The sequence below is a fragment of the Comamonadaceae bacterium OTU4NAUVB1 genome, assembly GCA_024372625.1.
Taxonomy (GTDB): domain Bacteria; phylum Pseudomonadota; class Gammaproteobacteria; order Burkholderiales; family Burkholderiaceae_C; genus Variovorax.
The window spans coordinates 57,534-113,073 of the sequence record CP099604.1; the positions used below are offsets into that span (position 1 = coordinate 57,534).

Annotated in this window: 56 protein-coding genes (2 of these 56 only partly in view); 35 read left to right on the forward strand and 21 right to left on the reverse strand. The window is 71.9% G+C overall.

The features are described from left to right. From NF681_02425 to NF681_02440, 4 genes are all read left to right on the forward strand, one after another. On the forward strand, positions 1–944 hold the 3' portion of the coding sequence (locus NF681_02425) for a MurR/RpiR family transcriptional regulator (protein ID UST52794.1). 1 nt of this gene lie to the left of the window's left edge; only the last 944 of its 945 coding nucleotides appear in the window; its start codon straddles the left edge of the window (only 2 of its three bases are visible, at positions 1–2); it ends in the stop codon at positions 942–944. Then, a complete protein-coding gene (locus NF681_02430; GenBank protein UST52795.1) occupies positions 941–2,470 on the forward strand; it encodes a D-aminoacylase in 1,530 nt (509 codons plus the stop codon). Before NF681_02425 ends, NF681_02430 begins: the two co-directional genes overlap by 4 nt. Positions 2,471–2,705: 235 nt before the next feature. Continuing rightward, positions 2,706–3,083, forward strand: a complete 378-nt coding sequence (locus tag NF681_02435; protein UST52796.1) for a response regulator — start codon at positions 2,706–2,708, stop codon at positions 3,081–3,083. A 224-nt stretch (positions 3,084–3,307) separates the two neighbouring features. After that, on the forward strand, positions 3,308–3,859 hold the full coding sequence (locus NF681_02440) for a GAF domain-containing protein (protein ID UST52797.1): 552 nt from the start codon (positions 3,308–3,310) through the stop codon (positions 3,857–3,859). A 59-nt stretch (positions 3,860–3,918) separates the two neighbouring features. Here NF681_02440 and NF681_02445 read toward each other — a convergent pair whose 3' ends face one another. Next, positions 3,919–4,776, reverse strand: a complete 858-nt coding sequence (locus NF681_02445) for a glucose 1-dehydrogenase (GenBank protein UST52798.1) — start codon at positions 4,774–4,776, stop codon at positions 3,919–3,921. Positions 4,777–4,875: 99 nt separating this feature from the next. Next, positions 4,876–5,562: a DUF2238 domain-containing protein gene (locus NF681_02450; GenBank protein ID UST52799.1), complete on the reverse strand. Its 687-nt coding sequence runs from the start codon at positions 5,560–5,562 to the stop codon at positions 4,876–4,878. Between the two features lie 263 nt (positions 5,563–5,825). On the opposite strand from NF681_02450, the gene NF681_02455 reads away from it, so the two are divergent. After that, the gene (locus tag NF681_02455) at positions 5,826–6,794 is read left to right on the forward strand and encodes an SDR family oxidoreductase (GenBank protein UST52893.1); all 969 of its coding nucleotides are present in this window, start codon (positions 5,826–5,828) and stop codon (positions 6,792–6,794) included. A 9-nt stretch (positions 6,795–6,803) separates the two neighbouring features. Here NF681_02455 and NF681_02460 read toward each other — a convergent pair whose 3' ends face one another. Beyond that, the gene (locus NF681_02460; protein UST52800.1) at positions 6,804–7,034 is read right to left on the reverse strand and encodes a hypothetical protein; all 231 of its coding nucleotides are present in this window, start codon (positions 7,032–7,034) and stop codon (positions 6,804–6,806) included. Between the two features lie 60 nt (positions 7,035–7,094). Next, the gene (locus NF681_02465) at positions 7,095–7,889 is read right to left on the reverse strand and encodes an SDR family NAD(P)-dependent oxidoreductase (GenBank protein UST52894.1); all 795 of its coding nucleotides are present in this window, start codon (positions 7,887–7,889) and stop codon (positions 7,095–7,097) included. Positions 7,890–8,435: 546 nt separating this feature from the next. Here NF681_02465 and NF681_02470 point away from each other — a divergent pair. The 14 genes from NF681_02470 to NF681_02535 all read left to right on the forward strand — a co-directional run bounded on the left by NF681_02470 (position 8,436) and on the right by NF681_02535 (position 20,225). Next, on the forward strand, positions 8,436–8,678 hold the full coding sequence (locus NF681_02470; GenBank protein ID UST52801.1) for a hypothetical protein: 243 nt from the start codon (positions 8,436–8,438) through the stop codon (positions 8,676–8,678). Continuing rightward, positions 8,675–9,379, forward strand: coding sequence for a glycosyltransferase (locus NF681_02475; GenBank protein UST52802.1), 705 nt, complete (start codon positions 8,675–8,677; stop codon positions 9,377–9,379). Before NF681_02470 ends, NF681_02475 begins: the two co-directional genes overlap by 4 nt. 76 nt (positions 9,380–9,455) lie before the next feature. Further along, on the forward strand, positions 9,456–9,722 hold the full coding sequence (locus tag NF681_02480; GenBank protein UST52803.1) for a hypothetical protein: 267 nt from the start codon (positions 9,456–9,458) through the stop codon (positions 9,720–9,722). 113 nt (positions 9,723–9,835) lie between these two features. Then, on the forward strand, positions 9,836–10,525 hold the full coding sequence (locus NF681_02485) for a glutathione S-transferase family protein (protein ID UST52804.1): 690 nt from the start codon (positions 9,836–9,838) through the stop codon (positions 10,523–10,525). Between the two features lie 76 nt (positions 10,526–10,601). After that, positions 10,602–11,636 carry an ABC transporter ATP-binding protein gene (locus tag NF681_02490; GenBank protein ID UST52805.1) on the forward strand — a complete coding sequence of 345 codons (1,035 nt, stop codon included), beginning with the start codon at positions 10,602–10,604 and terminating at the stop codon, positions 11,634–11,636. A 103-nt stretch (positions 11,637–11,739) separates the two neighbouring features. Next, entirely contained in the window at positions 11,740–13,023 is a 1,284-nt protein-coding gene (locus NF681_02495; GenBank protein ID UST52806.1) for an extracellular solute-binding protein, read from the forward strand. A gap of 19 nt (positions 13,024–13,042) precedes the next feature. Beyond that, on the forward strand, positions 13,043–13,933 hold the full coding sequence (locus tag NF681_02500) for an ABC transporter permease (GenBank protein UST52807.1): 891 nt from the start codon (positions 13,043–13,045) through the stop codon (positions 13,931–13,933). Between the two features lies 1 nt (position 13,934). After that, positions 13,935–14,825, forward strand: coding sequence for an ABC transporter permease subunit (locus tag NF681_02505; GenBank protein UST52808.1), 891 nt, complete (start codon positions 13,935–13,937; stop codon positions 14,823–14,825). 17 nt (positions 14,826–14,842) lie between these two features. Further along, on the forward strand, positions 14,843–15,565 hold the full coding sequence (locus NF681_02510; protein UST52809.1) for a GntR family transcriptional regulator: 723 nt from the start codon (positions 14,843–14,845) through the stop codon (positions 15,563–15,565). Positions 15,566–15,629: 64 nt separating this feature from the next. Further along, entirely contained in the window at positions 15,630–16,370 is a 741-nt protein-coding gene (locus tag NF681_02515; protein UST52810.1) for an aspartate/glutamate racemase family protein, read from the forward strand. 150 nt (positions 16,371–16,520) lie between these two features. Next, entirely contained in the window at positions 16,521–17,627 is a 1,107-nt protein-coding gene (locus tag NF681_02520; GenBank protein ID UST52811.1) for an acyltransferase, read from the forward strand. A 165-nt stretch (positions 17,628–17,792) separates the two neighbouring features. Next, the gene (locus tag NF681_02525) at positions 17,793–18,521 is read left to right on the forward strand and encodes an SDR family oxidoreductase (protein UST52812.1); all 729 of its coding nucleotides are present in this window, start codon (positions 17,793–17,795) and stop codon (positions 18,519–18,521) included. A 142-nt stretch (positions 18,522–18,663) separates the two neighbouring features. Continuing rightward, positions 18,664–19,341: a carbonic anhydrase gene (locus NF681_02530; GenBank protein UST52813.1), complete on the forward strand. Its 678-nt coding sequence runs from the start codon at positions 18,664–18,666 to the stop codon at positions 19,339–19,341. Next, a complete protein-coding gene (locus NF681_02535; GenBank protein UST52814.1) occupies positions 19,338–20,225 on the forward strand; it encodes a hypothetical protein in 888 nt (295 codons plus the stop codon). Before NF681_02530 ends, NF681_02535 begins: the two co-directional genes overlap by 4 nt. A 13-nt stretch (positions 20,226–20,238) precedes the next feature. Here NF681_02535 and NF681_02540 read toward each other — a convergent pair whose 3' ends face one another. Further along, positions 20,239–21,738: a PLP-dependent aminotransferase family protein gene (locus tag NF681_02540; protein ID UST52815.1), complete on the reverse strand. Its 1,500-nt coding sequence runs from the start codon at positions 21,736–21,738 to the stop codon at positions 20,239–20,241. An 82-nt stretch (positions 21,739–21,820) separates the two neighbouring features. Between NF681_02540 and NF681_02545 the strand changes: the two genes are divergently transcribed. Beyond that, on the forward strand, positions 21,821–22,456 hold the full coding sequence (locus NF681_02545; GenBank protein ID UST52816.1) for an FMN-binding negative transcriptional regulator: 636 nt from the start codon (positions 21,821–21,823) through the stop codon (positions 22,454–22,456). Positions 22,457–22,466: 10 nt separating this feature from the next. Then, positions 22,467–23,084 carry a LysE family translocator gene (locus NF681_02550; protein UST52817.1) on the forward strand — a complete coding sequence of 206 codons (618 nt, stop codon included), beginning with the start codon at positions 22,467–22,469 and terminating at the stop codon, positions 23,082–23,084. Between the two features lie 7 nt (positions 23,085–23,091). Here NF681_02550 and NF681_02555 read toward each other — a convergent pair whose 3' ends face one another. From NF681_02555 to NF681_02575, 5 genes are all read right to left on the reverse strand, one after another. Further along, positions 23,092–24,492 carry a PepSY domain-containing protein gene (locus tag NF681_02555; protein ID UST52818.1) on the reverse strand — a complete coding sequence of 467 codons (1,401 nt, stop codon included), beginning with the start codon at positions 24,490–24,492 and terminating at the stop codon, positions 23,092–23,094. 1 nt (position 24,493) lies between these two features. After that, positions 24,494–26,656 (reverse strand): TonB-dependent siderophore receptor, encoded by a 2,163-nt coding sequence (locus NF681_02560; protein UST52819.1) that lies wholly within the window; start codon positions 26,654–26,656, stop codon positions 24,494–24,496. Positions 26,657–26,805: 149 nt separating this feature from the next. Beyond that, positions 26,806–27,168 (reverse strand): DUF2946 family protein, encoded by a 363-nt coding sequence (locus NF681_02565; GenBank protein UST52820.1) that lies wholly within the window; start codon positions 27,166–27,168, stop codon positions 26,806–26,808. A 109-nt stretch (positions 27,169–27,277) separates the two neighbouring features. Continuing rightward, entirely contained in the window at positions 27,278–27,700 is a 423-nt protein-coding gene (locus NF681_02570; GenBank protein UST52821.1) for a DNA-binding protein, read from the reverse strand. A 169-nt stretch (positions 27,701–27,869) separates the two neighbouring features. Continuing rightward, on the reverse strand, positions 27,870–28,487 hold the full coding sequence (locus tag NF681_02575) for a DUF4142 domain-containing protein (protein ID UST52822.1): 618 nt from the start codon (positions 28,485–28,487) through the stop codon (positions 27,870–27,872). A 411-nt stretch (positions 28,488–28,898) separates the two neighbouring features. Between NF681_02575 and NF681_02580 the strand changes: the two genes are divergently transcribed. Together NF681_02580 and NF681_02585 are read left to right on the forward strand one after the other, a co-directional pair. Next, positions 28,899–29,804, forward strand: coding sequence for a manganese catalase family protein (locus NF681_02580; protein ID UST52823.1), 906 nt, complete (start codon positions 28,899–28,901; stop codon positions 29,802–29,804). Between the two features lie 152 nt (positions 29,805–29,956). Beyond that, complete coding sequence (locus NF681_02585; GenBank protein UST52824.1) at positions 29,957–30,709, forward strand: Crp/Fnr family transcriptional regulator; 753 nt, start codon at positions 29,957–29,959, stop codon at positions 30,707–30,709. An 18-nt stretch (positions 30,710–30,727) separates the two neighbouring features. Here the strand turns inward: NF681_02585 and NF681_02590 are convergent, their stop codons facing one another. The 7 genes from NF681_02590 to NF681_02620 all read right to left on the reverse strand — a co-directional run bounded on the left by NF681_02590 (position 30,728) and on the right by NF681_02620 (position 38,318). Beyond that, positions 30,728–31,423, reverse strand: a complete 696-nt coding sequence (locus NF681_02590; protein ID UST52825.1) for an SDR family oxidoreductase — start codon at positions 31,421–31,423, stop codon at positions 30,728–30,730. Between the two features lie 2 nt (positions 31,424–31,425). After that, entirely contained in the window at positions 31,426–32,613 is a 1,188-nt protein-coding gene (locus tag NF681_02595) for an exo-alpha-sialidase (GenBank protein ID UST52826.1), read from the reverse strand. A 32-nt stretch (positions 32,614–32,645) separates the two neighbouring features. After that, a complete protein-coding gene (locus tag NF681_02600; protein UST52827.1) occupies positions 32,646–33,536 on the reverse strand; it encodes a dihydrodipicolinate synthase family protein in 891 nt (296 codons plus the stop codon). A 70-nt stretch (positions 33,537–33,606) separates the two neighbouring features. Further along, positions 33,607–34,746 (reverse strand): iron-containing alcohol dehydrogenase, encoded by a 1,140-nt coding sequence (locus tag NF681_02605; GenBank protein ID UST52828.1) that lies wholly within the window; start codon positions 34,744–34,746, stop codon positions 33,607–33,609. Positions 34,747–34,777: 31 nt separating this feature from the next. Beyond that, the gene (gene pdxA / locus NF681_02610) at positions 34,778–35,776 is read right to left on the reverse strand and encodes a 4-hydroxythreonine-4-phosphate dehydrogenase PdxA (protein UST52829.1); all 999 of its coding nucleotides are present in this window, start codon (positions 35,774–35,776) and stop codon (positions 34,778–34,780) included. A gap of 23 nt (positions 35,777–35,799) precedes the next feature. Beyond that, positions 35,800–37,077 carry a four-carbon acid sugar kinase family protein gene (locus tag NF681_02615; protein UST52830.1) on the reverse strand — a complete coding sequence of 426 codons (1,278 nt, stop codon included), beginning with the start codon at positions 37,075–37,077 and terminating at the stop codon, positions 35,800–35,802. 248 nt (positions 37,078–37,325) lie between these two features. Continuing rightward, complete coding sequence (locus NF681_02620) at positions 37,326–38,318, reverse strand: tripartite tricarboxylate transporter substrate binding protein (protein UST52831.1); 993 nt, start codon at positions 38,316–38,318, stop codon at positions 37,326–37,328. A gap of 319 nt (positions 38,319–38,637) precedes the next feature. Here NF681_02620 and NF681_02625 point away from each other — a divergent pair, with 319 nt between their 5' ends. The 3 genes from NF681_02625 to NF681_02635 all read left to right on the forward strand — a co-directional run bounded on the left by NF681_02625 (position 38,638) and on the right by NF681_02635 (position 41,727). Next, complete coding sequence (locus NF681_02625) at positions 38,638–39,420, forward strand: DeoR/GlpR family DNA-binding transcription regulator (GenBank protein UST52832.1); 783 nt, start codon at positions 38,638–38,640, stop codon at positions 39,418–39,420. An 81-nt stretch (positions 39,421–39,501) separates the two neighbouring features. Next, positions 39,502–40,701 carry an MFS transporter gene (locus tag NF681_02630; GenBank protein UST52833.1) on the forward strand — a complete coding sequence of 400 codons (1,200 nt, stop codon included), beginning with the start codon at positions 39,502–39,504 and terminating at the stop codon, positions 40,699–40,701. A 258-nt stretch (positions 40,702–40,959) separates the two neighbouring features. Continuing rightward, positions 40,960–41,727, forward strand: a complete 768-nt coding sequence (locus NF681_02635; GenBank protein UST52834.1) for a Crp/Fnr family transcriptional regulator — start codon at positions 40,960–40,962, stop codon at positions 41,725–41,727. A gap of 89 nt (positions 41,728–41,816) precedes the next feature. On the opposite strand, the gene NF681_02640 is transcribed toward NF681_02635, so the two are convergent. Genes NF681_02640 through NF681_02650 form a run of 3 tightly spaced genes read right to left on the reverse strand, consistent with a single transcriptional unit; the run spans position 41,817 to position 44,772 of the window. Further along, positions 41,817–42,689: an isocitrate lyase/PEP mutase family protein gene (locus tag NF681_02640; protein ID UST52835.1), complete on the reverse strand. Its 873-nt coding sequence runs from the start codon at positions 42,687–42,689 to the stop codon at positions 41,817–41,819. Continuing rightward, complete coding sequence (locus tag NF681_02645) at positions 42,686–43,654, reverse strand: tripartite tricarboxylate transporter substrate binding protein (protein UST52836.1); 969 nt, start codon at positions 43,652–43,654, stop codon at positions 42,686–42,688. The genes NF681_02640 and NF681_02645 overlap by 4 nt, the downstream gene beginning before the upstream one ends. Next, positions 43,651–44,772: a TauD/TfdA family dioxygenase gene (locus tag NF681_02650; GenBank protein UST52837.1), complete on the reverse strand. Its 1,122-nt coding sequence runs from the start codon at positions 44,770–44,772 to the stop codon at positions 43,651–43,653. The genes NF681_02645 and NF681_02650 overlap by 4 nt, the downstream gene beginning before the upstream one ends. A gap of 71 nt (positions 44,773–44,843) precedes the next feature. Here NF681_02650 and NF681_02655 point away from each other — a divergent pair, with 71 nt between their 5' ends. After that, complete coding sequence (locus NF681_02655) at positions 44,844–45,743, forward strand: LysR family transcriptional regulator (GenBank protein ID UST52838.1); 900 nt, start codon at positions 44,844–44,846, stop codon at positions 45,741–45,743. 111 nt (positions 45,744–45,854) lie between these two features. On the opposite strand, the gene NF681_02660 is transcribed toward NF681_02655, so the two are convergent. Next, positions 45,855–46,781, reverse strand: coding sequence for a LysR family transcriptional regulator (locus NF681_02660; GenBank protein ID UST52839.1), 927 nt, complete (start codon positions 46,779–46,781; stop codon positions 45,855–45,857). Between the two features lie 131 nt (positions 46,782–46,912). On the opposite strand from NF681_02660, the gene NF681_02665 reads away from it, so the two are divergent. From NF681_02665 to NF681_02700, 8 genes are all read left to right on the forward strand, one after another. Next, positions 46,913–47,899, forward strand: coding sequence for a tripartite tricarboxylate transporter substrate binding protein (locus tag NF681_02665; protein UST52840.1), 987 nt, complete (start codon positions 46,913–46,915; stop codon positions 47,897–47,899). Between the two features lie 35 nt (positions 47,900–47,934). Continuing rightward, positions 47,935–50,082 carry an acetate--CoA ligase family protein gene (locus NF681_02670; GenBank protein UST52841.1) on the forward strand — a complete coding sequence of 716 codons (2,148 nt, stop codon included), beginning with the start codon at positions 47,935–47,937 and terminating at the stop codon, positions 50,080–50,082. Then, positions 50,079–50,978: a MaoC family dehydratase N-terminal domain-containing protein gene (locus NF681_02675; protein UST52842.1), complete on the forward strand. Its 900-nt coding sequence runs from the start codon at positions 50,079–50,081 to the stop codon at positions 50,976–50,978. Before NF681_02670 ends, NF681_02675 begins: the two co-directional genes overlap by 4 nt. Before the next feature lie 80 nt (positions 50,979–51,058). Continuing rightward, the gene (gene fabG, locus NF681_02680) at positions 51,059–51,808 is read left to right on the forward strand and encodes a 3-oxoacyl-ACP reductase FabG (GenBank protein UST52843.1); all 750 of its coding nucleotides are present in this window, start codon (positions 51,059–51,061) and stop codon (positions 51,806–51,808) included. Further along, complete coding sequence (locus tag NF681_02685; protein UST52844.1) at positions 51,801–52,619, forward strand: enoyl-CoA hydratase-related protein; 819 nt, start codon at positions 51,801–51,803, stop codon at positions 52,617–52,619. Before fabG ends, NF681_02685 begins: the two co-directional genes overlap by 8 nt. Before the next feature lie 4 nt (positions 52,620–52,623). Continuing rightward, positions 52,624–53,820: an acetyl-CoA C-acetyltransferase gene (locus NF681_02690; GenBank protein ID UST52845.1), complete on the forward strand. Its 1,197-nt coding sequence runs from the start codon at positions 52,624–52,626 to the stop codon at positions 53,818–53,820. A gap of 5 nt (positions 53,821–53,825) precedes the next feature. Next, positions 53,826–55,076 carry a CoA transferase gene (locus NF681_02695; protein ID UST52846.1) on the forward strand — a complete coding sequence of 417 codons (1,251 nt, stop codon included), beginning with the start codon at positions 53,826–53,828 and terminating at the stop codon, positions 55,074–55,076. Positions 55,077–55,080: 4 nt separating this feature from the next. After that, on the forward strand, positions 55,081–55,540 hold the 5' portion of the coding sequence (locus tag NF681_02700; protein UST52847.1) for a MaoC family dehydratase N-terminal domain-containing protein. 440 nt of this gene lie beyond the right edge of the window; 460 of the gene's 900 nt are visible here — the first part of the coding sequence; its start codon is at positions 55,081–55,083; its stop codon lies off the right edge, out of view.

Sequence of the window (55,540 nt, forward strand, 5' to 3'; positions counted from 1 at the left end):
TGAACGCCCCCACACTGCTGCAGAAGGTCGCCGCCATCCGCGCCGACGCCCCGGCCGCGCGGCGCGCCATCCTGGACCTGATCCTGGAGGACCCGGACCGCGTGCTCCAGGAGAGCTTCGAACTGCTGGCGCAACGCGCGCGCAGTTCGGTGCCCACCGTCATGCGGACCTGCCGCGACCTCGGCTTCGCCGGCCTGCGCGAGTTCAAGCTCGCCCTGGCGCACGAACTGGCCCTTGGCGGCTCGCCGCTCCACCGGCGCGTGAACATCCAGGACAGCGCCGACGAGGTGGTCGCCAAGATCACGCGCAGCGCCGCCGCCTCGGTGGCCGGCGTGCGCGGGCAGCTCGACATGGCCGTGCTGGCGGGGGCCGTGGCCGCCATCGCCCAGGCGCCGCACATCGACCTCTACGGCGCCGGCGCGACGTCCTGGTTCATGGTCGGCGACCTGCAGGCGCGGCTGTTCCGGCTCGGCCTGTCGGCCAACGCGTGGTCCGACTACCACCTGCAGCAGGTGGCCGGCGCGGCGCAGCAGCCCGGCGGCGTCGTCATCGCGATCTCGCACGTGGGCGGCATGCCCTCGCTGCTCGACGCCATCGACATTGCGCGCGCCCAGGGCGCGAAGGTGGTCGCGCTGACGCAGCCCGGCACCGCGCTGGCGGCCCGGGCGGACTTCCTGCTCGGCCTGTCGGTGCCCGACGACGCGGTGATGCACGTGGGCATCGACGCCTACCTCACCCACCTCACGGCCATCGAGATCCTCACCGTGCTGGTGGCGCAGCACCGGGGCGACTCCGCCGTCGAGCGCCTGCAGCGCGCCCGCCAGGCGTTCCGGCGCCACGGCATCGACACCAACACCCATCCCCTGCAGAGCTGGGACGGCGGCGGCATCAGCGCGACGGCGCCCGCCTCCGCGCCACCCCACGACCACGGCGACCCCGCATGACGCACCCGACGCGCACCAGCGCCACCCCATCCCCCGCCACGACGCCACCGGACGGCCGCGCCGCGCGGCCCGTCCTCCTCGAACGCGGTCTGGTGGTCGACGGCACCGGCGGTGCGTCGTGGCCGGGCGACGTGCTGCTCCAGGGCGACCGCATCGTCGCGATGGGGGAGGGCCTGCGCGGTCGCCTGCCCACCGGCGTGTCGGCGGACGACCTCGACATCGTCGCCTGCGACGGCCGCGTCATTGCGCCCGGTTTCATCGACGTGCACACCCACGACGACGCCATCGTGCTGCGCGATCCGCTGTGCCTGCCCAAGCTCTCGCAGGGCATCACCACGGTGGTGACCGGCAACTGCGGCATCTCCCTGGCGCCCTACGCGACGCCACGGGCGCTGCCGCCGCTCACGCTGCTGGGCGCGGACTCGTTCCGTCATGCGTCGATGGCCGACTACCGCGGCGCCGTGACGGCCGCGCGGCCGACGCTCAACGTGGCCGCGCTGGTCGGCCACACGACGCTGCGCTTCGCCGCCATGCCCGCGCTCGACCGCGCGGCGACGCCCCGGGAGGTGGCGGCGATGGCCGAAGCGCTCGACCGCGCGATGGCCGAGGGCGCCCACGGCATGTCCTCGGGCCTGTTCTACGAGGAGGCCTTCGCGGCGCCGCCGTCGGAGGTCACGGCGCTGGCGCGCGTGGTGGCGCGCCATGGCGGCGTCTACGCCACCCACCTGCGCAGCGAGATGCAGGCCATCGTCGAGGCCCTGCACGAGGCCGGCGACACCGCCTTCGCGGCCGGCGTGCCACTCGTGATCTCGCACCACAAGTGCGCCGGTCCGGCCAACTGGGACCGCACGCTGGAGACCCTGCCGCTGATCGACGCGCTGGGCGCGCGGCAGGACATCGCCATCGACGTCTATCCCTACGTCGCCGGCTCGACTGTGCTGCGCGAGGACCTGGTCGACGGCGTGATCGACGTCCTGCTGACTTGGTCGGAGCCGCACCCGGAGGTCACCGGCCGCCTGCTGGCCGATGTCGCGCGCGAGTGGGGCGTCGACCAGAAGACGGCCTGCCGGCGTCTGCAGCCCGGTGGCGCGTGCTATTTCCAGATGAAGGAGGAGGACGTGGAGCGCGTCGTGGCCCACCCGCGCACCATGATCGGCAGCGACGGCCTGCCCCACGACCGGCATCCCCACCCGCGCCTGTGGGGCGCGTTTCCACGCGTCTTCGCGCGCTACTGGCGCGAGCGCCGGCTCTTCACGCTGGAGCAGGCGGTGCACAAGATGACCGGCCTCACGGCGCGCAACATGCGCATCGCCGGGCGCGGCGTGCTGCGGCCGGGGGCCATGGCCGACGTGGTGATGTTCGACCCCGCGACGATCGCCGACACCGCCACCTACGACCGCCCGCGCGGTGTCAGCGTGGGCATCGACCGGGTCTACGTGAATGGCCAGTGCGCCTACCTGGGCGGCGCCGACGTGCCCGAGGCCCGTGCCCGCGCGGGCCGGATGCTGTCGCGGGCGCAGGCCTGAAAACGCGCGGCGTGCGACCGCGCCGTGCAGCCGAAGCGGGGCCGGGGTGCGTGCCGGCGCGTGCGCTGGCGCACGGTGCGGCCCAGTCTCCGGCGCGATGATGGTCGGTTGGCGGCACTGGCGTTCCAGCGCGATCTGGTGCATGGTGACCGCCGGGCCCGGGCGATGGTCCAAATCCGCCCGCGCCCCAAATCGATCGATCCCACTTGAAGCCTGACCGCGAAAGGCGATTGCCATGCTGAATGTTTTCATCGTCGACGACGATCGCCGGTTCATCGATTCCCTGTCCGAACTGCTCGGCGAGCACAGCGACATCCGTGTCGCCGGGCATGCCCAGACCGAGGATGCGGCCGTCGAATGGTTCATCGGCAATCGCGCGGAGTGGGACCTCGGCATCGTGGACCTGGCACTGGGCGCCGGCAGCGGATTGCGTGTGCTGAGCGCCTGTCGGGTGCGCCAGGCGGGGCAGAAGATCGTCGTGCTGAGCAATCACCTGAACTCGGCGATGCGAAGACGTTGCACGCTCCTGGGCGCGGATGCGGCCTTCGCCAAGGATGCCGACATCGAGGCCATCCTCCGGTATTGCCGCGACGTGTCCGCGTCGAACCGCTGAAGCGCCAGGCTCGAGACGTTATGTTTTCAGGGGCTCCGCACCATGGCGTTCGGTCCTGATTTTGTTTACAACGGTTGCCGCGTGTTCCCGCCGCGTCGAGAGGTGTGCATGAGTTCGGATCGTCACGTGGTGTTCGTCGTCGGGAGGTCGACCGACGGCATCGAGTCCGCCTCGGGTGCGGCGGGGCGCGCACCCGCGGTGGCGAGCGCGACCAGGAATCCCGGATGACCCGGGGCCATGCGTCGCGCAGCGGCATCCCTGATGGCGCGGCACCGACCGCGCGCGCCGGCGCGACCAACCTGCCGCCGGTGATCCGGCCGCCTTCGGATGAGGACACCCGCCTGCTGGACCGAGGCATCGGCGAGATCCTGCGGCTGATGCGTGAGGACCTGGTGATGGACATCGTGCTCGTCACCGTGCACGACGGCGACGACGTGGTCGTGCGCCACGCGACTTCGTGCCCGGGCGAGGCCGGCATCGAAGGCCTCACGCATCCCCGGGAGGAAAGCATCTGCCAGCGCGTGCTCCAGGGACGCCTGCCCGCGATCATTCCAGACGTCGCCGCGCTCGGGCGCACGCACGACGTTCCCCGCACGCCCATCGTCCCTGGCGCCTTCATGGCCGCGCCGGTCGTGCTCAAGAGCGGCAGGCTCTACGGCGTGCTGTGCTGCCTCAACTTCGAGGCCATGCCCGACCTGGACGAACGTCATCACCAGCGCCTGCGGATGTCGGCGGAGCACATCGCGCGTCTGGTGGACGAGGCGGGCGAACGCTGAGGGACCGGCCCGGTGGGCCACGCGGCCGGGGCCGGGGCCGCGCGCGTCGCGGCCGCCGCTCAGATGAAGGGCACGCCGCCCGTGACGGCGATCGTCGCGCCGGAGATGTAGCTCGCCTGGTCCGACGCCAGCAGCACGTAGGCGCCCTGCAGTTCGTGCGGCTGGCCCGGGCGCTTCATGGGCGTCTGTTCGCCGAACTTGCTCACCTTCTCCGGCGGCATGGTCGAGGGGATCAGCGGGGTCCAGAACGGTCCCGGCGCGACGCAGTTGACGCGGATGCCCTTGTCCGCGAGCAGTTGCGCCATGCCGCCCGACAGGTTCTGGATGGCCCCCTTGGTGGCGGCGTAGGCCACCAGGCTCGCATTGGGCTTGTCCGCGTTCACCGACGCGGTGTTGATGATCGAGGCGCCGGGCGTCATGTGTCGAACGGCCGCCTTGCAGAGGTAGAAATTGGCGTAGACGTTGGTGCGGAACGTGCGGTCGAACTCCTCCGCCGAGATGTCCTCCAGGCTGTCGTGGCTCATCTGGAACGCCGCGTTGTTCACCAGGATGTCGAGCCGGCCGAACTGCTCGACCGCCTTCTCCACGAGGGCGTTGCAATGCGCCTCGTCGCGGATGTCGCCGGGCGCCTCCACGCAGCGCCGGCCCGCGGCCTCGATCAGGCGCCGGGTCTCCGCCGCGTCGCTGGCTTCCTCGGCCAGGAAGGAGATCAGGACGTCGGCGCCTTCGCGCGCAAACGCCAGCGCCACCGCGCGGCCGATGCCGCTGTCGCCGCCGGTGATCAGGGCGGCCTTGCCGGCGAGTTTTCCCGAGCCCTGGTAGGTGGATTCGCCGAAATCGGGGCGAGGCGACATGTCGCTTTCGAGGCCCGGCGGCTGCTGCGGCTGTTCGGGGAAGGGGGGCGTGGGGTTCTGCATGGCGATCGAAGGTCCGTTAGCGGGTGGGTCGAGGCGGTGCCCAAAGGGGCGCGTGTGCGACCAACATAGGAGCCCGCGCGCACGGGTCGCTGTAGGAAATCAGCCCAACGTGTCCGCGGGCCGGACCATCGCTTCGCGGCGCGCCGGCGGACCGGCGAGCCGGTCGATCTGTCGATCGTGCAGGCGCGGAATCGTCAGCAGCATGCACACCGCGCCCGCGAAGGCGCAGGCCATGTCCTTCTGCGCGTCCCAGATGTCGCCCTGCATCCCCAGGAAGTCCTCCGCGTCGGCCCCCGCGGTCACGGCGACGAGCCATTCGACGATCTCGTAGGTGGCGCTGAACGTCATGACCACGCACACCGTCAGGAACGGCAGCAGGTGCCTCGATCGCCATCGCAGCTTGCGGACGAACAGCTCCCGCGCCGCCAGGGCCGGCACGAAACCCTGGACGAAGTGCCCGATGCGGTCGTAGGGATTGCGGCTCAGGTCGAACGCGTCCGCGATCCATCCGCCCAGCGGGACGCGCGGAAAGGTGTAGGCCGCTCCGGCGACCAGACCCACGCACTGCACGGCGATGCCGGCGTACAGGATCGGGGTCAGCGGGAACGTCCTCCCGGTCCGCCACAGCCACGGCAGGACGATCGCCAGCGGCGCGATCTCCATGGCCCAGGTGAACCGGTCGTGGGGCTGGACGCCCGACAGGGCGACGGCGGCGAGGACCAGGCCGTTGAGCAGGAGGAGGACGCGCGGCAGGCGCGCGCGAGGAGCGTCTTCGATGGGATTCATGTCGTGGGTCGCGCGAGCCGTCGGGCCGAGGTGGGTGGTGACCGCCCGTCTTCGCAGAGCCTTCCCGGAACCGCGCGACCGCCGGTGTAGGCCAGGACTCGGATGCGGATGCTGGAATGTCCGACGCCCCGTGGCCGGGCGGGCGACATCGCTCGCGCGGGCCGGGTCCTCCAATCGCCGTCATGAACACAACCCGCCCACCCGAAGACCCGACCGCCCGTCCCGCGACGGCCCATTCCCACCCCGCGCGCCGCACGGTCGTCGTGACCGGCGCCTCGGCCGGCATCGGCCGTGCCATCGCCTGCGAATTCGCCCGCCACGGCTGGCGGGTCGCCCTGCTCGCGCGCGGCATCGACGGCCTGGAGGGCGCGCGACGCGATGTCGAACGCCTCGGCGGCGAGGCGCTGGTGATCCCGACCGACATCGCCGACGAGGCCGCGGTCGAGTCCGCGGCGGCCCACGTGCAGGCGCGCTGGGGCCGCATCGACGTCTGGGTGAACAACGCCATGGCCACGGTCTTCTCGGAGGTCCTGGACGTCGCGCCCGAGGACTTCCGGCGCGCCACGGCGGTGACCTACCTGGGCGCGGTCTGGGGCACGCTGGCCGCGCTGCGCCGCATGAAGGCCGTGGACCGGGGATGCATCGTGCAGGTCGGCTCGGCGCTGGCCTATCGCTCGATCCCGCTGCAGGCGGCCTACTGCGGCGCCAAGGCCGCGCTGCGCGGCTTCACCGACTCGCTGCGCTGCGAACTCGTGCACGCGCGCAGCGACGTGCACGTCACCATGGTCCAGCTCGCCGCCTTCAACACGCCGCAGTTCGACTGGGGCCGCACCACGCTGGCGGGACGCCCGCGCCCGATGGGCAAGATCTTCCAGCCCGAGGTCGCTGCGCGCGCGGTCTATTGGGCGGCGACGCATCGGCGGCGTGAACTGTGGGTCGGCTGGCCGGCGGTCACGGCGATCCTCGGCACGCGCTGGATGCCCGGCCTGGCCGACCGCCTGCTCGGACGCGACGGCGTCGACGGCCAGCAGACCGACGAGCCGGTGTCGCAGGCGCGCATGGACAACCTCCATGCGCCGGTGCCGGGGGACCATGGCGCGCACGGCCGCTTCGACGACCTGGCGCGGCCACACAGCACCCAGGCCTGGCTCACCACGCACCGGGGCACGGCGGCGCTGGCCGCGACGGCGCTGGTGGCCGCCGCCGGGCTGTGGCTCCGACGGTCGCGCTGAGCGTACCCATCAGGACCCGGTCTTGGAGAGGCCCCGCACGTTCATCACCGCCAGGCAGACCTGGAGCGCGATCAGCGCCCAGGCCTGGGTGTGCAGGCCCCAGGCCACCCACAGCACGTTGCTGCCGAGGAAGGTCCAGAAACCGACGTAGCGCCGGCGCTTGTCGTTCGATCCGACCAGGTAGGCCGCCGCCAGGGAAGCGGCGAACGCGGGCCATTGCAGCATGTCGATGAATTGCATCCGGGAGCAGGGAAGGTTGATTCGGTTGGAATGGGGTGAAGCGACCGTCGGCAATGCCGTTCAGGACGCGGGCGATGCCGAGCCGGGCTCGGCCATCTTGCGGTGCTGCGCGGCCAGCAGGGGCGCGGGCGTGACGTTGGCGAGCGCCACCTGGACCTTGTTCTTCCAGCCGGCCACGACGTCGCCCTCGCCGGCCATCATGGCGTCGAAGCCGACCTTGGCGACGTCGACCGGATCGGACTTCTTGTCGTCCTGACCGACCTGCGTGTCGAGCATGTCGGCACGCGCGAAGAACGCGGTGTCGGTCGGCCCCGGCATCAGCACGCTCACCGTCACGCCGCTGTCCTTCAGCTCGTCGCGCAAGGCGAAGGCGAAGGAGTCGAGGAAGGCCTTGGTGCCGTTGTACACGGCCTGGAAGCTCCCCGGCAGGACACCGGCGATCGATCCGGTGATGAGGATGCGGCCCGCGCCACGCTCGCGCATGTCCTGGCCGACCTTGTGGATCAGATAGAGCGTGCCGGTGACGTTAGTGTCGACGACGCGGCGCACGTCGCCGAAGTCCTGATCGAGAAAGGCGTGACCCAATCCGCGGCCGGCATTGGCGAGCAGCGCATGGACCTGCCGTCCCCGGATCGCCTCGTGAAGCCGGTCGACGCCTTCCATCGTCGACAGATCGACCTGAAGCGATTCCACCTGCACCCCGATGGCGCGCAATTGCGTCGCGGCGTCCTCGATGCGGGACTCGTCGGCCGCGATGAGCAGATCGAAACCGTGTCGCGCGCAGCGCACGGCGAGTTCGTAGCCGATGCCGCTGGACGCACCGGTGACGATGGCGAGACCGCCTTCAACGGACATTGAATTCATGGACGACGCCTTTCCCCATTGATAGAATTGGAGCGGGTGATGCTGTCCGCCGTCCGATGTCGCTTCGTCGGACAATGGCGCCCGTCGGAAAGAGTGGGTTCCTACTCGCATCGCCCGCGCGTGCGACACCTCCGCGCAATTCACGTCACGCGGCTGAGACAGCCGATTCGGACTCCAAAAGTCGGTGCCCGACTGCGTATTGCACGCGAGCCGCGCAATGCGGCAATTGTCGGTTGGAGCGCAAAAACTCCATGGATGGGAGGGTGCGCCCATTCAATGTTCACTGCATTAACCCATGTTAAATTTCAGGGTGAATGTGCATGCGGACATCGAGATGGATCGCGTCCTACAGGTCATGGGCACGCTGATTTCTTAACCTCGCTTAATCCGTGCGATCGACCCGGTCCGACCGGGATCCGGCCGCGACGGAACCGGCCGCATCGGGTCGGATCGTTTTCGTCCGGGGTGCCTTTGCTCCCGATGTCCACCCGATGTCCGGACGGGTCAGTTTCTCCCGGATCAAAAAGAACAAGCACCATGCCGAGTCTCCGTTTCGTCACCGAGATTTCCGATGAACGCATCGCGTCGATCGGAAGGTCCGTCGCGTCGTGGTCGGGCCGGGGCGCGGAGGTGCGGGTGGATTCGATCGCCCTGCAGCAATGCCGCATCCGCCTTGCCCCCGCGCAACGGCGCGGCTCCGGGACCGAGGGCTGGCTGCGTTCGGAGCGGCGCATGGAGGCGCACGAGACCCGGAACGCATCGCGCGGCATCGACGCGTGATCGGTGTCGTCATCCCTGCCCACAACGAGGAGCAGCTCATCGGAGCGTGTCTCGATGCGGTCATGCTCGCCGCGCGCCATCCGGCGTTGATCGGGGAGTCGGTCGAGGTCTGGGTCGTGCTGGACGACTGCGCCGACGACACCGGGGCGATCGTCTCGCGCCGTGGGGCGCAGGCCCTCGCGGTCGATCTGAGGAACGTGGGCGCCGCCCGCGCGTTCGGGGCGAGCCGGGTGCTGTCGAACGGCGCACGCTGGCTGGCCTTCACCGACGCGGACAGCCGCGTCGCGCAGGACTGGCTGGTGCGTCAGATCGAACTGGACGCGGACGTGGTGTGCGGCACCGTCACGGTGGAGGACTGGTCGCCGCATCGCGAGCGTGCGCTGCAGCTTCAGCACCATTACCGCGCCACCTACAACGATGCCGATGGCCATGCCCACGTGCATGGCGCGAACCTGGGCGTGAGCGCGGCTGCCTACCAGCGCGCGGGCGGCTTCGCGGCGCTCGCGACCAGCGAGGACGTCGCGCTGGTCGAGGCGCTGCGGGCGAGCGGCGCGCGCATCGCATGGAGTGCGGCCCCCCGCGTGGTGACGAGTGCGCGGCGCGTCGCGCGCGCGCCGCTCGGCTTCGCGGCCGCGTTGTGTTCGGCGGCGGACGCCTTGTTCGTCGCATCGGATGTGCATGAACTCTGTCGGGGCACCTGAGCGCCTGCCGGTCCGATCGGACCGGCCGGGTCGGCCCGGATGCTCCGCCAGACATCGAACTCTCTGAATTTCAACCATGGGTATCTATTCAGTTCGCAAGCGCTCGTTCCGGGAAACGAGAAGGTTCAAGGCGGTCGACCAGCACGGCATCGAACACACCGTGGTCGAGCGCATCGCGATGCTCCACGACGTGGGTGCCAGCGGATGCATCGTCGACGCCGAGCCCGGATCGCTCAACTACTACTCCGCGACCAGCGGCGACGCCATGGAGCGGCTGCTCGACGGTTCGCTCAAGACCAAGGACGGTCGGCTGGAATTCGCCGTCAAGCCGCAGGAGGCCTGAGCCGCCGCGGCGCGGGGTGCGGGCGGGCCATGACGCCCGGGTGGGTCGCCGGTGCCCCGCGCGGCGCGCGGGATCGCCGGCATGATGCGTCTCCCGATGCCACAGGCCCCGCGATGATCACGCTCTACCACTGCGTCAGCGCCCGTTCCTTCCGTCCGCTCTGGATGCTGGAGGAGTTGGCGGTGCCCTACGAACTCGTCATGCTGCCGTTCCCGCCGCGGGTGCTGGCGCGTTCCTACCTCGACTTGAACCCGCTCGGAACCGTCCCGCTGCTGCTCGACGGCGCGACGCGCCTGACCGAATCGGTGGCGATCTGCCAGTACCTCTGCGCCACGCACGCGCCGACGCCGCTGCAGGTCGAGCCCGGCGAGCCCGACTTCGGCGCCTACCTTGACCGGCTGCATTTCGGCGAAGCGACGCTGACCTTCCCGCAGACCCTGGTGCTGCGCTATGCGCGCTTCGAGCCGGCGCACCGGCGCCAGCCGGTCGTGGCGGACGATTACGCCAGGTGGTTCCTGGCCCGGCTGCGCACGCTGGAACCCCGGCTGGACGCGCACGATCACGTGTGCGCCGACCGCTTCACCGCCGCCGACGTCTCCGTGGGCTATGCGCTCATGCTCGCCGAGCACCTCGGCCTGGCGCCCCGGTTCACGCCGGCCGTGGCCCGCTACTGGGAGCGGCTGCAACAGCGCGACGGCCACCGCCGCGCGTTGCGGGCCGAGGAGGAGGCCGCGCGTTCGCAAGGCGTCTCCACGGTGCCCGCGCCGGTGGTCCCGGCGGACCCGGAGGCTGACGGCACCTGACGCGAGGCCGGGTCCCGCAGCCTGTGTACAGGTTGGCACGCAACCTGCATACGGGTCGTGCATGACCCTTCGCCCCGTGCCGAACCTCCCCGCCGGCGCCGTCGCCCCGGCGAACGCCAGCGCCGTCGAACTCGTCGCCCTCAGCAAGCGCTACGGCGACGGCGCCCCGGCGGTGGACGCCATCGACCTGAGGATCGCGCCGGGCAGCTACTGCTGCCTGCTTGGCCCGTCGGGCTGCGGCAAGAGCACGACCCTGCGCATGATCGCCGGCCACGAGAGCGTGACCAGCGGCGACATCCTGCTGCACGACCGCAACATCACCGACCTGCCGGCAGCGGGCCGGGGCACGGCCATGATGTTCCAGAGCTTCGCGCTGTTCCCGCACCTCTCGGCGCTGGACAACGTGGCCTTCAGCCTGAAGATGAAGGGAGTGGCGAAAGCGGAGCGACACCGGCGCGCGGCCGACCTGTTGGAGCGGGTGTCGATGGGACCGCTGGCGCAGCGCAAGCCGCACGAACTCTCCGGTGGCCAGCAGCAGCGCGTCGCGCTGGCGCGGGCGCTCATCACCGAGCCCCGGGTGCTGCTGCTCGACGAGCCGCTCTCGGCGCTCGACCCGTTCCTGCGCGTCCAGATGCGCGCCGAACTGCGCCGCTGGCAGAAGGACCTGGGCCTGACCTTCATCCACGTCACGCACTCGCAGGAGGAGGCGATGGCGCTGGCCGACACGATGGTTGTCATGAACCGCGGCACCATCGCCCAGGTCGGCACGCCCCACCAGATCTACAACCGTCCGGCGAGCGAGTTCGTCGCCCGCTTCATGGGCGGCCACAACGTGCTGCACCTGAGCACGGGCAAGGCCGCCGTGCGCAGCGACCACATGCGCCTGGCGCCACGCACCGACGCCGCCGGCGGGCTGCCCGCGACCATCACCGACGTCGAGTACCAGGGCACCTACGTGCTGCTCACCCTGCAGGCGCTGGACGCCGCCGGCCCCACCGCCGTCGCGGTGATGGTGGCGGAGTCGGCGTTCGGCGCGCAGCCCTGCCGGGCGGTCGGCGAGCACGTGTCGCTGTCCTGGGACGCGTCCGACGTCCACCTGCTGGCCGCCTGAGGCCGTTCGACGCTGCCCGACGCCACGTGGCCTCCGCTCCGCCGCGCCCCCGCCGTTCCTTCCCCCTTCACCCATCCATCCCTTCACCCCGAGGTCTCCCGCCATGAACGACGACATCCACTCCACGAACCCCCTCGCCCGGCAGCGCCGCACCCTACTCAAGGGCGGCGCCGGCCTCGCCGGCATCCTGGCCGCCGGCATGGCGCCGGCCGTGCACGCCCAGGAGGCCATCGTGCTGCGCTACCTCGGCACCGCGGTCAACCAGGACAAGGCCATCGCCGACAAGTTCAAGGCCGACACCGGCATCACGGTGCAGTACGTGGCCGTGCCCACCGACGACGTGATCAAGCGCGCCGTCACCGCGCCCAACAGCTTCGACCTGATCGACGCCGAGTTCTTCTCGCTCAAGAAGATCGTGCCCACGGGCAACCTGAAGGGCATCGACACCCAGCGCATCAAGAACGCCGACAAGATCACGTCGCTGTTCACCAAGGGCACGGTCAACGGCAAGGCGGTGGGCGACCAGGGCACCGCGCCCAAGAAGGTGATCTACCTGGAAGGCGAGAAGAGCAAGGTCTTCGCCTCGACGCCCACGCGCTTCATGTCGCTGATCCCGACGGTCTACAACGCCGACACGCTGGGCATCCGTCCCGACCTCGTCAAGCGCCCCATCACCAGCTGGGCCGAACTGCTCAACCCCGAATTCAAGGGCAAGACGGCGCTGCTGAACATTCCCTCCATCGGCATCATGGACGCGGCCATGGTGGTCGAGGCGCTGGGCAAGTACAAGTACCCCGACAAGGGCAACATGACCAAGGCGGAGATCGACCTGACCATCAAGACGCTCATCGAGGCCAAGCGCGCCGGCCAGTTCCGCGCGCTGTGGAAGGACTTCAACGAGTCGGTCAACCTGATGGCGTCCGGCGAGGTGGTCATCCAGTCGATGTGGAGCCCGGCCGTCACGGCGGTGCGCACCAAGGGCATCGACTGCGTCTTCCAGCCGCTGAAGGAGGGGTATCGCGCCTGGGCCGCCGGCTTCGGCCTGCCGGCCACGCTGTCGGGCCGCAAGCTCGACGGCGCCTACGAGTTCATCAACTGGTTCCTCGACGGCTGGGCCGGCGCCTACCTCAACCGGCAGGGCTACTACAGCGCCGTGCTCGACACCGCCAAGTCCAAGATGGAAGCCTACGAGTGGGCCTACTGGATGGAGGGCAAGCCCGCCACGCAGGACATCAAGAGCCCCAAGGGCGACCTGCTGGCCAAGACCGGCGCGGTGCGCGACGGCGGCAGCTACGAGCAGCGCATGGGCGCCATCGCGTGCTGGAACGCGCTGATGGACGAGAACACGTACATGGTCCAGAAATGGAACGAGTTCGTGGCGGCCTGAGCGCGGCGAACTCCCACCCATGAAACGTCCTCGCGCCGGATCGCTCCCGGCGTGGCTGCAGGCCACGCCGATGGGGGCCGTGTTCCTCGTGTTCTTCGTGCTGCCGGTGCTGCTGGTGGCGGTGGTGAGCGTGTGGCCGCAGAACGACTACACGTTGCAGCCGGGCTTCACGCTGGAGAACTACGCGACGATCCTGCGCGGCTGCCCGTTCGATGCCGACTCGGGCGAACTGTGCGTGACGCTCAAGACCTACCTGTCGACGCTGAAGTTCGGCCTGCTGGTCTGGGCGATCACGCTGGTGCTGGGCTTCACCATCGCCTATTTCGTCGCCTTCCACGTGCCCAGCCTGGCCGCGCAGACGGCGATCTTCACCCTCATGACGATCCCGTTCTGGACCTCCAACGTGATCCGCATGATCTCGTGGATGCCGCTGCTCGGGCGCAACGGCTGGGTCAACGACACCCTGCAGTCGCTCGGCGTCACCCAGGCGCCGGTGGACTGGCTGCTCTACTCGGACTTCTCGGTGGTGCTGGCCTTCGTGCACCTCAACACCACCTTCATGCTGGTGCCGATCTTCAACTCGATGATGAAGATCGACCGCTCGCTGATCGAGGCGGCCGACGACTGCGGCGCCTCGGCCTGGCAGACGGTGTGGCAGGTGATCGTGCCGCTGTGCCGCACCGGCATCCTGATCGGCTCGATCTTCGTCATCACGCTGGTGATGGGCGACTTCGTCACCGTCGGCGTGATGGGCGGCCAGCAGATCGCCTCGGTCGGCAAGATCATCCAGGTCCAGACGTCCTACCTGCAGTTCCCGCTCGCCGCGGCCAACGCGGTGGTGCTGCTGGGGGTGGTGATGCTGTTCATCGTCGCGCTCAACCGCCTTGTCGACCTCAGAAAGGAGCTGTGAGATGGCCGGCGCTTCCCGTTCGCGTTCGCGCGGCTTCTGGCCGCTGGCCCTGGTCTGCGCGCTCTACGTGCTGTTCCTCTACGGCCCGGTGATGACCATCTTCGTGCTGAGCTTCCAGGGCCCCGAGGGCGGGCTGACCTTTCCGATGCGCGGCGCCTCGCTCCACTGGTACCGCGAACTCTGGAACGGCCTGGGCACGGTCGACATCGGCGCGGCGGTGCGCCGCTCGCTCGCCCTGGGCGTGGTGGTGATGGGCGTGACCGTGCTGCTGTCGGTGCTCGCCGGCCTGGCGTTCCGCAAGGGACTGCGGGGCGGGCCGGCGCTGTTCTACACGGCGGTGGCCAGCCTCATCATGCCGTCGATCGTGGTGTCGCTGGGCATCGCGCTGCAGTTCCGGCTGCTCGACGGCGCCGTCGGCGCGGCGCTCGACGCACTGGGCTGGACCGAGGCGCGCGAAGGCTTCGCGACCCTGACCGGTCTCTACAGCTCGGCCCTGGGCGCGCACCTGACCTGGACGCTGCCCTTCGGCCTGCTGATCATGTTCGCCGTCTTCAACCGCTTCAATCCCGCCTACGAGGAAGCCGCGCGCGACCTCGGCGCCACGCCGTGGCAGGCCCTGCGCCATGTCGTGCTGCCCTTGATCGGGCCGTCGCTGGTGGGCGTGGGCATGTTCGGCTTCACGCTCAGCTGGGACGAGATCGCGCGCACCTCGCAGGCCATCGGCGACGTCAACACGCTGCCGCTCGAACTCCAGGGGCTGACCTCGACCGTGACGACGCCCTCGATCTACGCCCTGGGCACGGTCACGACGCTGCTGTCGTTCTTCGTCATCGGCCTGGCGCTGGGCGCGGCCTTCCTGCTGCGGCGCCGCGCGCGGGCCGTGGCGCGCTGAGCGGCGCGGCGGCCCGCATGGCCCCTGGCGATCCCGCGTCCGCCGCCGTGCCGCCGGGCGACGACGCGATCTACGAACGCATCCTCGCGGCGGTGCTCGAACGGCGCCTGCCGCCGGGCACGCCGCTGGTCGAGGAACAGCTCGCCGGCGCCTTCGGCGTCTCGCGCACGCGCATCCGCCCGGCGCTGACGCGCCTGGCCGCCGAGCACCTGGTGACGCTCACGCCGCACCGCCGCGCGACCGTCACCCGACCGACCGCGCAGGAAGCGCGCGAGGTGTTCGAGGCGCGCCGCCTGATCGAGCCCACGCTGGCGGCCTTCTTCGTCGAGCGCGCCACGGACGCCGACCTCGACGGGCTGCGCGCCTGCGTCGAGGCGGAAGAACAGGCCCGCCGACAGGGCGACGCCCGCCTCGCGATCCGGCTGGCCGGCGACTTCCACCTGCGGCTGTCGCAAGGCTCGGGCCACCTGACGCTCGGGCGCATCCTGCGCGGGCTGGTCTCGCGCACGACGCTGGTGCTCATGACCTACGGCGCGGAGCCGCGCGCGGCACCCGAGGCGGTCGCCGCCTGCGGCTGCCAGGACCATCGCGCGCTGATCGATGCCCTGCGCTCGCGCGATGCCGCCGGGGCCGCGCGCCGCATGGAGGAGCACCTCGCGCGACTGGAAGCGCAACTGTGCTTCGCGCCGCCCGCGCCGCCGCCGCCCGACCTGGCCCGGCTGTTCGCCGCCGGCTGCTGAACGCACCGCGCGCCGCTCCGCCCATCCGCCATTCTCCATCCCCACGCCAAGCGTCCCGACCGCCATGCCCCGCCTGCTCGTCCTCAACCCCAACACCTCCGCCGGCGTGAGCGCGCTGCTGGCCACCCACGTGCGGGCGGCCTGCGGCGACCGCGCGATCGCCGTGGACGTCGTCACGGCCCGGCTGGGCGCGCCCTACATCGCCTGCGAGGCCAGCTACGCCGTCGCCGGGCACGCCGTGCTCGACGCCTGGGCGAGCGCCGTGCGGCCGCCGGCCGACCCGCCCGGCGCCGTGCTGCTGGGCTGCTTCGGCGACCCGGGCCTGCTGGCGCTGCGCCAGTGCGCGACGGTGCCGGTGGTGGGGCTGGCCGAGGCGGCGTTCGACGAGGCGGCGCGACACGGTCGCTTCGCCGTGGTCACCGGCGGCGCGGCCTGGGCGCCGATGCTGCGGCGCCTGGCGCACGCCCTGGGCCATGGGGAGACGCTGGCCGCCATCGAGATCGTGGCGCCCACGGGCGCCGAGCTGGCCGCCGATCCGCCGATGGCCGCGCGCGTGCTGGCCCAGGCCTGCGCGCGCGCGGCCCGCGCCGAGGGGGTGGGGGCCGTCATCGTCGGGGGCGCCGGGCTGGCCGGCATGGCGGCGCGCCTCCAGGGCGCCGCGCCCGTGCCGCTGATCGACAGCGTGGCCGCCGGCGCGCGGCGGGCCCTGGCGGTGCTCGAGGCCGCGCCGTCGCGCGCGGTGTCGCGCTGCGCCGTGCCGTGGACGGGCGTGTCGGCTGAACTGCGCGACCTCGGCACGGGCTGAAGCAACGTCCCGCGCGCGCCCGGACACCGTCTCCGGCGGGTGACGGTCACGCGGCTGGTACAACGCCATCACGTCGCCTTGTAAGTAAAAAAGCTACGTTTCTTCAAATAGCATTTCTCCAGCGCACCGTTGCGCCGAGGAAGGAATGTCATGAACGTGGTTTCGGAAGAGAAGCGGCGCGTGTTCCACGCGCTGGACGCGGCGCGCGGGCTGGCCGCACTGGTCGTGGTGCTCTATCACATTCCCGGGTCGTTCCGGGGCACCCATTTCGGCAGCGGCTACCTCGCGGTCGACTTCTTCTTCGGGCTCAGCGGCTTCGTGCTCGCCCACGCCTACCTTGAGCGGCTGGGCACCGGCCGCATGACGTTGCGCGAATTCGCCGTGGCGCGGCTGATCCGCCTGTACCCGCTCTACGCGCTGTCGCTGGCGGTGCTGCTCGCGATCCTGGCCGTGATGGCGGCGACCGGCCTGCCGCTGCCCTGGTCGCCGATCGCCCTGGCCGGCAAGCTGCCGTTCGCCGTGGCGATGCTGCCGTCGCCCACGCTGGACGTCGAGGCCTACCTCTACGCCTTCAACATCCCGGCCTGGTCGATCCTGTTCGAGCTGGCGGTCAACCTGCTGTTCGCGCTGGTCGCCCGCCCCTTGCGCCACGCCCGCGCTCGGTGGGGGCTGATCGCCGTGTCGGGCGCGATCCTGGCGCTGCAGATCCGGACGCAGCACGACCTCGGCGGCGACACATGGCACACGCTGGCCGCGGGCGTTCCCCGCGTGTGCTTCTCGTTCTTCGTCGGGGTGCAGATCCACGAGTGGCTCCGCCACCGGCACGCGGGCACGTCGCTGCACCCGCTCTGGAGCGTGCCGGCCCTCGGCGTGCTGCTGGCCTGCCTGTGCGGGCCCGACCGGCACTGGCTGGTCCTCGCCAGCATCTTCCTGGTCTTTCCGGCGCTGATCGCGACGCTGGCGCTGGGCGACGTGCCCGGCGGCATCGCGGGCCGCGCGCTGCGCCGGCTCGGCGTGCTCTCGTATGCCGTCTACATGCTGCACGGCCCGATCCTGATGATCTGGGCGACGTGGTTCGCCGCGCCGGGATGGCCGGCCGCCACGCGGGTCGCGGGCCTGGCCGTCCTGCTGGCCGCCGTCGTCGCGGCCAGCTGGCTCGCCGACGCCTGGGTCGACGCGCCCGTGCGGGCCCGGCTGGGGCGGTGGGCGCGCGCCCGCGCGGGCCGGCGGACGGCGCCGGTCCGGGCCTCCGCCTGAACCGGCCCGCCCGGTGCCCCGCCGCGCACCCGAGGGATGCCCCGGGGTGGGCGGCGGCGCCCGAGTACCGATGCCGGGCGCCACGGTATCGGCGCGCGCGGCGATTCGGTCTATCTTGCTGGCCTTCGGCCGCCTCGTCGCGGCGCACCGCAAGGACACGGACACATGACACAGGAATTCGAAGGCAAGGTCGCGCTCGTCACCGGCGCCGCCTCGGGCATCGGCCTCGCGAGCACCGAGATGCTGCTGGCCGGCGGCGCCCGCGTGGTGCTGGCCGACCGCGACGCGGCCGCGCTGCGGGCGCTGGGCGAACGGCTGGGCGAGCGGGCCCTGCCGCTCGCGGTCGACCTGCTCGATCCCCGGGCGTGCGCCGCGCTGGTGCCGCAGGCGCTGCGGATGGGCGGGCGCATCGACATCCTGCATGCCAACGCCGGCACCTACGTGGGCGGCGACCTGGTCGATGCCGACACGCACGAGATCGACCGCATGCTCAACCTGAACGTCAACGTCGTCATGAAGAACGTGCACGACGTGCTGCCGCACATGATCGAGCGCGGGTCCGGCGACATCGTCGTCACCAGCTCGCTCGCCGCGCACTACCCGACGCCGTGGGAGCCGGTCTACGCGTCGTCCAAGTGGGCGGTCAACTGCTTCGTGCAGACCGTGCGTCGCCAGGTCTTCAAGCACGGCCTGCGGGTGGGTTCGATCTCGCCGGGGCCGGTGATCAGCGCGCTGCTGGCGGACTGGCCGGCCGACAAGCTGGCCGAGGCCAAGGCGTCGGGCAGCCTGCTGGAGACCGCCGAGGTGGCCGAGGTGGTGCGCTTCATGCTCACGCGCCCGCGCGGCATGACCATCCGCGACGTGGTCATGCTGCCGAGCAACTTCGACCTCTGAGCCGCCCCGCGCCCGGCGGGTTCATGGCTTCGCCCACAGCCGTCCCCTGGTTCGGCTGACAAGGCGCCGGGCGGCATGGCGCGGACAATGCCCGTCCCCGCGAGCCGGCATCCCGCCACCGCACGAACACCCCCGAGCCCCGATGAACCCCGCCCCCTTCAAACCCTTCTCGCGCCTGATCGACGGCGTCGAGAACTTCCGCAGCAAGCAGTTCGAGGAAAACCGCGAGCTGTTCCAGCAACTGGCCACGCAGCAGCAGCCCAAGACCCTGTTCATCTGCTGCGCCGACAGCCGCGTCGTGCCCGAGCTGATGACGCAGACCGACCCCGGCGAGCTGTTCCTGTGCCGCAACATCGGCAACGTGGTGCCGGCCTACGGCGAGATGATGGGCGGCGTCTCGGCGGTGGTGGAGTACGCGTGCACGGCGCTGGAAGTGACCGACGTGGTGGTCTGCGGCCATTCCGACTGCGGCGCCATGAAGGCGCTGCTCAACCCCGACGATCCGGTGCTGCGCCGGATGCCGACGGTCGCGTCGTGGCTGCGCAACGCCGAGGCGGCGCGCAGCGTCGTCGAGGCGACGCTGCCGCACCTCGAAGGCGCCGAGCGCGTGGCTGCGCTGGTGGTGCAGAACGTGCGCACGCAGCTCGGCCACCTGCGCACGCACCCCGCCGTCGCCGCGCGCCTGGCGACCCAGCAGCTGACGCTGCACGGCTGGGTCTACGACATCGAGACGGGCGACGTGCGCGCGGTGGACGAGGCGAGCGGCGAACTGCGGCCGCTGCGCGGCGACGAGGACGTGCCCGGCATCGACATCGAATGATCGTCCAGCGCAGCCTGAACCTGCGGCGCGTGCTGGCGGTGATCGGTCCGCCCCTTCTTGTCCTGCTGGTCTACGACGTCGCGGTCACCTACCTCTACATGGTCGAGGACTGGAAACGCCTGGGCCTGGACAACCTGCCACTGCCGCTGGTGGGCACCGCCGTCGCGCTGGTCGTGACGCTGCGCAACAACGCGGCCTACGCGCGCTGGTGGGAGGGCCGCATGCTGTGGGGCCAGATCGTCAACGACTCGCGCAGCTTCGTGCGCGGCCTGATCGCCATGACCGGCGACACGGCGCTGCAGATCCGCCTGACCAAGCAGCAGGTGGCCTACACCCAGGCCCTGCGGATGCACCTGCTGCGCAGCCCGCCCTGGGAGGACATGCGCCGCCTGCTCCCGCCCGAGACCATCGGGCGCGTGCGCGAGGCGGCCAACGTGCCGCTGGCGCTGCAGACCGACATCGCCGACCGCCTGGGCCGCGCCCGCGTGGCCGGCCAGCTCGACGCCATCGGCATGGCCGCGCTCCACGTCAGCCTGTCGGCCCTGGCGAGCGCGCAGGGCGGGCTCGAACGCATCAAGAACACGCCGCTGGCGCGCCAGTACAGCCAGTTCCCGCGCATCTTCGTGCGCGTCTTCTGCCTGCTGCTGCCGCTGGGGATGGTGCACGACCTGGGCTGGTTCACGCCGCTGGGCTCGGCGCTGGTAGGCTTCATGTTCCTGGCGCTCGACCAGGTCGGCATCGACCTGGAGGACCCGTTCGAGGGGCGCCTGCACGACGTGCCCATGCAGGCCATCACGCGCGCCATCGAGGTCGACCTGCACCAGATGATCGGCCACCTGTCGGAGCCGCCGGCCGTCGAGGTCGAGCGGGGCGTGCTGAACTGACGGCCCACCGCGCCTACGGACGGGCCCGGTACGCGGCGACCACGGCGCCCAGGAGGGCGATGCCTTCCTCGATGCGTTCGGGCGCCAGTCCGGCGTAGCCCAGCACCAGCCCGCACGGCCGCGTCGGCGCGGGTCCGGCCGGCGCGGCGAAGAGCGGCGAGACCGGATAGACCCCGAGCCCCCGCGCGCGCGCGTCCGACACCAGCCGTGCCTCGTCCGCCGCGCCCAGGGACGGCAGCCACAGCACCTCGTGGAGCCCGGCGGCGGTCCCGGCCACGCGGGCGTCGCCCGGCAGGTGGCGCGCGACGGCGGCCAGCAGCGCGGCGCGCCGGCGCTCGTTGGCGCGCCGCACGCGGCGGACGTGGCGCTCGTACGCCCCGCTGTCGATCAGGCCGGCGAGCACGCGCTGCGCCAGCAGCGGGGCGTGGCGGTCGGCCAGGCGCCTGGCCTGCCGGAACACGTCCACCAGCGCCGGCGGCAGGACCAGGTAGCCCAGGCGCAGCTGCGGCGACAGCGCCTTGGAGAAGGTGCCCACGTAGATCACGCGGCCGTCGGCGTCGATCGTCTTGAGGGCGTCGATGGGACGCTGGCCGTAGCGGAATTCCCCGTCGTAGTCGTCCTCGACGATCCAGGCGCGCCGCCGCCGCGCCCAGGCCAGCAGCGCGGCCCGGCGGCCCACCGGCAGCACGCCGCCGAGCGGGAACTGGTGCGACGGCGTCACGTAGGCCAGCCGCGCGCGGTCGTCCTCGGGCAGCCGGGCCGTGTCGATGCCCTGCGCGTCCACCGGCACCGGCAGCGCGACGGCGCCGGTGGCCTCGAAGCAGCGGCGCGCCATCGGATAGCCCGGCTCCTCGAAGGCGAAGGCGTCGCCCGCCTCCAGCAGCAGGCGCGCGCACAGGTCGATGCCCTGCTGCGCGCCCTGCACGATGACGATGCACCCGGCGTCGCAGGCCAGCCCCCGGGCGCGCCAGAGGTAGCCCTGCAGGGCCTGCCGCAGGACGGCCTCGCCTTCGGGCGGCGCGTAGTACAGGCTCGGCTGGGCGCGCAGCAGCTCGGCCTGGCAGGCGCGCTGCCAGGCGCGCGTCGGGAAGTCGCGCGCGGCCACGGCGCCGTACAGGAAATCGATGCGCACCGGCGCGGCCCGCGCGAGGTCCGGCAGCGCCATGGCCGCGATGCGCCGGCCGCAGGCCGACAGCGCGGGCGCCGGCGCGGCGTCCCGGTCGGAGGCCACGCCGGCCGGCGATCCGGTGCCCGGTGCCTGCGATGCGGCGACCGTGGCGACCCGGCCCGGCGACGTGACCAGGAAGCCCTCGGCGGCCAGCTGCTCGTAGGCCGCCGTGACGGTGGTGCGCGACACGCCCAGGTCGGCCGCCAGGGCGCGCGTGGAAGGCGCCCGCGCACCGGCGGCCAGGGCGCCGCTGGCGATCTGCGCGCGCAGCAGGTCGCAGATGCGGCGGCCCTTGTGCACGCCGGAAGCGCCGCCGCGCGCGGGAAGGGGGTCGAACTGGTCCATCGAGATCCATGGCAACTGGTTCTTTTCATTGTGCCGGTCCCCGGCGACAGTGCGGAACCCCGAACCCCGCGAGCGCCCGCCGATGTACATCCCGCCCCATTTCCTGGAAGACCGCCCCGAGGCCCTGCACCGCGTGATCCACGCGCACCCGCTGGGCATCCTGGTCTCGCACGCCCCGGGCGAGGGGCCGGCGCTGGACGCGGAGCACCTACCGTTCGCGTTCGACCCCGGGGCCGGCGCGCACGGCACGCTGTCCGCGCACGTGGCGCGCGCCAATCCGCTCTGGCGGCGCTGTGCGACCGGCACGCCCGTGATGGTGGTCTTCCGCGCCGCCGAGGCCTACGTCTCGCCCAACTGGTACCCGAGCAAGCACGAGGCCCACCGCCAGGTCCCGACCTGGAACTACGAGGTGGTCCATGCGCACGGCGTGCTGACCGTGCGCGACGACGAACGCTTCGTGCGCGGCCTCGTCGCGCGGCTGACACGGCGCCACGAGGCGGGCGAGCCGGTGCCCTGGAAGATGGGGGATTCGGCGCCCGATTTCATCGATGGCATGCTGCGCGCCATCGTCGGCATCGAGATCGCCGTCACCGCGCTGACGGGCAAGGCCAAGCTGAGCCAGAACCGCGAGGTGCGCGACCGCGAGGGCGCGGCGGACGCGCTGGCCGCGCGCGGCGAGACCGCGCTGGCCGCGTCGATGCGGCGCGCCGGTCGGTGAGGAGGCGCCCGTGTCGCTGTTCGCGTTCCTGATGACGGCCCTGCTGCTGGCCGTGACCCCCGGCCCCGGCATCGCCTACGTGGTGGCGCGCACCGTCGCGGGCGGGCGCCGCGAGGGCCTGGCCTCCTGCCTGGGCACCGGCCTCGGCGGCCTGCTCCACGTGGCGGCGGCGGCGCTGGGGCTGTCGCTGCTGGTGGCCCGGTCGGCGACCGCGTTCGGCCTGGTGAAGTGGCTGGGCGCGGCCTACCTGGTGTACCTGGGGCTGCGCCTGCTGCTGCATTCCGCGCCGGCGGCGGGGGTGGCGCCGGTGCCGCCGCGTGGCGCCCGCGCCGCGCTGCGCGAAGGCATCGTGGTCGAGGCGCTGAACGTCAAGACGGCGCTGTTCTTCCTGGCCTTCCTGCCGCAGTTCGTCGCGCCGGGCGAGCCGCTGGCGCCGCGACTGGCCGTGCTGGGCACGGTGTGCGTCGCGCTCAACACGGGCGTGGACGTGCTGGCGGTGTTCGCCGCCGAGCGCCTGCTGCGCTCGGACGCCGCGCGGGCCGCGCGCGCCCGGCTGCTCAACCGGACCTCGGGCGCCATGCTGATCGGGCTGGGAGCCCTCCTGGCGGCGACGCGGCGCGAGGCCTGAGCGACCCTCAGCCGTCGCCGAAGACCAGGCGGTCGAACGCCAGCATCGCCAGCATCGAGGCGCCCACCAGCGGGAACACGAGGCCGCCCACGGCCAGCAGCGCCGCGACGCCGAACAGCGCACGGCGGTCGGCGCCCGGCGGCGGTGCGCCGAGCGCGCCGGCCGGACGGCGCTTCCACCACATCGCCACGCCGCTCGCGCACAGCACCAGGATGCCCAGGCACGCGGCGACCAGCGCGATCTGGTTGGGAACGCCGAATTCCTGGCCCAGGTGCACGTTGATGCCCCATTCCAGCCAGCGGCCGAGTGGCCCGTAGTCGGCGTAGCGCATGTCCAGCAGCGGCCGGCCGTCGTACCGGTCGAGGTGGATCACGCGCTGGCGCGCCAGGTCGTCGGGGTAGACCGAGGCGGTGTAGACACCGGTCGGTCCCCGGGGCGGCGTCAGGGTGTAGCCCGGGCCGATGCCCAGGCGTTCGACGATGGCCATCGCGGCGGCCAGGTCGATCCCGGCGGAAGGCGCGCCGCGGCCGTCGGCGGCCGTGGCCGGGGCGGCGTGGCCGTCGTGTTCCTCGTGCCCGTCGTGCCCGTCGCGCGCCTCCGGCGGCGTCGAGCGCGGCAGGCGCGCCTGCGCCAGCGACCAGGTCGTCGGCGCGTCGTCGCCCAGGCGCGGCGCCGACGACATCGGCACCTGCACCCGCACGCCGGCGGGGTAGCCGAAGTTCGACCCGTTGGCCCAGCGGTTGACCTGCGCGCCCCACAGCACCGACCACGGCAGACCCGTAACCGCCAGGAAGACCAGCGCGCCGCCCACGATCACGCCCGTGACGGCGTGCAGGTCGCGCCAGAACACGCGCTGGCGCGGCCGACCGCGCACGCGCGTCACGCCGCCGCCCCGGCGGCCGCGCGGCCACCACAGGAACACGCCCGTGGCCACCAGCAGCACGGCCCAACCCGCGGCCAGCTCGACGAAGCCGCGCGCTATCGGGCCGAAATACTTCAGGCTGTGCAGCCGGCGGATCGTCCAGGCGACCGAGCCCTGGTCGCTCAGTTGGCCCAGCACCCGCGCGTCGCGCGGATCGACGTAGACCGACAGGCGCTCGCCCGCCGCCGTCGCCACACCGACCTCGGCCGAGGCGCCGGCGCGCGCGGCCGGCACGTACCTGAACCAGTCGCCCGGATGCGCGGCCAGCGCCGCGCCGACGATCTCGCCCGGCGCGCGCGTCGCGCCGGCGGCGGACGGCACGGTCTTCAGGTCGCGGTGGAAGTACCCGTCGATCTGCGTCTTGAAGACGTAGGCGCCGCCGGTCAGGGCCAGCCAGGCCAGGAACGGCAGCACCAGCAGCCCGGCGTAGAAATGCCAGCGCCAGACCGCGCGCTCGAAGCGGCCACGAAGGGGGACGGTGGCCATCTCAGAACCGGTAGGTCGCCGACAGCGCGACGTTGCGCCCCTGGCCCGGCGTGATCCAGCGGCTCACGTGCAGGTGGCTGGAGACGACGTAGCGCCGGTCGAACAGGTTGCGCAGCGCCAGCTGCACCTCGACCGACCGGCCCGCCGCGAGCGGCTGGCGCCAGGTCTGCACGAGGTCGAAGCGGGCGTAGCCGGGCAGCACGGTCGTGTTGGCCTCGTCGGCGAAGCGCCGGCCCTGCACGTACAGGCCGGCGCCGGTGCGCCAGCGCGCGTCCCAGGCGTACTGGGCCCACAGGCTGGCCGACTGGCGCGCCACGTTGGGCACGCGGCGCCCGCCGTAGACGGGGTTGTCGAGGTAGCGCGCGTCGGTCCAGGCATAGGCCATGGCAACGTTCAGGCGCTCGGTCAGGTCGCCGCGCAGCGACGCTTCCAGGCCCTCGGAGCGGGCGCTGCCGCCGGTGGTGAAGTCGAACAGGTTCGACGGCGTGCCCAGGTCCGACGCGATCATGTTCTTCTGGTCGAGCCGGTAGAGCGCCACGTCGCCGACCAGCCGGCCGTCGCGCCACGCGGACTTCCAGCCGACCTCGGCCTGCGCCGAGCGGCGCGAGGGCAGCGACCGGTTGTCCGACGACGCCACCTGGTTGGGCGACAGGCCCGTGGACACGTTGGCGTAGAGCGTGTCGCGCTCCGACAGCCGCCGCAGCACGGCCAGCTTGGGCGACCAGCGCGACTCGTCCACCGGCTGCACGCCGGCCGTGCCGTACAGGAAAGTCTGGCGCGTGAAGCGCAGGCCGGCGACGACCGACCAGTCGCCCAGGTCGATGCGGTCCTGCGCCGACGCCGCCGTGCTCTCCAGGTCCTGCGTGGTGAGCGTTGAGGGCAGCGCGACGCCCGCCGCCGGGGCCGTCACGCGGCCATACACGGGGGCGTAGACGTTGATCGGCGGGCTGGTGACGGCCGGCACCGCGAGCGAGGGCTGGTTCAGCCGCTCGCGGTAGTGCTCGGCGCCCAGGTGGAACTGGTGGCGCAGGCCGCCCCAGGCCCGGGTGCCGGTGACCGATGCCGCCACCGAGTCGATGCGCCGCGTGGTCTCCGGCTCCCACGCCGACACGCGCGCCCAGGTGCCCGCCGGCGCGCCGGCCAGCGGGTTGCCGTTGAGCAGGTTCTTGATCGAGGTCGAGCGGCCTTCCAGGTGGGTCAGGTCCAGCGCCAGGCGCGTGTCGGCCCCCAGGGCGACGTCGCCGTGCAGGTCGACGACGCGGTTGTCGGTGGTGGAGTCGCCGAAGGGCTCGCCGAACTGGCGGTCGCGCGGCACGTCGACCGGCCGGCCGCCCAGCGCGGGGATGCCGTAGTCGGGCCGGTAGGTCTGGTTCGTGGCCTCCACGTTGGCGCGCAGGTGGTAGCGGTCGCCGTCGCTCTTCGCGACGCCGAACCGCACCCCGTCGAGCCGGTCGGGCACGTGGCGCCACTCGCTCGCGGCCGAGTGCGTGGCGCTCAGCCGGGCGGCGAGTTCATTCTCGGCCGATAGCACGCGGTTGAGGTCGATCGAGGTCTCGCGCGCGCCGTGGCTGCCGGCGCCGAGCGTCACGCTGCCGAAGTCGGCCAGCTGCGGCTGGCGCGTCACGAGGTTGACGGTGCCGCCCGGCTCGCTGCGCACGCCCAGCGCGGCGCCGGGGCCGCGCAGCACCTCGATCCGGTCGAGGAAGGCCGGCACGAACGGATGGTTCGACAGCCGCACGCCGTCGCGCAGCACGCGGTTGGACCCGGTGCCGCTGTCGGCGACCGCGCCGCGCAGGATGAAGAACTGTGTGTGCGCGCCGTTGAAGCCGGAATCCGCCTGGGCCCCCGGCACGTTGCGCAAGGCGTCCTGCAGCGTGGTCCCGGCCTGCTCGCGGACCTGTTCGGTCGGCACGTCCGTCACGGAGAAGGGGGTGTCGAGCGTCGAGCCGGCGCTGCCGGTGGCGAGGCCGCCCGCGCGCTGCGCGGCGGGCAGGGCGGGCGCGGTCACCGTCACCGGCGCCAAGGTGCGCGCGTCGCCCTCCTGGGCGGACGCGGGCGACGCCGGCAGCAACAGGGCGGCGCCGGCGGTGGCCAATGCGCTGGAGAGCGTGGGGGCCGAGCGGCGGCGGACGGTCGGGCTTTCGCCCGGAAAGGAAAGGACCATGGGAAATTCTCCGGCGACCGCCGTCGTGGCCGTCGCTTGGGACGTCGTCCGCCGGGCGTCCGGGCCCGTGCGGCGCGACGTCGTCGAACCGTGGCCCCGCGGCGCGACGGGCGCGGACGCCATCGACGAGCGGGGAAGGAGGGATCGGTTCAGGCGCGCGGTGGCGGCCCGCGCGCGGGCAGGGGCGCGCGGGTGGCCGCGGCGATGCGGGCCGACGGGATGGACCGGACCGCGCGGCCCAGGGACAGGAGCCGGGGTGACCGCGGCGCCACGGCATCGGGCGGCGGTACGCCGGCGGCGGCGCACAGCGCGCAATCCATCGCCATGCGGCCGGGTTCGTGCGCGCCGTCGTCACCGCGCACCACCACGCGGACCATGCCGGCGCTGGAACACACCACCTCCAGCGACCGCGGATGCACCAGCGGCGCCGCCATCGCCACGCCCAGCGAGCACAGGAACCACGCCAGCACGCAGCGGTGCAGGAGGGCGAGGCGGCGGCGGCGCGGATGCATGGCGGATCGATTATCGGACGAGCATCGCCATCGGTGTCGGGACATATCGCCCCAGTGCGGCTCGGCCCGACCGGGCCTGCGGACGTGCGGCCTGCCGGCCGCCGCTGCTTCAGCGAGGACGCGTCGGCGGTCCCGCGTCGGTCGCGTCGACCGCGAGTTCGGGGTAGCCCGTCGCGTCGTCGCGCGCGCGCGACAGGCGCCAGCCGGGCAATCCGACCAGCAGCACCTCGACGGTCGTGCGCACGCGGTTGCCCGTGACGACGTGCTCGCCGCTCACTGCGCCCGTGGCGGATGCGACGCTCATGTGCAGGTGCGCGCCTTGCGGCGTGACGGTGCCCGACAGGCTCAGGATCTCGTGGTCGCTGGGCAGCCGCGCAGCCTCGTCTGCACCGGCGAAGCGCAACCGCGCCTCGCCGATGCTGCCGATGCCGCAGACCACGAAGGCACCATCTGGAAAGGCCTGGCGGGCCAGGGCCTCCAGGGCGGGCCTCAGGTCGTCGCCGGGCAGCAGGCGCAGGGGAAGGGATCGCATGGGGAAGGAAGCATCGAGGGCGGTGGGGTCCTCGATCATGCGGCCGCCCCCCGATGCGCGTGGGGCGCGTGGTGCACGTGAAAACCGCGCCGGCGAGCGACCGGTGTGCCACGCACCCCGCGGACCGGGTGCCGCCCCGGCTCGAGACCGGCACGCGCGGTCGATCCGGTTACTTGTTCTTCGCGCCGTCGAGTTCCTGGGCGTGCTTCAGATGGCCCTGGACCACCGGCAGCATCTTGTCCGCCAACGCCTTGAGGTCCGCGTCCTGGGCGTTGGCCTGGGTCTTCTTCAACAGCTTCTCGGTCGCGACGTGGTCGCCGACGCCCGAGGTCTTGACATAGCTCTTGTCGAACGAGTTGCCGCTCATCAGCTTGAGCTTGGTCATCGCGGCCTTGTGCTTGACATCCGGGCTGTCCGGCAGCTTCACGTCCTTGGCCTGGGCGAGTTGGGTCACGTCGCCCAGGGCCTTGGTGTGGTCGTCCACCATGGCCTGCGCGAACGCCTTGACCTTGGGGTCGGCAGCCTTCTCGAGCGCGAGCTGGCCGGTGGCGATCTCGGCCAGATTGGCATGCGCGATGTCCCTGAGCATGCCGGCGTCGGCCCGGCTGGTCTTGCCGGCCATCGCGCCGGTGTTCGGCGCGGCCATGCCGCCGGAGGTGCCGGTGGTGCCGGGAGCGGCATTGGCGGGTTGCGCGTGCGCCACCGGCGCCAGCAGCATGGCGGCGGGAAGGAGCAGGACGCCGCAAGCGGAAGCGATGCGGGCGAGACGGGGAGCGGTTCGGGTCATGGCGAGGTTTCCTTTGTAAAAGCCCACTCTGGACACGTCGCTCCGGCCGCGATTGTCGGAGAGGGACTTCAAATCATGGCAGCCAGTCAGGAAGCGGCCGGTCGCCGCATTGCAAGCAATTGCATCGGCGCATTGCCCGTGGGCATTCCAATTGCCCCACGGACCGATGGGAAGCCCCACTGCAATTGCGAATAAGGCCGCGCACATTGCAACATGGCGTCAGATGTTGATCCCGGTTAATCGGCAATCGAATTGGCGAGTGCTATTAGGCGGGAGTCATTTCACGTGTCAGTCAATACAACAGTCTCTCGCGCCATTGGACGACATGGAAGCGACGACGCAGGAGACGAACTGAAGGCCGGTCGACACACCGATCCCACCCATCCATCATCTTCATTGAAGGAGTCCACGATGTTCTCTCACAACAAGCGTCTTCAATACACCTTGCGTGTCAGCGAGGCCAATCCCGGACTGGCCAACCTCATGCTGGAGCAGTTCGGCGGACCGCAGGGCGAACTCGCCGCGGCGTGCCGCTATTTCACCCAGGCCATCGGCGAGGACGATCCCGGTCGCAAGGACATGCTCTTCGACATCGCGACCGAGGAACTGAGCCACCTCGAGGTCATCGGCACGATGGTGGCGATGCTCAACAAGGGCGCGAAGGGCCGGCTGGCCGAGGGCGTCGATTCCGAGGCGGACATGTACCGCTCGATCACGGCCGCGGGCAACGACAGTCACGTGACGCAGGTTCTCTACGGGGGCGGACCGCCGCTGGTCAATTCGGCGGGCGTTCCCTGGACCGCCGCGTACATCGACACCATCGGCGAGCCGACGGCCGACCTGCGCTCCAACATCGCGGCGGAGGCGCGCGCGAAGATCGTCTACGAGCGACTGATCAATTTGACGGACGATCCGGGCGTCAAGGACGCGCTCAACTTCCTCATGACGCGCGAGATTGCGCACCAGAAGTCGTTCGAGAAGGCGCTCTACGCCATCACCCCGAACTTCCCGCCGGGCAAGCTGCCGGGCAAGCCGGAGTTCACGAATGTCTACTTCGACATGTCCAAGGGCAACGACGTGAAGGGTCCGTGGAACGATGGCCCGGGCTGGGAGGTGGTCAGCGATCCCGAAGCGCAGATGGCGGTCGACGGCGGCGACGGCGTGGCGGCCGTGGGCCTGACGTCGGCGGAGAAGGACGTGGTGCTCACCATGGCCGCGCGGACGGCGTCCGACGCGACCAGCAACCCCCGCACCGGCGCGGAACTGGGCATGTCGCCTGCCGACGCCCAGGCGGTCGGCGCGACGACCACGCGCTGACCCACGGCCGGGCCCGACGATTCACCTTGGTGCATTGCGCACCCCTTGGCCCGGCGGTCCCTGATCGCCGGGCTTTTTTTCGCGCGCGGCGATCGCCCGCGCATGCCGCAGACTCACGGCTTTTCGATGTATTTGATTTCGAGGTCTTTTCCATGCTCCTGGCCAACGTCCTGAAGAACCGCGCTTCCGAACTGTCGTCCGCCGACCGGCACGTCCTGCAGGCGGCCATCCGGGAGACGCGGACGTTCGAGGCCGGGGAGACCGTCGTGCACCAGGGCCTCCCGGTGAACGTCAGCACGTTGCTGGTGGAAGGCTTCATGACGCGCCACGTCGATGCGCCCGATGGGCGGCGCCACCTGGTCGCGGTGCACGTGCCGGGCGACTTCGTGGACCTGCATGCCTATGCGCTCAAGCGGCTCGACCACGACGTCGGCGCCCTCACGGTCACGACGGCGGCGATCGTGCCGCATTCGGCGCTCAAGCGCATCCAAGAACTCGACGGCCGTCTGGCGCGGCGGCTGTGGTTCCTCACGCTGCTCGACGCGGCCATGCACCGGCAGTGGATCTTCCGCCTCGCCAGCCTCAACGCGTCCGAACGCATCGCGCACTTCCTGTGCGAGATGAACGCCCGGCTGCTGGCGATCGGCCTGTCCGACGGCGAGTCGTTCTTCCTGCCGATGACGCAGTCCGACCTCGGGGAGGTCTGCGGCCTGACGAACGTCCACGTCAACCGCGTCCTGCGCGAATTGAGGGAGGCGGGGCTGTGCCAGCTGCGCTCCTCCCACGTGCGCATCACGGACCTGAAGGGACTGGTGGCGCGCGCCAGGTTCGACCCGAACTACCTCTACCTCAACGCGCGGACGACGGCTCGCGCGGCGGGGGGCGCCGGCGATCCGGGCGCCTGAACGCGCGCCGGTCCTCGGCTACAGGGAGGCCCCGCCGCAGATCACGAGTTCCTGCCCGGTGATCGCGGCGGCCGACGGCGACAGCAGGTAGGCCACGAGGTCGGCCACTTCCTGCGGCTGGACGTATCGGCCCATCGGCGGGAGCTTCGGTGGCGAGCTGGCGCGGCCGGGCTGCAGCAGCATCGGCGTCTCGGTGGCGCCCGGCGCCACCACGTTCACGGTGATGCCCCGGGGCGCGAGTTCCGCCGCCCAGCTGCGCGCCATGCCGACCATGGCGGCCTTGGTGGCGACGTACTGGCTGCGGCCCGCCGCGCCGCGCGAGGTGCGGCTGCCGATCAGCACGATGCGCCCGCCCGCGGCCATGCGCGGCGCGAAGGTGCCGGCGAGCAGTTCGCCGGTCGCGACATGGAGGTGCCACAGCCGGGCGCTGGCGAGCGGATCGAGCGCCCCCAGCGGCGCGGCGTGCATCATGCCGGCGGCATGCACCAGGGCATCGGGCACCGGCAGCCCCGCCAGACAGGCCGCGACCCGGTCGTGGTCCGCCAGGTCCACCCGGTGCCCCTGGAAGCGGTCGCCCAGGCCGTCCACCGCCGAGCGGCTCAGGCCGTCGACGCTCCAGCCGGCGTCCAGCAGCGTGCGGGCGATCGCGTGTCCGATGCCCGAACTCGCCCCGGTCACCAGCGCGCGGCGGGGTGCGGGGAGCGGTGCCGCCACGCTCATGCCTTGGCCCAGGCTTCGTCCGCGACCACGTACTTGATGGCCTGGCGGAAGTAGGTGTAGGACATGTGCAGGCGGCCGTCGGCGGACTGCTTGACGCTCGGGTAGGAGAACTCGCGGTTGAGCCTGGCCTCGGAGTTGTTGGTCATGCAGTAGCCGTCGCCCTCGTCGAGGTTGCGCCGCCACGGCCAGGTGCGCCCGCCGTCGGCTGAGATCGCCAGCGTCATCGGCGCGCGCGGGGCGCCCCAGAAGGCGGCGCGTTCGACGGCCGGCGCCTCGGTCAGCACGTTGGAGGCGTCGTTGTGGCGGTTCTCGTCCTCGATCTCGTCGTAGAGCGATTCGCGCCGCTCGGTGGCGTCGGCGGCGCTGCTGGCGTTGAAGATCAGCGCCAGGTCGCCGTTGGCGAGCGCCGTCAACTGGATCGAGGAATTGTTGTTGGGCAACTCGGTCGGCACCGACGCGGACCAGGTCTCGCCGTCGTCGCCGGAGCGGCTTTCATGAATGGCGTCGGCCCAGCGGCTGCGGAACAGCGCCAGCAGGGTGCCGTCGGCCAGTGGCGCGATGCTCATGTGCACGCAGCCGGTGCTGCCGGGGACGGGCACCTCGCGCCAGCTGCGGCCCCGGTCGTCGGACAGCTTCACGGCGCTCACGTCGTGGTTGCCGCTCCACTTCTCGCCGGCCCGGGTGCGGCAGTAGTAGATCGGCAGCAGCCACCGGCCGCTGGCCGTGACCACCGGCGGCTGGCGCACGAAGGTGCCCGGCGTGGCGAACAGCGTGCCGATGTTGCCCCAGGTCCGGCCCAGGTCGGCGGACTGGCGGAACCGCACCACGGCCGTGTCCTGGTTGCCCGAGGCCTGCGCGGTCCAGATCAGCCAGAGCACGTCGTCGGCCAGGAAGAGGATCGGGTTCTGCTCGGAGCGGTCCGGGTCGTCCGAGAGCTGCACCGCCGGCGTCCACGCGGTGCCGCCGGCCGGCAGGCGCGACAGGAAGATCGAGATGTCGCCCACGCCTTCCTGGGTGCCCGCGAACCACACGCACAGCAGGTCGCCGTCGGGCAGCGGCAGCAGGTTGGAGGCATGGTTCTGCGGCCGGTCGGTGGGCAGCATCGCCTGCTGGCGGGCCGCGTCGTTCGGATGGGGGGCCAGGACGCCGTCGCGTCGCAGGCCTTCGGTGCTCGTCTCGGTCATGTTCGTTCTCCAGGGCGTCGGATCGGTCGTGCTCAGGGCTGGATCGCGCAGTCGCGCAGCACTTGGCGGATGGCCTCGTCCTGCTCGGCCGACAGGCGCACCGGGTACTTGCTGTTGCCCACGTCAAAGCCCAGCAGGCGCACCGCGCGCTTGACGGCCGCCGGCGCGAAGGCGACCTTGTAGAGCGATTCGCGCAGGCGCGTCACGGCCTCCTGGGCCTGCCGCGAGCCGGCGATGTCGCCGGCCTGGAAGCGCCGCCAGACGGCGTTGATCTCGCGCGGCGCGACGTTGGCCAGCCCCGAGACGGCGCCCGCGCAGCCCTCGACGAAGCCCTGGTGGATCAGGCTGTCGGGACCGTTGAAGACCACGAAGTCCTCGGCTTGGCGCGCGGCGTCGATGAAGCCCTTGAGGCTCTCGTAGGTGCCGGCGCTGTCCTTGATGCCGACGATGCGGGGGTGGGCCGCCAGGCGCCGCGTGGTCTCCGGGGCGATCGTGTTGCCGGTGCGCGCCGGGATGTTGTAGAGGTAGACCGGCACGTCCAATGCGTCCGCCACGGCCGTGAAATGCCAGACCAGGTCGTCCTGGGAGAGCGGCACGAAGTTGGGCGTGATGGCGGCGACCGCGTCCACGCCCATGGCCGCGATGCGCCGACCCATGCGGATGCACTCGGCCGTGGAGTTCTCGCCCACGTGGCCGACCACCGGTGCGCGCCCGCGCACCTGGTCGACCGTGGCCTCGGCCACGGCCAGCCGCTCCGACTCCGTGAGGGCGAAGAACTCGCCGTTGGTGCCGCCGCAGAAGATGCCGTTGCCCGCGGCGAGCTGGCGCTCGACCTGCTCGCGGAAGGACTTCTCGTGGAAACGGTCGTCGGCGTCGACGGGCGTCACGATGGCGGTCAGCACGCCTTCGATCTTCTTGGACATGGGTGCGCTCCTTGGGATGCGTGGGTGGGAGGTGGCGGAGGAAACGTTAGGCGGTCAGGCGGTCAGGCGGTCAGGCGAACAGCTGGCGGTAGACCGCCTCGATGTCGGGCGCGGCGACCGGGCCGGGCACGTTCTTGATGAGGCGCTGGACGTCCAGCGCGCCCTGCACCAGCGTGGGCAGGTGGTCCGGGGCGATGCCCAGTTCCTGCAGGCTGGTGGGCAGCGCGAGGCGCTTCACCAGTGCGGCGAAGTACGCCACCAGCGCGTGCGACTTGGCCTCGGCGTCCAGGCCGGTGTCGACGCCGGGCAGCAGGTCGTGGACGCGGGCGAGCTTGTCGACCGCCATCGGCCGCACGAACGCGAAGCACGGCGCCAGCAGGATCGCGTTGGCCACGCCGTGGGCGATGTGGTACTTGCCCCCCAGCGGGTAGGACATGGCGTGGACCAGGTGCGTGCCGGCGTGGGCGATGCAGGCGCCGCCGTGGTAGGAGGCCCAGAGCATGTCGAGCTTCGCCTGCAGGTTGTCCGGCTCGGCGACCGACACCTCGAGGCTGGCGAACAGCTTCTTCAGGCCGATCATGGCGTGGTCCTCGCACACCGGATTGGCGATGTTCGAGGTGAAGCACTCGATCAGGTGGCACAGCGCGTCCACCCCCGTGGAGGCGGCGATGCGGTGCGGCATCGAGGTGGTCAGCTCCGGCGCCAGCACCACGAAATCGGGCAGCAGCACCGGCGAGATGACGCCGACCTTGGTCTCGCGCGCCGGGATGGCGAGGATGGCGTTGGGCGTGGCCTCCGAGCCGGTACCGGCGGTGGTGGGCACCAGCATCGAGGCGACGCGGCGGGTCACCTTGACGGCGCCGGCGAGCAGGTCCTCGAGCGAGGGGGAGTCCGGCGCGGCGAGCGCCGACAGCAGCTTGGCCACGTCGAGCACGCTGCCGCCGCCCACGCCGATCACCAGGTCCACGCCTTCGACGCGGTGGTCGCGCAGGATGGCGCGCACGTCCTCGTCGCTGGGCTCGGGCGGCACCGAATCGATCACCTGGACCTCGGCGGCCAGGGCGCGCACCTGCCGCAGCAGGCGCTGCACGCCGTCGATGCGCACGATGTTGGCGTCGCTCACGAAGAGCACGCGCTGCCGGCCGCGAATCAGGTAGGCGATGTCGTCGAGGACACCGACGCCCGCGAGGACGGTGCTGTGGATGTGCATGGGGAAAGGCTCCGGGAAGTGGGAAAGGGGATCAGCGGCGGGTGGCGAGTTCGGCGCCCTGGCGCAGGGCCTCGATCAGGCTGCGCTCGTCGGCGATGCCCTTGCCCGCGATGTCGAACGCCGTGCCGTGGTCGACCGAGGTGCGGATCACGTCCAGGCCCACGGTGATGTTCACGCCCGCCTCCAGGCCCATCACCTTGACCGGGCCGTGGCCCTGGTCGTGGTACATCGCCACCACCAGGTCGAAGTCGCCCCGGCCGGCGCGGAAGAACAGGGTGTCGGCGGGCAGCGGGCCCTCGATGTTCAGGCCCCGGGCGCGCAGCACCTCGATGGCGGGGACGATCTTCTCCTCTTCCTCGCCATAGCCGAACAGCCCGTTCTCGCCGGCGTGGGGGTTGATGCCGCAGACGGCGATGCGCGGGTTCTCGATCTTCGCCTTGCGCAGGGTCTCGTAGCCGCGCTCGATGGTGCGCTGCACCAGGCCGGGCTCGATCCGGCGGATCGCGTCGATGATGCCGATGTGGGTCGTGACGTGGATCACGCGCAGGTTGGGCGCCACCAGCATCATCGAGACCTCCTCGACGCCGGTCAGGTGGGCCAGCATCTCGGTGTGGCCGGGGAACTTGTGGCCGCCCGCGTGCAGCGCTTCCTTGTTGAGCGGCGCGGTGCAGATCGCGTCGATCCGGCCGTCCTTGGCCAGCTCGACCGCGCGCTCGATGAAGCGGAAGGCCGCGTCGCCCGCCACGGCGGACAGCTTGCCGAACGGCAGGTCGTCGGGGATCAGCCCGAGGTCGAAGCAGTCGATGACGCCCTGCTCGAAGCGGGCTTCCTCCATCGAAGCGATGGGGCGCACGCGCACGTCCAGGCGCAGCAGCGCGGCGGCCTTGCGCAGGCGGCCGGCGTCGCCCACGACCACCGCGCGCGCGAGGGTGGCGAGGTCGTGGCGGGCGAAGCTCTTGACGATGATCTCCGGGCCGATGCCGGTGGCATCGCCCATGGTGATGCCGATGACGGGGACGTAAGCGCTCATGGTGGTCTTTCGAACGGTGTAATTCAGGAAGGGGCGGACCCGGCGCGGGCCAGGTGCGCGCGGAGGGCCTGGCGCGCCCGCTCGAGCGAGGCGTCGTCACCGAAGGCGCCCGCCTTGGTGGCGACGAACCGGCGGTGGGGGCCCAGCTCGCGCAGCAGCACCACGCCCGGCTCGCTTTCGCCCAGCACCTGGAGCCGGGCGATGCCGAGCCGTCCCAGCATGATGCGCGCGGTCTCGCCGCCGGTGAGGACCAGCCCCCCGGACTCGCGCATTGCGGGCGCCAGATGCAGCGCCAGGTGGCGCGCCAGCCGGGGACCCTCGGCCGGGTCGAGCACGGCGTCCGCACCAATCCAGACCACCGGTTCCAGGCCGCGCGCCAGGTCGGCGCGGACCGCCTCGGCCCAGGGCGCCGGCGTCGCGCCGGCCACCGGCGGGGTCCGTAGCAGGTCGGCGCCGATGGCGTGGGCGGACGAGCCGGGCCGCGCGCGCAGGCAGCCGATCTGCCGCTCGGCGACGGGCGACAGGCTGCCAACCACCGTCAGCAGACCGCATCTTGCCAAGCCTGGCTCCCAGGCGTCGTCGACGGGCGCCGATCGGGACGCGGGCGTGGGCAGGGGCGGGACGCGGCGCGCGAGTTCGCGCGCAAGGCCCGCCGAGGCGACCCAGAACACGTCCGGCAGGTCCAGCGTCGCGGCCGCGAGCGCATGCAGGTGCGCGGCGTGCCCGGTGTCGAACACCAGCGCCTGGCGACCCGCCTCGCGCGCCTGGGTGATGTGTCGCCGCAGCGCGTCGGGCGGACCCTCCAGCAGGACCACCGGAACGAGCCCGGTGCGCAGGCCGGCGGCCTCCAGCAGGTGCGCCGGGCGGGCCTCGCGGTCCGCATGCTCCAACCGCCAGGTGGCGGTCTCCGCCAGGGGCGTGCCGTCGACGTGGACGAGGCCGCCGCGCACGGTGCGTCCCAGGTCGGGAAAGGCTGGTGCGACCAGCGCCAGGCCGAGCGCAGGCTGCAGCGCCGCGACCTCCGCCGCCCAGCCGCCGCGCAGGGTGGAATCGATCTTCTTCACGACGCGGCGGCCCGCGCCGTGTCGGGCCAGCGTCGCGCGCGCCTTGTCGGCCGCCACGGTGGCGACGTCGCGCCGGCTGTCGGTGTCCACCGTCACAACCGCCGCCGACGGCGTGGGCGCCCCGGCATCGCCGTCGCCGAGCAGGACGGCGCCGTCGAAGCCGGCCGCGACGAACCCAGCGGCGCAGTCGGCGGCCCCGGAGAGATCGTCCGCGATGATGAGGAACGCGTGGGTCACGGTGTCGGTTGATCGGGCCGATCGACGAATGTCTGATGCAAGCCTTATTTGATTGAATCGATCATACATTACGACTGAATCGATCATTGTTGGGGTTTGTACGAGGCAGCGGACTTATCGCCGGCCGGTTCGATCGGCGGGCATGGATCGCGGGTTCCTGTCGGCGCCACGCCGTGCGAACAAGCCGGAAACCCGGCCGCTTCGTTGGTCACGCGTAGGCGCCCGGACTGTGCGTCCGGGATGCCGCGTCACAGCTTGATGTCGGCTTCCGTCACGATCTTCTGGTACTTGTCCGTCTCGGCCTTCTGGAACTTGACGAAGGCGTCGACCGACTGCGGCTCGAGCTCCAGGCCCTGGGCGGCGAACTTGGCCATCGCCTCGGACTTGAGGGCGAGGTTCACCTCCTTGTTGAGGCGCGTCACGATGGCCGTGGGGGTGCCGGCGGGCGCCCACAGACCGTACCAGCTGAAGAACTCGAAGCCGGGCAGGGTGTCGGCCACGGTCGGGACGTCGGGCAGCGACGCGACGCGGCCCTTCGCCGTGGTGGCGATCACCTTGAGCATGCCCGACTTGTGGTACTGCAGCGAGCCTAGCACCGGGTCGATGAAGGCGTCGATCTGCCCGCCGATCAGGTCCTGGAATGCCGGCGCCGTGCCCTTGTAGGGAACGATCAGCGCGTTGATGCCGGCCGTGCGCTTGAGCTGCTCGGTCGAGAGGTGGCCGGCCGAGGCGATCGAGCCGACCGCGAAGGTCATCTTCCCGGGGTTGGCCTTTGCGTACTGGACCATGCCCGCGAGGTCGTTGAACGGCAGGTTCTTGTTCACCGCCACCGACAGCGGCGCCTTGGCCACCAGCGCGATCGGCTGGAAGTCCTTCTCGATCTTGTAGGGCGCCGCGCTGGAGATCATCGGCCCGCTCAGAAACGTCGAGGCGTTGAACAGCAGCGTGTAGCCGTCCGCCGGAGCGCGCGCCACGGCGCCGGCGCCGATGGTCGCGTTGCCGCCCGGACGGTTGTCCACGATGACCGGCTGGCCGAGCTGCTCGGACAGGCGCTGCGCCAAGGTGCGGCCGACGGCGTCGAGCGTGCCGCCGGGCGGAAACGGGATGATGACCCGGATCGTCTGCGCGGGATAGGCCTCGGCGGCGGTCGCGAACGGCGCGGCCGAGCCGAAGGCGGCGGCCAGGGCGAACTGCAGGCCGGCCGACAGGAGGCGGCGCTTCGATGAACGGTGTGAGGTCATGGTGAAGGGGCGGGGTAGGGACGTTGGGAGCCGTTGCGCCAGGGGAGGGTCCGGGCACCGGAAGCGTTCGCGGTCAGGCCGCGTCTCACGGATCGGTCACGAACGGCAAGCATTCAGGACCCATCAATGATTGCATCGATCAGATCATGATCTGTTCAATCAAAAAATCGGTAGTTTCCCTTCGTCCGTTGATCGAACCGATGAAAATGCACGATCGCCGGACCGTTGCAATGCCATCGCCAGCTCAGCCGCGACAATCGCGCGACCGGCGTTCGATTCCGCCGTGCACACCTTCTTCTCCTTCCGGAACATTCGAAGCATGAAAGTCGCCAACCGTCGCGAGGCCATCCTGGACGCCGTCCACCAGGGAATTTCCGACCTCACCTCGCTGTGCGAGAAGTTCGGCGTCTCCGAGGCCACGGCGCGGCGCGACCTGCACGTGCTGCAGCAGGAGGGCCGCCTGCTGCGGACCTACGGCGGGGCGGTGGCCCATCCGATCCAGCACGAGCCGGAGGAATCCCTGGAATCCCGCCAGTCGCAGCACCATGCGGCCAAGACGGAGATCGCCCGGCGGGCGGCGCGCCTCGTGCGCGAGGGCGACACGGTTTTCATCGACGCCGGCACCACGACCCAGTGCTTCGCGCGCGAACTGGCGGCCGAGACCCGTGCCCAGGTCTTCACCAACAACCTGCTGGTGGTGCAGGGCCTGGCTGCGCGCGGCATGGCGGTGTCGCTGCTCGGCGGCGACCTGCGCGCGGGCAGCATGAGCGTCTTCGGGCCGCTGGCCGACCTGTCGCTGGAACGGCTGACCTTCGACAAGGTCTTCACCAGCGCCGACGGCGTCGATGCGGAACTCGGACTGTGCGAGGGCTCGGCCGAACAGGCCTGGTTCAAGGAGAAGGTGTTCCGCCGGGCGCGGCAGGTCGTGGTGCTCGCCACCGCCGAGAAGCTCAGCCGCCGCTCCCAGATGTACTGGACGCCCATGAACCGGGCCTGGACCCTGGTCACCGACGCCCCGCCGCAGCACCACCCGCTGCAGCCCTTCGTGGATCACGTGCTGATCGAGGTGCTGCCGGGTCCGGCGTCGGGCGAGGGCCGCTAGGGTGCCGGGCGTCGGGGCGGCGCGGTGCGCCGCCCGGGATCGGGGCGGGTCGACTTGGTGCACCCGTCGCACGGGTGGAGCATGAACGCGCTCCGGCGTCACCCGGTGGGCACCATCGTGCTGGCGCAGCTCTTCGGCACGTCGCTGTGGTTCAGCCCGAACAGCGCGGCCGACGACCTGATGCGTGCCTGGTCGCTGTCGCCCGCCGCCTTCGGCCATCTCACCAGCGCGGTGCAGGTGGGCTTCATCGCGGGGACGCTGCTGCTGGCGGTCTCGGGCCTGGCCGACCGCTTCTCCGCGAGCCGCATCTTCGCCATCGCCAGCGTGACGGGGGCCGCCGTCAACGCCGCCTTCGCGCTCGCGCCGGTGGGGTTCGGCCAGGCGCTGGCGCTGCGCCTGGGGGTCGGCCTGTGCCTGGCGGGCATCTACCCGCTGGGCATGAAGATGGTGATCGGCTGGCGCCGCGGCCCTGCGGGCGCCTCGCTGGGCCTGCTCGTGGCCATGCTGACGCTCGGCACCGCGCTGCCCCACGCCATCCGTGCCGCCGGCGGCGAACTGTCCTGGCAGGCCGTGGTCCTGACGTCGTCGTTCCTGGCGTGGGCCGGCGCGGCCGCGATCTTCCTGCTCGGCGACGGCCCGCACCTGCCGGCATCGCCGCCAGGGCGGAGGCCCTGGGGCCAGGCCCTCGCGGTCTTACGGGAGCGTTCGTTCCGGGCCAGCGCGTTCGGCTATTTCGGGCACATGTGGGAGCTGTACGCGTTCTGGACGGTGGCGCCGTTCCTGGTCCTGACGGCCGTGCGACGCTCGGGCGTCGCGGTGGCGTCGCAACCCCGCCTCGTGTCGGCGCTGTCGTTCGCCGTCATCGCGGTCGGCGCGCTCGGCTGCATTCTTGCCGGCCGGCTCAGCGGCCGCTTCGGCAGCGCGCGGGTGGCCGCGGTGGCGCTCGCGACCTCCGGGGCGATGTGCCTGCTGTACCCGCTGCTGGCCAGCCGGGCCGGCTGGGTCGTCTGCGTGCTCGCGCTGCTGGTCTGGGGCTGCGCCGTGATCGCCGATTCGGCCCAGTTCTCCGCCCTCTCCGCGAGTGTCTGTCCGCCGCACGCGGTGGGCACGGCGCTGGCCTTTCAGAACAGCATCGGCTTTCTCGTGACCGTCGCCTCCATCACCCTGGTGACGGCCAACGTCCAATCGATGGGCAACGCCGTGGCGTGGCTGCTGCTGCCCGGTCCGCTGTTCGGACTCGCGATGTTCAGGACCCTGCTGCGGGCGCGGATCGCCCCTTGACGCCTTGACACCTTGCCAGCGCGGCGAAGCGGTGCTTCCCGGACCGGGCATGTGGATTGCTCCCACGGGACCCGGGCATGGGTCGCCTCAACGACGGGGACGACGGTACGACGCAGAAGGCGGTCAAAAGCGCCCCCGGGTCTGCAAACCTTGCGGCCTTTCTTGCCGATCGCTCCGCCGCGGCCCGGACGGTCGCGACGGCTGCGGCCGGGCTTTGGCGCCAGGGTCTTCCTGGCAGAAGGGAATTCGGTGGCCGACATGACGCATCCGTTGCCCGGAACGGGTCCCGCTGCGAGGCAGCCACCTCCCGGCCTTGCTGCGACCGGGGCGTCCCCGGCGTGGACCGCCAACCGCCTGCTCGCCGGCCTGGCGCCCGAAGACGTCGCGCGCTGGTCGCCGCACCTGCGGGCCCTGGACCTGCCGGCGGGCCACGTGCTCGTGGCGCCGCGCGGGAAACCCCGGCATGTCTACTTTCCGACCACGGCGATCGTCTCGCTGGTCCATGTCCAGGAGGACGGCTCGACGGTGGAGGTCGCGGTGACGGGCCGGGAAGGGTTCGTCGGCGTGCCGGTCGTCACGGGCGGCGACGTCATGCCCTACCAGGCACTCATGCAGACGCCGGGGCAGGTGTGGCAGCTGCCCGTGGAACTGCTCAGGGCCGAAGTCGCGCGTGGCGGCCCGGTGCTGCGTCACCTGCTGCTGTTCGTGCAGGCGCTCTTCACCCAGGTCTCGCAGACGGCCGTGTGCAACCGGCATCACTCGCTGGAGCAGCACCTGTGCCGCTGGTTGCTCCTGATGTTCGACCGGCTCGACGACCGGCAGCTCGCCATGACCCAGGAAGCGATCTCCACGATGCTGGGCGTGCGTCGCGAGACCGTGACCGAGGCGGCCGGCGCGCTCCAGGCCGCGGGCCTGATCCGCTACGCGCGCGGGCGCATCGACCTCGTCGACCGCCGGGGGCTGGAGGGCAGGGCGTGCGAGTGCCATGCCTTCGTCGCGCAGGAGTACCGGCGGCTGCTGGGTTGAGAGCCGATTGCGGCCGGAGCGGTCGTGGGCCGAAGGAGAGCGGCAACACGCATGGCCTGCGGCCGCACGGCTCGGGCGACGCTGACCCCTCAGGCCGCGAACCGCTGCCCGCGCGCCATCAGCTCCGGCGTGCCGATGACTTCGTTCAGTCCGTCGAAATCGAGCATCTCGGCCTGCAGCGGCGAGGTCGTGCCGTTCGAATGCAGGCTCGCGAAGTAGCGCTGCAGCTGCGCCGCCACGAAGCGCGCGGTGCCGCCGGGGAAGATGACGATCCGGAAGCCCCGCGCCCCGAGGGCCTCGGCGCTCTGCACCGGGCTCTTGCCGCCTTCCACCATGTTCGCCAGCATCGGCAGGTGCGGCGCGAAGCGCGCGCAGGCCGCGTCCATGTCGGCCTCGTTGCGCAAGGCCTCGATGAAGAGGGCGTCGACGCCGCACCGGCGGTACGCCTCGGCCCGCTCGAAGGCCGCGTCCAGCCCTTCGATTGCCACCGCGTCGGTGCGCGCCAGGATCAGGGTCCGGTCGGACCGGCGGGCATCGAGCGCGGCCTTCAGCTTGCCGCACATCTCGGCGACCGGCACCAGCGTCTTGCCGTCGAGGTGGCCGCAGCGCTTGGGAAAGTCCTGGTCCTCGAGCTGGATCATGGCCGCGCCCGCCGCCTCGAAGCCGCGCACCGTGCGCTGCACGTTGAGTGCGTTGCCATAGCCGGTGTCGCCGTCGACGATCACCGGGATCGACACCCGGTCGGTGATGCGTGCCAGCACGTCGGTGGTCTCGCTGGCCGTGGTCAGCCCGACGTCGGAGCGGCCCAGCTGCGAATAGGCGACGGCGCCGCCCGAGAGGTAGAGGGCCTCGAAGCCGGCCTGCTCCGCCAGGAGCGCGGTGAGCGCGTCGTACACGCCGGGCGCCAGCAGGGGGCGCGGCTGCGCGAGCCGTTCGCGCAGCGCCATGCGGGGGGCGCTCATTCGGGCTTCGCCCCGGTCGCGGCCACGACCTTGCCCCAGCGCACGATCTCCGCGGCGACGAACTGCTGGAACTCGGCCGGCGTGCTGCCCACCGGCACCAGGCCTTCGTCGGCGAGGCGCCGGGCCATCTCGGGCGAGGCGAGCGCGGCGCGCGCGGCGCCGGCGAGCCGGTCGACCAGCTCCCTGGGCATCCTCGCCGGACCGAACAGGCCGTACCAGGAGTTGTATTCGTAGCCCGGCAGCACCTCGGAGATCGCCGGCACGTCGGGGTACGCGGGCAGGCGCCGGGGACTGGTCACGGCCAGCGCCTTGAGGCGCCCGCCCTTGATCAGCGACTGCACCGTGGCCACGCCCGCGAACACCAGGTCGATCTGCCCGGCCACCACGTCCTGGATCGCCGGGCCGGTGCCCTTGTAGGGCACGCCGACGATGTCGATGCCGGCGTCGCGCCGGAGCATCTCGCCCGCGAGGTGGTTGGCCGAGCCGATCCCGGCCACCGCCACGTTGAGCTTGCCGGGCTGCGCCTTCGCCAGCGCGATCAGTTCGACCACGTTGGTGGCCTTGAACGACGGGCGGGCCACCAGCATCGCGGGCGAACTCGCGATCTGGCTGATGGGCGTGAAGTCCTTGACGGGGTCGAAGGGCAGGCTGTCGTAGAGGGAGGCGTTGATCGCGTGGCTGGTGTAGCTCAGCAGCAGCGTCTGTCCGTCGGGCTCGGCCTTGGCCGTGGCCAGCGCGGCGATGTTGCCCGCCGCGCCGGGGCGGTTGTCGACGATGAACGGCCGGTCCAGCCGCCGGCCGAGTTCGAGGGCGATGGCCCGCGCGACGATGTCGGTGCCGCCGCCGGGCGTGGCGCCGACCAGCAGCCGGGTGGCCTGCGGCTGGGCCGCCGCCGTGCCGAGCATCGTCAGCCCGCCGGGCAGGACCAGCGCGTTCGCCAGCGCGAGGAGTCCACGCCGGTTCATGGCGCCACGCCCGCCTGCCAGGCCTTCAGGGGCATGCCCATGACGGCCGCCTGGCGTCGCTCGTAGTCGACGAACTCGGGGGTGATCGCGCTGCCGCGCACGCCGCCGCGCACCGCGCCGGCGCGCACGTCGCCGTAATACTCCTCCCATTCGGGCGGCAGGGGCTGTGACGAGGGAATCGACATCCAGAGGCGGAACAGGTGGCGCTTGCGGTCCGCGTCCTCGAAGTCCTCGAAGGGCGTGCGCGAGTGCAGGGTGACGTAGTTGTTGAGGAACTGCATGTCGCCGCGCTCCAGCGACATCGTGTAGCAGAAGCGCGGATCGGGCAGCAGTTCGTCGAGCAGGTCGAGCGCCTCGATCTGCGGGGGCGTGAGGCGCGGCGCCTCCGGAAAATCGCGCTGGGCCGCCACCGTGTTCTTGCGGTTGGTGCGCATGGCGAAGTGCGTCGGATCGCTGCCCAGGATCGGGCAGTTGTAGAACGGCGGCTGGCTCGGGTCCTGCGTGCCCTGGTAGCTGTGGTGGATCGGCTGGCGGAGCACCTCGACCAGGTCCGGCCGCACGCGCCGCACCGCGTCGATCACCGCGATCGAGCTGACGACCTTGCTGGTCCCGCCGGCCTTGGCGGTGCGGCGGCACAGCAGGCCCACCACGTCGCAGGAGTCCTGGTGGAAGTCGAGACCGGCGTTGGTGTTGTAGCCGCGCCCGCCCTTGACCTTGTAGTCGCCGCCCTCGTCGCGCACGTCGTTCATGATCTGGCTGGCGCGGTTCTGGGTGCGCGCCACGCCCATGTACAGGCTCATGCCCCACACGGCGAGGCGCGTCTCGTCCTCGCTCCAGCGCTCGACCGGAAAGCCCTTGAGCAGGCACATGCCCCAGCGGCCCTGCGTGGTCGCCATGGCCTGGGCCAGGGCGCCGGCCGCGTCGGCGTCGAGCGGGAAGTCGGCCTGGGTCATCGCCAGGAAGGGCTTGTCGAGCCGCCTGGCGTGGGCCAGCGCGGCATCGAGGCCGGCCACCACCTCGGCGCCGAGGTGCTGGATCCATGATTCGTCCTGCTGGACGTCGGCGGCGAGCCAGGCGCGGGGCCCGGTGCCCAGGTGGTCGGGGATGTCTCTGTTCATGTGGCGCAGTCTAGGCAGGCCGCGCCAGGGAAAATAGCGATGTTCCTTGGTGTCCTGAGTCAGGAAATTTGATGAAGCTGGATGCGTTCTCCACGCTCGACGCCGTGCTGCGCGGCGGCACGCTCGCCGCGGCGGCGGCCGAGATGGACCTCACGCCGAGCGCGGTGAGCATGAAGATGAAGCAGCTGGAGGTCTACATGGGCCAGCCGCTGTTCGACCGCTCGGGCCTGCAGGTGCGCCCGACGCGCCTGGCCCACGACGTCTCGACCGTCATGCGCGATGCCCTGCAGCAGCTCGAATCGCTGCGCAAGCGTCCGGGCGTGAGCATCGAGGGCGTGGTGCGGCTGGGCATGATCGAGTCGATGCAGCCCGTGCTGCTGCCCGGCGTGCTCCGGCTGCTGCGCGACCGCTACCCGCTGCTGGACGTGCGGCCCACGCGCGGCCGCAGCACCGGCCTGGTGGCCGCGGTGAAGGCGGGGGAACTCGACGCGGCGCTGGTCGCGCAGCCCGAGCGCGGCGCGTCCAGCCGCCTGCGCTGGCGCTCGATGCTGCGGCGCGAACTCGTGCTGATCGCGCCGCCGGGCGTGCAGGAGAGCAGTGTCGCGGCCCTGTTCCGGCAGCACGAGTGGATCCGCTACGACCGCGACACGGTCACCGGCGCGCTGGCGGCGCGCTACGTCGGCACGCACGTGAAGGAAAAGCGCAGCGAGCTCGAGTTCGACACGGTCGCGGCCATCGTCTCGATGGTGAGCGCGGGCCTGGGCATCTCGCTGGTGCAACTGGCCGACCCGAGGCTGTGCCAGATCTATCCGGTGCGCATCGTGCGGCTGGGCCGGGGTGCGCCGGTGCTGCAGCTGTCGCTGGTGACCCGCAAGGCCGACGACGACGACCGGTCGCTGGGCGTGCTGCGCGATGCGATGACCTCCGTGTGCATCGACGCGCAGCGCCAGCGGGCGTCGAGCGGGGTGTGAGGCCGCGCGCCGCCGGGGGTCTTCGGGCCCTGGCTCCCGGCGGGCGAACCGGGCCGGCCGGGTCCGGCCGCACCCGCGGGCGCCGTCATCAGAGGATGCGTGGGCTGACCGTCAACCCGGACCCGGGTCGGGCCTCGCGCCGGGTCGTGCCGCCTCGCCTTCGGCGACCGTCAGGAACCGGCGCAACGCGGGGTTCGGATTGCGGCCGTGGTGGGCCAGTGCGATGCCGATGGTCGCGGCCGGCGGCAGGTCGGCGATGGGGCGGAAGACGGCGCCGGAGGAGCGCTGGTAGACCGTGTTGGCCGCCGGAACCAGCGCCACGCCCAGCCCGCTGGCGACCAGGCCCAGCACCGTCTGCACCTGCACGGCCTCCTGAGTGACGCGGGGCGCCACGCCCGCGTCCTGGAGCACCCGGCTGGCGGCGGCGTGCAGGCCGCCCACCGGCGACGGGGCGTAGGCGATGAACGGCTGGTTTTCCAGTTGGGCCAGCCGGATCGACGGCTTGCGCGCGAGCGCATGGCCCTTGGGCAGGGCCAGGCAGAAGTGGTCCTCCTCGACCTGCTGGAAGCGCAGCTCGGGCGGCCGGGTGGTGGGCAGCCGGACCAGGCCGAGATCGAGCGCCCCCGTCGCCACGCGCGAGAGCAGTTCCAGGTTGGTTCCTTCGCTCAGGCTGAGGTGGACGGCGGGGCAGCGCTGGCTGAACGCCTGCACCAGGCGCGGCAGCAGCCGCACCGTGACCGAACCGCTGAAGCCGATGCGCAGCCGCCCCGCGTCGCCGGCTTCGGCCTGCAGCGCGGCGGCCGCGATCTGCGAAGCGGCTTCCAGGCTGCGCCGGGCCGCCGCGAGCGCCGCTTCGCCCGCTGCCGTGAGGCGCACGCCGCGCGACCCGCGCACGAACAGCGGCAGGCCGATCTCCTCCTCCAGCTTGCGGATCGCCACCGACAGCGGCGGCTGCGCCATGTGCAGGCGTTGCGCCGCGACGCTGAAGCTGCCTTCCTCGGCCAGCACGATGAACTGACGCAGCTGACGCAATTCCATCCATACACCCCGTATATAGAAGAGTCCACCAAAAGTATTGGATCGAATATACCCCGCTGCCTACCATCGGTCTTCATCACAAGGTGGCGCCCGATGTCCGGGCCGCGCACCGAACTCCAGGAGACAACCTCATGACCACCTTCACCCGTCGCGCGGTGGGCACCGCGCTGGGCCTGCTGGCACTCTGCACGGTGGCCCCGGCCGCCCTGGCGCAAGCCACGGCCTATCCGTCCAGGGCCGTCAGGATCGTGGTGCCGTATTCGCCCGGCGGCACCAACGACAGCGTGGCGCGGCTGCTGGCGCAGCAACTGGGCGAGCGGATGGGCCAGCCCTTCATCGTCGAGAACAAGCCCGGGGCGTCGGGCAACCTGGGCGCCGAACTCGTGGCGCGCGCGCCCGCCGACGGCTACACGCTGCTGCTGGTGACCATGGGCCACACCATCCATCCGTCCCTCTACAAGAACCTGCGCTACGACATCCGCACCGACCTCGTCCCGGTGACCTCGCTCACCAGCGGTCCGGCGCTGGTCATGGTCAACCCGGGCCTCGGCATCAACAGCGTCAAGGACCTGATCGCGCGCGCCAAGGCCAAACCGGGCGAGCTGAACTTCTCGTCCGCGGGCAACGGCTCCTCCACGCACCTGGGCACCGAATACCTCAGCGAACTCGCCGGCATCAAGATGACGCACATCCCGTTCAACGGCAGCGCGCCGGCCATGATGGACGTCATCGCCGGCAACTCGCAGGTGGTGATGGACATGATGTTCTCCGCCACGCCGCAGGTGAAAGGGGGCAAGCTCAAGGCGATCGCGCAGACCGGCGCCACGCGCTCGCCGAGCATGCCGGACGTGCCCACCGTGGCGGAGTCGGGTCTGCCGGGCTTCGAGGTGTCGGTGTGGAACGGCCTGATGGCGCCGGCGGGCACCCCCAGGGACGTGATCGCCAGGCTCAACGCCGAAATCCGGCGCGAGCTCGCCACCCCGGAGTTCAAGGAGCGTCTGGCGGCCCAGGGCTACGAGCCCGCCGGGTCCACGCCCGAGCAGTTCGGCCAGCGCATCGCCGCCGACATCGACCGCTGGGCCAAGGTGGTCAGGAGCTCGGGCGCCAAGGCCGAGTGAGCGCCGTGCATCCCTCACCTTCCACGAAATCGCCCATGTCCGCACATCCCGCGCTCAGCCGCCTGCTGCACCCCCGTTCCGTCGCCGTCGTCGGCGCGTCCGACGACCCGCTGCGCATCGGCGGACGCCCCATCGCCTACATGCGGCAGCAGGGGTTCCAGGGTCGGTTGATGCCCGTCAACCCCAATCGCCCGCAGATCCAGGGCCTGCCGGCCTTCGCCAGCGTGGCCGACCTGCCGGAGACGCCGGACGTGGCCATCGTCGCGGTGGCCGCCCGGCTCGCGCCGCAGGTGGTCGCCGACCTGGGGGCGCGCGGCACGCAGGCGGCCATCGTGTTCTCCGCCGGCTTCGCCGAGATGGGCCCCGAGGGCGCCGCGCTGGAGCACCGGATGCTGGCGGCCGCGCGGTCGAGCGGGGTGCGCCTGCTGGGGCCCAACTCGCTGGGCGTGCTCAGTCCGCGCCTGGGCTTCTACGGAAGTTTCACCTCGGTGGTCGAGATGGGCTTTCCCGACGCCGGGCGCGTGGGCATCGCCAGCCAGTCCGGCGCGTACGGCAGCCACATCCTGGGGCTCGCGCGCGAGTTCGGCATCGGGGTCTCGTCGTGCGCGATGAGCGGCAACGAGAGCGACATCACCCTCGGCGAGCTGGTGCAGGCCTTCGTCGACGATGGCGACACCGATGTCATCGCCGTCTACTCCGAGGGCGTCCGCGACGGCGCGCGCCTGCTCGCGGCGCTGGAGGCGGCGCGCCGCGCGCGCAAGCCGGTGGTGATGATGAAGGTCGGCACCAGCGCCGTGGGCAGTGCGGCGGCCCAGTCGCACACCGCCTCCATCGCCGGCAACGACGCCGTGACCGACGCCGTGCTGGCCGACCACGGCGTGGTGCGCGCGCGTTCCACCGAACACATGCTCGACGTCGCCCGCCTGGCCACGCGGCGCATCTACCCGGTGGGCAATTCCCTGGGCGTGATCACCGTGAGCGGCGGCGCCGGCGTGATCGTCTCGGACGCGGCAGAGACCGTCGGCCTGGCCATGCCCGAGATGCCCGCCGCGGCGCAACAGCACCTGAGGGCGCTCATCCCCTTCGCCGCGCCGCGCAACCCCGTGGACTGCACCGCGCAGTTCATGAACGACCTGAGCATCGCGGGCCGCTTCACCGAAGCCGTGGTGCAGGAGGGCGGCTACCAGTCCATCCTGGGCTTCTTCACCTACACGGTAGGCGCGGCGTCGATCGCCGACGGACTGCGCGCGCAGCTCAAGGCGGTGCGAGACCGCCACCCCGACCGGCTGTTCGTGCTGTGCATCCTGGCCTCCAGGGAGCGCGTGCGCCAGTACGAGGCCGATGGTTTCACCGTGTTCGAGGACCCGGCCCGCGCCGTCGTCGCCATCGAGGCCATGGGCCGCTTCGGGGAAGCCTTCGCGCGCCGGCCGGGTCGCGCCGCCCCCGTGGTGGCATGGGTCGCGCTGCCGGCGGAGACGCCCAGCGAAGCCGAGGCCAAGCACGTGCTGGGCGAGGCCGGCATCGCGGTGGCGCCCGAGCGGACCTGCGCCACCGCCGACGCGGCGGTGGCCGCCGCCGAGGCGCTGGGCTGGCCCGTGGTCATGAAGATCCTGTCGCCCGACATCCTGCACAAGTCCGAGATCGGCGGCGTGCTGCTGGACGTGGCCGATGCCGACGCGGTGCGTGCCGGTTTCGCCACGCTGATCGAACGCGGCCGGCAGGCCGTGCCTACGGCGCGCATCGAGGGCGTGCTGGTGGCCAAGCAGCTCGGCGGCGGCGTCGAGTGCATCCTGGGCATCCAGCGCGACCCGGTGTTCGGGCCGGTGGCGATGTTCGGGCTGGGCGGCATCTTCGTCGAGGTGATGAAGGACGTCGTGCTGCACCAGTGCCCGTTCGGCGAGGACGTGGCCGAGCGGATGATCCGCTCGATCAAGGGCGCGCCGCTGCTGCTGGGCGCGCGCGGCAAGCCGCCGGTGGACGTGAAGGCGCTCGCGGCGATGCTCTCGCGCCTGTCGGTGTTCGCGCACCGGGCGGGCGAACGCCTGCAGTCGATCGACCTGAACCCGGTGTTCGCGTTGCCCGACGGCCAGGGCGCCTACGCCGCGGACGCCGTCCTGTCGCTGCTGCCGATCGCGCCGGCGGGCGGGGCGGCGGTGGCGCCCGGCGAAGCGGTGGTCGCATGACGTCCGACGCCCCGACCCCGGTGGTCGCGCGGCTCGATCCCCGGGCGCTGCTGGCACGCGGCTTCGAGCCCGTCGAGCAGCGCTACGGCGAGCGCGACAGCATCCTCTACGCGCTCGGCTGCGGCCTGGGCGGCGACGCGATGGACGAGGGCCCGCTGCGCTACGTCTACGAAGGCGCCGCCGGTGGACTTCGGGCACTGCCCACCTTGATCAACGTGCTGGGCTACGGCGGCTTCTGGGCCGACCGGCCGGACACCGGCATCACCTGGCGCCGGCTCGTGCATGCCGAGCAGGCGATCGTGCTGCACCGCCCGCTGGCGGCGCGGGGGCACGTCGTCGGCCGCAACCGCGTGACCGGCCTGCACGACAAGGGCGCCGGGAAGGGCGCGCTGATGGTCCAGCAACGCGAGGTGACCGACGCCACGAGCGGCGAGCCGCTCGCCACCGTCACGCAGACCACCATGCTGCGCGCGGACGGCGGCTTCGGCGGCGCGCACGGCACGCCCCTGGCGGCCCCGCACGCCGTGCCCGACCGCGCGTCCGATGCGGTCTGCGACCTGCCGACGTCCCCGCGCGCCGCGCTGCTCTACCGCCTGAGCGGAGACTTCAATCCGCTGCATGCCGATCCGGCCGTGGCGCGGACGGCGGGGTTCCCGCGCCCCATCCTGCATGGCCTGGCGACCATGGGCGTGGCCCTGCATGCCGTGCTGAGGACGCTGCTGGGCTACGACGCCGGCGACGTGCGCGGGATGCGCGTGCGCTTCGTGGCGCCGGTGCTGCCCGGCGAGACGCTGCGCACCGAGCTGTGGCGCGATGGCGCGGTGGTGTCGCTTCGGACGACGGCGCTGGCGCGCGGCGTGGTCGTGCTCGGCGCGGGCCGCGTCGACCTGGCCTGACGGGCACCGCCCGCGCGTCCGAACCCCACGACCCGACAACCCGACAACCCGACAACGAACACATCGAAGGAATCGCCATCATGGATCTGCAGATCAGGGACAAGGTCGCCATCGTCACGGGCTCCGCGCGCGGCCTGGGCGCCGCCACGGCACGCCGGCTGGCCGAGGAGGGCGCGCACGTCGTCGTCACCGACATCCTGCGCGAGCAGGCCGAGGCCACCGCCGCCGCGCTGGTCGCCGACGGCCTGTCGGCCCATTGCGTCGTCGCCGACATCACCAAGGCCGCCGAGGTGCAGGGGCTGGTGGACGAGACGGTGGCGCGCTTCGGCGGTGTCCACATCCTCGTGAACAACGCCGGTTTTCCCCGCGACCGCTACCTGGTCAAGATGAGCGAGGACGACTGGGACCTGGTGATGGAGGTGATGCTCAAGGGCGCCTTCCTGGCCAGCAGGGCGGTGATGCCCCGTTTCATCGAACAGGGTTGGGGCCGCATCGTCAACATCAGCTCGCGCGCGCACTTCGGCAATCCGACGCAGGCCAACTACTCGGCCGCCAAGGCCGGGCTGATCGGCATGGCCAAGGCGCTGGCGATCGAGGAGGGACGCTACGGCGTCACGGTGAACTGCGTGGCCCCGGGCTTCATGGAGACCGAGATGGTGCAGGCGCTCGCCACCTACGAGACCATCAAGGAACGCGCCGTGGCCCTGCAGCCGATCAAGCGCGTGGGCAAGCCGGCGGACATCGCCGACGCCGTGGCGTTCCTGGCCTCGGAGCGCGCCGGCTTCATCACCGGCGAGGTGCTGCACGTGACCGGTGGCCGCTATGGCTGAGTTCGTGCGCTGCGAGGTGACGGCCGGCGTCGCCGTCCTGACGCTGGACAACCCGCCCTTGAACGTCGTGTGCCGGGGCCTGACGCAGGCGCTGGACCGCGCCCTCGACGCCGTCGAGGCCGACGCGTCGGTGCGCGCGGTGGTGGTGACGGGCGCGAGCGACCGCGCCTTCTGCGCGGGCTCGGACATCGCCGAGTTCCAGCCCCTGATGACGCCGGGCCGCATCGGTCCGGAGAAGCTGGCGCTGCAGCACCGCGTGTTCGGCCGGCTCGACGACCTGGCGAAGCCGACCGTCGCGGCGCTCAACGGCCTGGCCTTCGGCGGCGGGCTGGAGATCGCGGTGTGCTGCGACCTGATCGTGGCCGACGAGACGGCGCGCCTCGCGCTGCCCGAGATCAAGCTGGGCGTCTTTCCCGGCAGCGGCGGCGCGGTGCGCGTCACCCGCCGCGTGGGCGAAGGGCGCGCCAAGGAGCTGATGTTCCTCGGCGAGCCGATCGACGCGGCCACGGCGCTGGCCTGGGGCCTGATCAACCGCGTCGCGCCGCGCGGCACCGCGCTGGCGGCCGCCCTGGCGCTGGCGACCACGCTGGCCCTGCGGCCGCCCCTGGCGCTGGCGCTGTGCAAGCGCGCCATCGACCTGAGCTTCGATCTCACGGAGGACGCGGCCATCGCCGCCGCGCTGCCGCTGTCCGAACGGGTCTTCACCTCGGCCGAGTCCAGGGAAGGCGTGCGCGCCTTTCTGGCCCGGGAGACGCCGCGGTTTCCCGACTTCCGCATTCCCGCCGGTGCCCCCGGTGCCTTGAAAGACTGAGAACATGAAACGCGCAGCCATCGTCTCGCCCCTCCGCACGCCCATCGGTGCCTTCGGCGGGGGTCTGAGGACCGTGCCCGTGGAGGAACTCGGCGCGACCGTCGCCCGGGCCATCGTCGAGCGCACCGGCCTCGACCCGGCCCGCATCGAGGACGTCGTCTTCGGCCATTCGTACATGAACGGCGAGGTGCCCTGCACCGGCCGCTGGATCGCGCTGCAGGCGGGTTTCCCGATCGGCGTGGCGGGCATGCAGCTCGACCGCCGCTGCGGCAGCGGCCTGCAGGCCATCGCGACGGCCGCCATGATGGTGCAGACCGGCGTGGCCGACGTGGTCATGGCCGGCGGCGTCGAGAGCATGAGCAACGTCGAGTACTACACCACCGACATGCGCTGGGGCAAGCGCGCGGGCACGGTCGCATTCCACGACCGGCTGGAGCGTGGCCGCGAGCGTTCGCAGCCCGAATCGCGCTTCGGCAGGATCAGCGGAATGATCGAGACGGCCGAGAACCTGGCGCGCGACCACGGCATCAGCCGGGAGGCATCCGACGCCTTCGCGCTGCGCAGCCACCAGCGCGCCGCCGCCGCCTGGGCGTCGGGCAAGTTCGCCCAGGAGGTGGTGCCGGTGGACGTGCCCCAGCGCAAGGGCGACCCGGTGCGGGTGGAACGCGACGAGGGCATCCGCGGCGACCTCACGCTGGAACAGCTGGCCAGGCTCCGACCGATCGCCAAGGGCGGCGTCGTCACCGCCGGCAACGCCTGCCAGCAGAACGACGCGGCGGCGGCCTGCCTGATCGTGGCCGAGGACCGGCTCGAGGCGCTCGGCCTCACGCCCATCGGCTACCTGCACAGCTGGGCGGCGGCCGGCTGCGAGCCCTCGCACATGGGGATCGGCCCGGTGCCGGCGGTGGCCAAGCTGTTCGCGCGCAACGGCCTGGGCTTCGACGACATGGGCCTGGTCGAGCTCAACGAAGCCTTCGCCTGCCAGGCCCTGGCGGTGGCCAAGGGGTGGGGCTGGAACGATCCGGAGCGCTTCAACGTCAACGGCTCGGGCATCTCGCTGGGCCATCCGGTCGGCGCGACGGGCGTGCGCATCATGACCTCGCTGCTGCACGAGATGGACCGGCGCGGCGCGCGCTACGGCCTGGAGACCATGTGCATCGGCGGCGGGCAGGGGCTGGCGGCGGTGTTCGAGCGCGCCTGACCCGCATGACCTATCCCTTCCTGAACCGGCTGCGGGTCATCGAGAGCTCGGCCTTCATCGCCGCGCCCCTCGCGGGGCTGACCCTGGCTCAGCACGGCGCCGACGTGATCCGCATCGACATGATCGGTGGCGGCATCGACTACCGCCGCATGCCGCGCATGCCGCATCCCCAGGGGCGGGGCCGCAGCCTCTACTGGACGGCGCTGAACAAGGGCAAGCGCTCGGTCGCCGTCGACCTGCGCCGCCCGGAGGGCCGCGAACTGATCCAGGCGCTGGTCACCGCCCCCGGTCCCGAGGCCGGCGTGCTCCTGACCAACATCGGCACGCCCTGGCTGGACCACGGCGTGCTCGCCGGGCGGCGCGCCGACGTCGTCAGCTGCACCATCCAGGGCAACGGCGACGGCAGCACGGCGGTCGACTACACGGTCAACACGTCCACCGGCTACCCGCTGGTGACCGGCGACGGCTCCGCGCAGCGACCGGTCAATCACGTGCTGCCGGCCTGGGACATCGCCTGCGCCTACCAGGCGGCCTTCGGCATCCTGGCGGCGGTGGACCGGCGCCGGCGCACCGGCGAGGGGGCCGAGCTGAAGCTGGCCCTGTCCGACACCGCCTTCACCCTGCTGTCGCACCTGGGCGTGCTGGCCGAGGTCGAGCTCCTGAAGCAGGAGCGGCCGTCCATCGGCAACCACCTCTACGGCGCCTTCGGACGCGACTTCGCGACCGCCGACGGGCAGCGGCTGATGGTCGTGGCGATTTCGGCCGGCCAGTGGAAATGCCTGGTGTCGGCCTGCGGCATCGCGGCTGGCGTGGCCGATCTGCAGCAGCGCACGGGGCTCGACCTGTCCGACGAAGCCTGCCGTTTCGAGGCCCGCGACGCGATCGCGGACCTCCTGGTGCCCTGGTTCGCCGCGCGCGACCGGGCGTGCGCGGAGCGCGAACTGAAGGCCGGCAACGCCACCTACGGGGGCTACGACACGGTGTCGGAGCTGCTGGCGCGCGATCCGCGCTTCGACGCGTCCCGTAATCCGGTGTTCGAGCGCATCGACACCCCCGGCGTCGGCGAGCACATCGCCGCCGGCTCGGCGCTGCGGGCGGCGGGTCTGGCGCGCGCGCCCACCGCGCCGGCCGCGCTGCTCGGCGCCCACACCGACGAGGTCCTGCACGACGTGCTGGGCCTGGACGGCGCGGCCATCGGCCGGCTGCACGACGCCGGCGTGGTCGCCGGCACCGAAGCCGACCCCACCGTGGGATGAAGCGATGACCGCCAACGACCGGACGTCCCTGGCGGACGACCCCTGGTGCCAGGCGTGGGTGGGCCGCGAGGAACGTGCCGTCGCGGCCATCGCGCCCGAGGCCGTGGCCGCGCTGGCCGCCACGCTGGACCGTCCCGCGCCGCGCGCGGGCGATGCGCTGCCGCCGGGCTGGCAGTGGCTGTTCTTCAACCCGGTCGCGGCGCAGGCCGAACTGGGCGACGACGGCCATCCGGTGCGCACGCCGCAAGGCTTCCTGCCGCCGCTGGCGCTGCCGCGCCGCATGTGGGCGGGCAGCCGCATCCGCTACCTGGCGCCGCTGCCCGTCGGTGCCACGGCCACGCGCGTCAGCCGCATCGAACGCGTCACGCCCAAGGCCGGGCGCAGCGGCGGCATGTGCTTCGTCACCGTCACGCACCGCATCGCCAGCGCGGGCCGCGACCGCATCGTCGAGGAGCAGGACATCG

Excerpts from the sequence above, each read along its gene's own strand:
- NF681_02560 (UST52819.1), bottom strand. The coding sequence starts at position 26,656 with ATGGTCCTTTCCTTTCCGGGCGAAAGCCCGACCGTCCGCCGCCGCTCG.
- NF681_02650 (UST52837.1), bottom strand. The coding sequence starts at position 44,772 with ATGAACAGAGACATCCCCGACCACCTGGGCACCGGGCCCCGCGCCTGG.
- NF681_02540 (UST52815.1), bottom strand. The coding sequence starts at position 21,738 with ATGGACCAGTTCGACCCCCTTCCCGCGCGCGGCGGCGCTTCCGGCGTG.
- NF681_02625 (UST52832.1), top strand. The coding sequence starts at position 38,638 with ATGAAAGTCGCCAACCGTCGCGAGGCCATCCTGGACGCCGTCCACCAG.
- NF681_02500 (UST52807.1), top strand. The coding sequence starts at position 13,043 with ATGAAACGTCCTCGCGCCGGATCGCTCCCGGCGTGGCTGCAGGCCACG.
- NF681_02485 (UST52804.1), top strand. The coding sequence starts at position 9,836 with ATGATCACGCTCTACCACTGCGTCAGCGCCCGTTCCTTCCGTCCGCTC.
- NF681_02690 (UST52845.1), top strand. The coding sequence starts at position 52,624 with ATGAAACGCGCAGCCATCGTCTCGCCCCTCCGCACGCCCATCGGTGCC.
- NF681_02695 (UST52846.1), top strand. The coding sequence starts at position 53,826 with ATGACCTATCCCTTCCTGAACCGGCTGCGGGTCATCGAGAGCTCGGCC.
- NF681_02575 (UST52822.1), bottom strand. The coding sequence starts at position 28,487 with ATGACCCGAACCGCTCCCCGTCTCGCCCGCATCGCTTCCGCTTGCGGC.
- NF681_02450 (UST52799.1), bottom strand. The coding sequence starts at position 5,562 with ATGAATCCCATCGAAGACGCTCCTCGCGCGCGCCTGCCGCGCGTCCTC.
- NF681_02525 (UST52812.1), top strand. The coding sequence starts at position 17,793 with ATGACACAGGAATTCGAAGGCAAGGTCGCGCTCGTCACCGGCGCCGCC.
- NF681_02505 (UST52808.1), top strand. The coding sequence starts at position 13,935 with ATGGCCGGCGCTTCCCGTTCGCGTTCGCGCGGCTTCTGGCCGCTGGCC.
- NF681_02495 (UST52806.1), top strand. The coding sequence starts at position 11,740 with ATGAACGACGACATCCACTCCACGAACCCCCTCGCCCGGCAGCGCCGC.
- NF681_02565 (UST52820.1), bottom strand. The coding sequence starts at position 27,168 with ATGCATCCGCGCCGCCGCCGCCTCGCCCTCCTGCACCGCTGCGTGCTG.
- NF681_02585 (UST52824.1), top strand. The coding sequence starts at position 29,957 with ATGCTCCTGGCCAACGTCCTGAAGAACCGCGCTTCCGAACTGTCGTCC.
- NF681_02605 (UST52828.1), bottom strand. The coding sequence starts at position 34,746 with ATGCACATCCACAGCACCGTCCTCGCGGGCGTCGGTGTCCTCGACGAC.
- NF681_02555 (UST52818.1), bottom strand. The coding sequence starts at position 24,492 with ATGGCCACCGTCCCCCTTCGTGGCCGCTTCGAGCGCGCGGTCTGGCGC.
- NF681_02510 (UST52809.1), top strand. The coding sequence starts at position 14,843 with ATGGCCCCTGGCGATCCCGCGTCCGCCGCCGTGCCGCCGGGCGACGAC.
- NF681_02515 (UST52810.1), top strand. The coding sequence starts at position 15,630 with ATGCCCCGCCTGCTCGTCCTCAACCCCAACACCTCCGCCGGCGTGAGC.
- NF681_02435 (UST52796.1), top strand. The coding sequence starts at position 2,706 with ATGCTGAATGTTTTCATCGTCGACGACGATCGCCGGTTCATCGATTCC.
- NF681_02545 (UST52816.1), top strand. The coding sequence starts at position 21,821 with ATGTACATCCCGCCCCATTTCCTGGAAGACCGCCCCGAGGCCCTGCAC.
- NF681_02660 (UST52839.1), bottom strand. The coding sequence starts at position 46,781 with ATGGAATTGCGTCAGCTGCGTCAGTTCATCGTGCTGGCCGAGGAAGGC.
- NF681_02655 (UST52838.1), top strand. The coding sequence starts at position 44,844 with ATGAAGCTGGATGCGTTCTCCACGCTCGACGCCGTGCTGCGCGGCGGC.
- NF681_02620 (UST52831.1), bottom strand. The coding sequence starts at position 38,318 with ATGACCTCACACCGTTCATCGAAGCGCCGCCTCCTGTCGGCCGGCCTG.
- NF681_02665 (UST52840.1), top strand. The coding sequence starts at position 46,913 with ATGACCACCTTCACCCGTCGCGCGGTGGGCACCGCGCTGGGCCTGCTG.
- NF681_02670 (UST52841.1), top strand. The coding sequence starts at position 47,935 with ATGTCCGCACATCCCGCGCTCAGCCGCCTGCTGCACCCCCGTTCCGTC.
- NF681_02530 (UST52813.1), top strand. The coding sequence starts at position 18,664 with ATGAACCCCGCCCCCTTCAAACCCTTCTCGCGCCTGATCGACGGCGTC.
- NF681_02570 (UST52821.1), bottom strand. The coding sequence starts at position 27,700 with ATGCGATCCCTTCCCCTGCGCCTGCTGCCCGGCGACGACCTGAGGCCC.
- NF681_02535 (UST52814.1), top strand. The coding sequence starts at position 19,338 with ATGATCGTCCAGCGCAGCCTGAACCTGCGGCGCGTGCTGGCGGTGATC.
- NF681_02635 (UST52834.1), top strand. The coding sequence starts at position 40,960 with ATGACGCATCCGTTGCCCGGAACGGGTCCCGCTGCGAGGCAGCCACCT.
- NF681_02445 (UST52798.1), bottom strand. The coding sequence starts at position 4,776 with ATGCAGAACCCCACGCCCCCCTTCCCCGAACAGCCGCAGCAGCCGCCG.
- NF681_02580 (UST52823.1), top strand. The coding sequence starts at position 28,899 with ATGTTCTCTCACAACAAGCGTCTTCAATACACCTTGCGTGTCAGCGAG.
- NF681_02630 (UST52833.1), top strand. The coding sequence starts at position 39,502 with ATGAACGCGCTCCGGCGTCACCCGGTGGGCACCATCGTGCTGGCGCAG.
- NF681_02520 (UST52811.1), top strand. The coding sequence starts at position 16,521 with ATGAACGTGGTTTCGGAAGAGAAGCGGCGCGTGTTCCACGCGCTGGAC.
- NF681_02430 (UST52795.1), top strand. The coding sequence starts at position 941 with ATGACGCACCCGACGCGCACCAGCGCCACCCCATCCCCCGCCACGACG.
- NF681_02470 (UST52801.1), top strand. The coding sequence starts at position 8,436 with ATGCCGAGTCTCCGTTTCGTCACCGAGATTTCCGATGAACGCATCGCG.
- fabG (UST52843.1), top strand. The coding sequence starts at position 51,059 with ATGGATCTGCAGATCAGGGACAAGGTCGCCATCGTCACGGGCTCCGCG.
- NF681_02685 (UST52844.1), top strand. The coding sequence starts at position 51,801 with ATGGCTGAGTTCGTGCGCTGCGAGGTGACGGCCGGCGTCGCCGTCCTG.
- NF681_02440 (UST52797.1), top strand. The coding sequence starts at position 3,308 with ATGACCCGGGGCCATGCGTCGCGCAGCGGCATCCCTGATGGCGCGGCA.
- NF681_02595 (UST52826.1), bottom strand. The coding sequence starts at position 32,613 with ATGACCGAGACGAGCACCGAAGGCCTGCGACGCGACGGCGTCCTGGCC.
- NF681_02480 (UST52803.1), top strand. The coding sequence starts at position 9,456 with ATGGGTATCTATTCAGTTCGCAAGCGCTCGTTCCGGGAAACGAGAAGG.
- NF681_02645 (UST52836.1), bottom strand. The coding sequence starts at position 43,654 with ATGAACCGGCGTGGACTCCTCGCGCTGGCGAACGCGCTGGTCCTGCCC.
- NF681_02465 (UST52894.1), bottom strand. The coding sequence starts at position 7,889 with ATGTCCGTTGAAGGCGGTCTCGCCATCGTCACCGGTGCGTCCAGCGGC.
- pdxA (UST52829.1), bottom strand. The coding sequence starts at position 35,776 with ATGAGCGCTTACGTCCCCGTCATCGGCATCACCATGGGCGATGCCACC.
- NF681_02640 (UST52835.1), bottom strand. The coding sequence starts at position 42,689 with ATGAGCGCCCCCCGCATGGCGCTGCGCGAACGGCTCGCGCAGCCGCGC.
- NF681_02460 (UST52800.1), bottom strand. The coding sequence starts at position 7,034 with ATGCAATTCATCGACATGCTGCAATGGCCCGCGTTCGCCGCTTCCCTG.
- NF681_02675 (UST52842.1), top strand. The coding sequence starts at position 50,079 with ATGACGTCCGACGCCCCGACCCCGGTGGTCGCGCGGCTCGATCCCCGG.
- NF681_02600 (UST52827.1), bottom strand. The coding sequence starts at position 33,536 with ATGTCCAAGAAGATCGAAGGCGTGCTGACCGCCATCGTGACGCCCGTC.